Source organism: Deinococcus roseus, from assembly GCF_014646895.1.
In the GTDB taxonomy this organism is placed as follows: Bacteria; Deinococcota; Deinococci; order Deinococcales; family Deinococcaceae; genus Deinococcus_C; species Deinococcus_C roseus.
In genome coordinates this window covers 229,809-286,378 of record NZ_BMOD01000004.1, presented here as the reverse complement: position 1 = coordinate 286,378, position 56,570 = coordinate 229,809, and the positions used below count along the sequence as shown (strand labels likewise).

The 56,570-nt window shown below is 55.8% G+C and carries 55 protein-coding genes (2 of these 55 cut by a window edge); 32 read left to right on the top strand and 23 right to left on the bottom strand.

What is annotated here, in order from left to right; translation table 11 throughout:
* The 3 genes from rnhB to IEY52_RS08465 all read left to right on the top strand — a co-directional run.
* Window positions 1-389 carry the 3' portion of a ribonuclease HII gene (rnhB, locus tag IEY52_RS08475; RefSeq protein ID WP_189002236.1) on the top strand. Its footprint begins 217 nt before the window's first position, so the window shows 389 of its 606 coding nt (coding positions 218-606); its start codon lies off the left edge, out of view; it ends in the stop codon at window positions 387-389.
* 206 nt (window positions 390-595) lie between these two features.
* Window positions 596-2,413, top strand: a complete 1,818-nt coding sequence (locus IEY52_RS08470; RefSeq protein ID WP_189002235.1) for an alpha-amylase/4-alpha-glucanotransferase domain-containing protein — start codon at window positions 596-598, stop codon at window positions 2,411-2,413.
* 2 nt (window positions 2,414-2,415) lie between these two features.
* The gene (locus IEY52_RS08465; protein WP_229684688.1) at window positions 2,416-2,805 is read left to right on the top strand and encodes a globin domain-containing protein; all 390 of its coding nucleotides are present in this window, start codon (window positions 2,416-2,418) and stop codon (window positions 2,803-2,805) included.
* 23 nt (window positions 2,806-2,828) lie between these two features.
* Here IEY52_RS08465 and IEY52_RS08460 read toward each other — a convergent pair whose 3' ends face one another.
* From IEY52_RS08460 to IEY52_RS08450, 3 genes are read right to left on the bottom strand one after another with little or no spacing between them, the layout of a single operon-like run.
* Window positions 2,829-3,311 (bottom strand): 2'-5' RNA ligase family protein, encoded by a 483-nt coding sequence (locus tag IEY52_RS08460; protein ID WP_229684693.1) that lies wholly within the window; start codon window positions 3,309-3,311, stop codon window positions 2,829-2,831.
* Window positions 3,312-3,358: 47 nt separating this feature from the next.
* Window positions 3,359-3,982, bottom strand: coding sequence for a helix-turn-helix transcriptional regulator (locus tag IEY52_RS08455; RefSeq protein ID WP_189002233.1), 624 nt, complete (start codon window positions 3,980-3,982; stop codon window positions 3,359-3,361).
* A gap of 5 nt (window positions 3,983-3,987) precedes the next feature.
* Window positions 3,988-5,043, bottom strand: coding sequence for an Mrp/NBP35 family ATP-binding protein (locus tag IEY52_RS08450; protein ID WP_189002232.1), 1,056 nt, complete (start codon window positions 5,041-5,043; stop codon window positions 3,988-3,990).
* A gap of 393 nt (window positions 5,044-5,436) precedes the next feature.
* Here IEY52_RS08450 and IEY52_RS08445 point away from each other — a divergent pair, with 393 nt between their 5' ends.
* The 3 genes from IEY52_RS08445 to IEY52_RS08435 all read left to right on the top strand — a co-directional run bounded on the left by IEY52_RS08445 (window position 5,437) and on the right by IEY52_RS08435 (window position 8,840).
* A complete protein-coding gene (locus IEY52_RS08445; protein ID WP_189002231.1) occupies window positions 5,437-6,597 on the top strand; it encodes a hypothetical protein in 1,161 nt (386 codons plus the stop codon).
* Between the two features lie 408 nt (window positions 6,598-7,005).
* Complete coding sequence (gene guaA / locus IEY52_RS08440) at window positions 7,006-8,523, top strand: glutamine-hydrolyzing GMP synthase (protein ID WP_189002230.1); 1,518 nt, start codon at window positions 7,006-7,008, stop codon at window positions 8,521-8,523.
* A 101-nt stretch (window positions 8,524-8,624) separates the two neighbouring features.
* Window positions 8,625-8,840 (top strand): hypothetical protein, encoded by a 216-nt coding sequence (locus IEY52_RS08435; RefSeq protein ID WP_189002229.1) that lies wholly within the window; start codon window positions 8,625-8,627, stop codon window positions 8,838-8,840.
* Window positions 8,841-8,909: 69 nt separating this feature from the next.
* Here the strand turns inward: IEY52_RS08435 and icd are convergent, their stop codons facing one another.
* The 7 genes from icd to IEY52_RS08400 all read right to left on the bottom strand — a co-directional run bounded on the left by icd (window position 8,910) and on the right by IEY52_RS08400 (window position 15,449).
* Window positions 8,910-10,151, bottom strand: coding sequence for an NADP-dependent isocitrate dehydrogenase (icd, locus tag IEY52_RS08430; RefSeq protein ID WP_189002228.1), 1,242 nt, complete (start codon window positions 10,149-10,151; stop codon window positions 8,910-8,912).
* A 148-nt stretch (window positions 10,152-10,299) separates the two neighbouring features.
* Window positions 10,300-10,875, bottom strand: a complete 576-nt coding sequence (locus tag IEY52_RS08425; RefSeq protein WP_189002227.1) for a hypothetical protein — start codon at window positions 10,873-10,875, stop codon at window positions 10,300-10,302.
* Between the two features lie 127 nt (window positions 10,876-11,002).
* On the bottom strand, window positions 11,003-11,884 hold the full coding sequence (locus IEY52_RS08420) for an MBL fold metallo-hydrolase (protein WP_189002226.1): 882 nt from the start codon (window positions 11,882-11,884) through the stop codon (window positions 11,003-11,005).
* A gap of 233 nt (window positions 11,885-12,117) precedes the next feature.
* Entirely contained in the window at window positions 12,118-13,569 is a 1,452-nt protein-coding gene (locus IEY52_RS08415) for a UDP-N-acetylmuramoyl-L-alanyl-D-glutamate--2,6-diaminopimelate ligase (protein WP_189002225.1), read from the bottom strand.
* A complete protein-coding gene (locus tag IEY52_RS08410; protein WP_189002224.1) occupies window positions 13,566-14,183 on the bottom strand; it encodes a deoxynucleoside kinase in 618 nt (205 codons plus the stop codon). The genes IEY52_RS08415 and IEY52_RS08410 overlap by 4 nt, the downstream gene beginning before the upstream one ends.
* Window positions 14,168-14,773, bottom strand: coding sequence for a deoxynucleoside kinase (locus IEY52_RS08405; RefSeq protein WP_189002223.1), 606 nt, complete (start codon window positions 14,771-14,773; stop codon window positions 14,168-14,170). The genes IEY52_RS08410 and IEY52_RS08405 overlap by 16 nt, the downstream gene beginning before the upstream one ends.
* 247 nt (window positions 14,774-15,020) lie before the next feature.
* A complete protein-coding gene (locus tag IEY52_RS08400) occupies window positions 15,021-15,449 on the bottom strand; it encodes a GNAT family N-acetyltransferase (protein ID WP_189002222.1) in 429 nt (142 codons plus the stop codon).
* Window positions 15,450-15,595: 146 nt separating this feature from the next.
* On the opposite strand from IEY52_RS08400, the gene IEY52_RS08395 reads away from it, so the two are divergent.
* Both IEY52_RS08395 and IEY52_RS08390 read left to right on the top strand, forming a co-directional pair.
* Window positions 15,596-15,844: a hypothetical protein gene (locus IEY52_RS08395; protein WP_189002221.1), complete on the top strand. Its 249-nt coding sequence runs from the start codon at window positions 15,596-15,598 to the stop codon at window positions 15,842-15,844.
* A 53-nt stretch (window positions 15,845-15,897) separates the two neighbouring features.
* Complete coding sequence (locus IEY52_RS08390; protein WP_189002220.1) at window positions 15,898-16,536, top strand: pyridoxamine 5'-phosphate oxidase family protein; 639 nt, start codon at window positions 15,898-15,900, stop codon at window positions 16,534-16,536.
* Window position 16,537: 1 nt separating this feature from the next.
* On the opposite strand, the gene IEY52_RS08385 is transcribed toward IEY52_RS08390, so the two are convergent.
* On the bottom strand, window positions 16,538-17,422 hold the full coding sequence (locus IEY52_RS08385) for a LysR family transcriptional regulator (RefSeq protein ID WP_189002219.1): 885 nt from the start codon (window positions 17,420-17,422) through the stop codon (window positions 16,538-16,540).
* 38 nt (window positions 17,423-17,460) lie between these two features.
* On the opposite strand from IEY52_RS08385, the gene IEY52_RS08380 reads away from it, so the two are divergent.
* A complete protein-coding gene (locus tag IEY52_RS08380) occupies window positions 17,461-17,922 on the top strand; it encodes a tautomerase family protein (RefSeq protein WP_229684687.1) in 462 nt (153 codons plus the stop codon).
* Entirely contained in the window at window positions 17,913-18,485 is a 573-nt protein-coding gene (locus IEY52_RS08375; RefSeq protein ID WP_229684686.1) for a DUF4865 family protein, read from the top strand. The genes IEY52_RS08380 and IEY52_RS08375 overlap by 10 nt, the downstream gene beginning before the upstream one ends.
* Window positions 18,486-18,612: 127 nt before the next feature.
* On the opposite strand, the gene IEY52_RS08370 is transcribed toward IEY52_RS08375, so the two are convergent.
* The 3 genes from IEY52_RS08370 to IEY52_RS08360 form a co-directional block, all read right to left on the bottom strand.
* Window positions 18,613-19,179, bottom strand: coding sequence for a GNAT family N-acetyltransferase (locus IEY52_RS08370; protein WP_189002218.1), 567 nt, complete (start codon window positions 19,177-19,179; stop codon window positions 18,613-18,615).
* Window positions 19,180-19,273: 94 nt separating this feature from the next.
* Window positions 19,274-22,954, bottom strand: coding sequence for an alpha-L-arabinofuranosidase family protein (locus IEY52_RS08365; RefSeq protein ID WP_189002217.1), 3,681 nt, complete (start codon window positions 22,952-22,954; stop codon window positions 19,274-19,276).
* 418 nt (window positions 22,955-23,372) lie between these two features.
* Window positions 23,373-24,296, bottom strand: a complete 924-nt coding sequence (locus IEY52_RS08360) for a LysR family transcriptional regulator (RefSeq protein ID WP_189002216.1) — start codon at window positions 24,294-24,296, stop codon at window positions 23,373-23,375.
* Window positions 24,297-24,458: 162 nt separating this feature from the next.
* Here IEY52_RS08360 and IEY52_RS08355 point away from each other — a divergent pair, with 162 nt between their 5' ends.
* From IEY52_RS08355 to folK, 6 genes are all read left to right on the top strand, one after another.
* A complete protein-coding gene (locus IEY52_RS08355) occupies window positions 24,459-24,953 on the top strand; it encodes a GNAT family N-acetyltransferase (RefSeq protein ID WP_189002215.1) in 495 nt (164 codons plus the stop codon).
* Window positions 24,954-24,955: 2 nt separating this feature from the next.
* Window positions 24,956-25,468, top strand: coding sequence for a GNAT family N-acetyltransferase (locus IEY52_RS08350; RefSeq protein ID WP_189002214.1), 513 nt, complete (start codon window positions 24,956-24,958; stop codon window positions 25,466-25,468).
* Window positions 25,469-25,492: 24 nt separating this feature from the next.
* A complete protein-coding gene (folP, locus tag IEY52_RS08345; RefSeq protein ID WP_373289843.1) occupies window positions 25,493-26,347 on the top strand; it encodes a dihydropteroate synthase in 855 nt (284 codons plus the stop codon).
* 145 nt (window positions 26,348-26,492) lie between these two features.
* The gene (locus IEY52_RS08340) at window positions 26,493-27,056 is read left to right on the top strand and encodes a DUF4384 domain-containing protein (RefSeq protein WP_189002213.1); all 564 of its coding nucleotides are present in this window, start codon (window positions 26,493-26,495) and stop codon (window positions 27,054-27,056) included.
* 135 nt (window positions 27,057-27,191) lie between these two features.
* Entirely contained in the window at window positions 27,192-27,989 is a 798-nt protein-coding gene (folB, locus tag IEY52_RS27035) for a dihydroneopterin aldolase (protein WP_189002212.1), read from the top strand.
* Window positions 27,986-28,474 carry a 2-amino-4-hydroxy-6-hydroxymethyldihydropteridine diphosphokinase gene (gene folK / locus IEY52_RS08330; protein ID WP_189002211.1) on the top strand — a complete coding sequence of 163 codons (489 nt, stop codon included), beginning with the start codon at window positions 27,986-27,988 and terminating at the stop codon, window positions 28,472-28,474. The genes folB and folK overlap by 4 nt, the downstream gene beginning before the upstream one ends.
* Before the next feature lie 79 nt (window positions 28,475-28,553).
* Here the strand turns inward: folK and IEY52_RS08325 are convergent, their stop codons facing one another.
* The 4 genes from IEY52_RS08325 to IEY52_RS08310 all read right to left on the bottom strand — a co-directional run bounded on the left by IEY52_RS08325 (window position 28,554) and on the right by IEY52_RS08310 (window position 33,035).
* Window positions 28,554-29,786: an aminopeptidase gene (locus IEY52_RS08325; RefSeq protein WP_189002210.1), complete on the bottom strand. Its 1,233-nt coding sequence runs from the start codon at window positions 29,784-29,786 to the stop codon at window positions 28,554-28,556.
* Between the two features lie 152 nt (window positions 29,787-29,938).
* A complete protein-coding gene (locus tag IEY52_RS08320; RefSeq protein ID WP_189002209.1) occupies window positions 29,939-31,075 on the bottom strand; it encodes an amidohydrolase family protein in 1,137 nt (378 codons plus the stop codon).
* Entirely contained in the window at window positions 31,075-31,848 is a 774-nt protein-coding gene (locus IEY52_RS08315; protein WP_189002208.1) for a hypothetical protein, read from the bottom strand. Before IEY52_RS08315 ends, IEY52_RS08320 begins: the two co-directional genes overlap by 1 nt.
* A 113-nt stretch (window positions 31,849-31,961) precedes the next feature.
* Window positions 31,962-33,035, bottom strand: coding sequence for a lipid II:glycine glycyltransferase FemX (locus tag IEY52_RS08310; protein WP_308425000.1), 1,074 nt, complete (start codon window positions 33,033-33,035; stop codon window positions 31,962-31,964).
* A gap of 205 nt (window positions 33,036-33,240) precedes the next feature.
* On the opposite strand from IEY52_RS08310, the gene IEY52_RS08305 reads away from it, so the two are divergent.
* The 6 genes from IEY52_RS08305 to IEY52_RS08280 all read left to right on the top strand — a co-directional run bounded on the left by IEY52_RS08305 (window position 33,241) and on the right by IEY52_RS08280 (window position 38,838).
* The gene (locus IEY52_RS08305; protein WP_189002207.1) at window positions 33,241-34,365 is read left to right on the top strand and encodes a peptidylprolyl isomerase; all 1,125 of its coding nucleotides are present in this window, start codon (window positions 33,241-33,243) and stop codon (window positions 34,363-34,365) included.
* A 53-nt stretch (window positions 34,366-34,418) separates the two neighbouring features.
* Window positions 34,419-34,715 carry a hypothetical protein gene (locus IEY52_RS08300; RefSeq protein ID WP_189002206.1) on the top strand — a complete coding sequence of 99 codons (297 nt, stop codon included), beginning with the start codon at window positions 34,419-34,421 and terminating at the stop codon, window positions 34,713-34,715.
* A 143-nt stretch (window positions 34,716-34,858) separates the two neighbouring features.
* Complete coding sequence (locus tag IEY52_RS08295; protein ID WP_189002205.1) at window positions 34,859-35,425, top strand: TetR/AcrR family transcriptional regulator; 567 nt, start codon at window positions 34,859-34,861, stop codon at window positions 35,423-35,425.
* A 319-nt stretch (window positions 35,426-35,744) separates the two neighbouring features.
* A complete protein-coding gene (locus IEY52_RS08290; RefSeq protein WP_189002204.1) occupies window positions 35,745-36,437 on the top strand; it encodes a c-type cytochrome in 693 nt (230 codons plus the stop codon).
* An 85-nt stretch (window positions 36,438-36,522) separates the two neighbouring features.
* The gene (gene lptB, locus IEY52_RS08285; protein WP_189002203.1) at window positions 36,523-37,263 is read left to right on the top strand and encodes an LPS export ABC transporter ATP-binding protein; all 741 of its coding nucleotides are present in this window, start codon (window positions 36,523-36,525) and stop codon (window positions 37,261-37,263) included.
* 12 nt (window positions 37,264-37,275) lie between these two features.
* Window positions 37,276-38,838, top strand: coding sequence for a DUF3084 domain-containing protein (locus IEY52_RS08280; RefSeq protein ID WP_189002202.1), 1,563 nt, complete (start codon window positions 37,276-37,278; stop codon window positions 38,836-38,838).
* 101 nt (window positions 38,839-38,939) lie between these two features.
* Here the strand turns inward: IEY52_RS08280 and IEY52_RS27185 are convergent, their stop codons facing one another.
* Window positions 38,940-41,456 carry a BamA/OMP85 family outer membrane protein gene (locus IEY52_RS27185; RefSeq protein WP_189002201.1) on the bottom strand — a complete coding sequence of 839 codons (2,517 nt, stop codon included), beginning with the start codon at window positions 41,454-41,456 and terminating at the stop codon, window positions 38,940-38,942.
* 231 nt (window positions 41,457-41,687) lie between these two features.
* On the opposite strand from IEY52_RS27185, the gene IEY52_RS08270 reads away from it, so the two are divergent.
* From IEY52_RS08270 to IEY52_RS08245, 6 genes are all read left to right on the top strand, one after another.
* Window positions 41,688-42,455, top strand: coding sequence for a YggS family pyridoxal phosphate-dependent enzyme (locus IEY52_RS08270; protein WP_189002200.1), 768 nt, complete (start codon window positions 41,688-41,690; stop codon window positions 42,453-42,455).
* The gene (locus tag IEY52_RS08265) at window positions 42,452-42,985 is read left to right on the top strand and encodes a DivIVA domain-containing protein (protein WP_189002199.1); all 534 of its coding nucleotides are present in this window, start codon (window positions 42,452-42,454) and stop codon (window positions 42,983-42,985) included. Before IEY52_RS08270 ends, IEY52_RS08265 begins: the two co-directional genes overlap by 4 nt.
* Window positions 42,986-43,287: 302 nt before the next feature.
* The gene (locus IEY52_RS08260) at window positions 43,288-44,559 is read left to right on the top strand and encodes an ABC transporter substrate-binding protein (protein WP_189002198.1); all 1,272 of its coding nucleotides are present in this window, start codon (window positions 43,288-43,290) and stop codon (window positions 44,557-44,559) included.
* 197 nt (window positions 44,560-44,756) lie between these two features.
* A complete protein-coding gene (locus IEY52_RS08255; protein WP_189002197.1) occupies window positions 44,757-45,953 on the top strand; it encodes a glycine C-acetyltransferase in 1,197 nt (398 codons plus the stop codon).
* A gap of 8 nt (window positions 45,954-45,961) precedes the next feature.
* Window positions 45,962-46,987, top strand: coding sequence for an L-threonine 3-dehydrogenase (gene tdh, locus IEY52_RS08250; RefSeq protein WP_189002282.1), 1,026 nt, complete (start codon window positions 45,962-45,964; stop codon window positions 46,985-46,987).
* Between the two features lie 184 nt (window positions 46,988-47,171).
* Window positions 47,172-49,001: a glycoside hydrolase family 3 protein gene (locus IEY52_RS08245; protein WP_189002196.1), complete on the top strand. Its 1,830-nt coding sequence runs from the start codon at window positions 47,172-47,174 to the stop codon at window positions 48,999-49,001.
* A 55-nt stretch (window positions 49,002-49,056) separates the two neighbouring features.
* Here IEY52_RS08245 and IEY52_RS08240 read toward each other — a convergent pair whose 3' ends face one another.
* Window positions 49,057-49,440 (bottom strand): transposase, encoded by a 384-nt coding sequence (locus tag IEY52_RS08240; RefSeq protein WP_189002195.1) that lies wholly within the window; start codon window positions 49,438-49,440, stop codon window positions 49,057-49,059.
* 429 nt (window positions 49,441-49,869) lie between these two features.
* Between IEY52_RS08240 and IEY52_RS08235 the strand changes: the two genes are divergently transcribed.
* The 4 genes from IEY52_RS08235 (at window position 49,870) to IEY52_RS08220 (ending at window position 53,676) form a co-directional block, all read left to right on the top strand.
* Window positions 49,870-51,426 (top strand): circularly permuted type 2 ATP-grasp protein, encoded by a 1,557-nt coding sequence (locus IEY52_RS08235; RefSeq protein WP_189002194.1) that lies wholly within the window; start codon window positions 49,870-49,872, stop codon window positions 51,424-51,426.
* 6 nt (window positions 51,427-51,432) lie between these two features.
* Window positions 51,433-52,380 (top strand): alpha-E domain-containing protein, encoded by a 948-nt coding sequence (locus IEY52_RS08230; protein ID WP_189002193.1) that lies wholly within the window; start codon window positions 51,433-51,435, stop codon window positions 52,378-52,380.
* A complete protein-coding gene (locus IEY52_RS08225; RefSeq protein ID WP_189002192.1) occupies window positions 52,377-53,255 on the top strand; it encodes a transglutaminase family protein in 879 nt (292 codons plus the stop codon). Before IEY52_RS08230 ends, IEY52_RS08225 begins: the two co-directional genes overlap by 4 nt.
* Window positions 53,256-53,349: 94 nt before the next feature.
* On the top strand, window positions 53,350-53,676 hold the full coding sequence (locus IEY52_RS08220; protein WP_189002191.1) for a hypothetical protein: 327 nt from the start codon (window positions 53,350-53,352) through the stop codon (window positions 53,674-53,676).
* 160 nt (window positions 53,677-53,836) lie between these two features.
* On the opposite strand, the gene minE is transcribed toward IEY52_RS08220, so the two are convergent.
* From minE to ftsH, 3 genes are all read right to left on the bottom strand, one after another.
* Complete coding sequence (minE, locus tag IEY52_RS08215; RefSeq protein WP_189002190.1) at window positions 53,837-54,076, bottom strand: cell division topological specificity factor MinE; 240 nt, start codon at window positions 54,074-54,076, stop codon at window positions 53,837-53,839.
* Window positions 54,076-54,879, bottom strand: coding sequence for a septum site-determining protein MinD (minD, locus tag IEY52_RS08210; protein ID WP_189002189.1), 804 nt, complete (start codon window positions 54,877-54,879; stop codon window positions 54,076-54,078). Before minD ends, minE begins: the two co-directional genes overlap by 1 nt.
* 93 nt (window positions 54,880-54,972) lie before the next feature.
* Window positions 54,973-56,570, bottom strand: partial view of an ATP-dependent zinc metalloprotease FtsH gene (gene ftsH / locus IEY52_RS08205; RefSeq protein ID WP_189002188.1) — the 3' portion only. The gene runs 265 nt beyond the window's last position; the window shows 1,598 of its 1,863 coding nt (coding positions 266-1,863); its start codon lies off the right edge, out of view; its stop codon occupies window positions 54,973-54,975.

The following is a 56,570-nucleotide window of genomic DNA, read 5'->3' as shown; positions in this document are numbered from 1 at the left end:
ATGCCGTCAAACTGGTTCCAGCCGCAGAGATTGATTCCACGGGCATTCTGAAAGTGGTGATCCGGGCCAGCGAGCAGATCCTTCAGGAACTGCAGCCCGAGGCCGTCATCACCGATTATTTGAAGGTCAAGACCGACTTGCCCTTGCTGGCGGTGCCAAAAGCAGATGGCAACTCTTACACCGTGGCTGCTGCGAGTTTGCTGGCCAAAACCGCCAGAGACCAGTACATGATTGACCTGCATGAAAAGCACCCAGAGTACGGTTTTGCGGGCCACAAGGGGTACGGCACCCAGGAGCATGTGCAGGCTTTGCAGAAACATGGGGTGACCCCAGAGCACCGAAAAACTTTTGCTCCGGTGGCCCAGGGGCTGCTTTTTACGGAAGAATGAGCGTTTGTTTGCACTTTCAGGGCTTTTGAAGTCACAAAATGCAAAGTTCTGGGATCAGAACTGTAAATTTTCTGTAGAATTCTACTTTTTTGTGTTTGCTTTTCAGGGTGCCCACCCTTGCCAGCAGAGGGAAAAACCAGAGGGGTGGCTTTAATTTTCAGGACTTACGTTATAATCTATAAAAGCAAAATTTGGGGAGTGATCCTGTGAGCCGTTTAGCACTTGTACTGCACAACCATCAACCCAACGGAAACCTGCCTGATCTGTTCGAAAGAGCGCACCAGACGGCTTACCTTCCTTTTTTGAAGGTGTTGCAGGAACACCCCAGAATCAAGATCAACCTGCATTATTCAGGCACACTGCTGCAGTGGATGCAGAAAAACCATCCCTCCACCCTGCAGCTTTTGAAGCAACTGGTGGAACGCGGACAGGTGGAACTGCTGGGAGGAGGGATGCACGAACCCCTTTTGCCCCTGATTCCCAAACGGGACCGCATCGCCCAGATTTCTTCCCACCGGGACTGGATGGCCCAGCACCTGGGTGCCCGCAGCAAAGGGGTCTGGCTGGCCGAGTGCGCCTGGGACACGGACCTCCCCGAAACCCTCTCAGAGTGCCAGGTGGAATACACACTGCTGGACGACACCCAGATCCCCGAGCAGGCCCTTCCTGCCACCTACTACCTGACCGAGCACGATGGTCACAACGTGCGGGTTTTTGTGATGCAGCACCAGCTTCACAACCAGATGCCCTACGCCCAGCCTGCCACCCTCATCGAGAACATCCGGGCACAGAAGCAACTGGTGGTCCTTGGAGAGGACGGGGAAAACCTGGGACTCCTGGGGGACACCTACCAGCGCTGTTACGTGGAAGGCTGGCTGAAGAATTTCTTTGTGGCTTTAGAGCAGAACAAGGACATCCAACTGGTGCACCTCTCTGAAGAACTCAAGCAGCCCTGCAGCGGTCTGGTGTATGTGCCCAGCAGTTCTTTTGCTGCTCCAGATGGTTATTTCCGTCAGGCCATGGCCAAGTATGCAGGCATCAACAACCTGCACAAACGCATGCGTTACACCAGTCTGAAACTGGACATGACCCCCAGGGCCTCCCAGCAGGCCTACGAGCATTTGTGGCGAGGACAGACCGGAGATGCTTACTGGCCCACCAGTGCCGAGTACAACTTTGTGCGCTTCGAGGCCTACCGCAACCTGATCCGTGCCGAGAACGAAATTGAGCCCAGAAAATACAGCTGGTTGGAGATCGATTACCGGGACACCAACGGAGACGGCGTGCAGGAACTCATCGCAGAGAGCCACACCATGAACCTGCACTTTTCTCCTACAGAGGGAGGAAGCCTGCAGGAGTGGGATTACCGCGAAAAAGCGGTCAATCTGGTGGACTCCTACAGTGACCATCCCAGAACGCACCCCAGAACCCTGGTGGAGCATTTTTTTGGGGGAGAGGTCAGCCTGAGGTCATTTGCAAGCGGGCAATACCTGGAACTTGGCGATTTCTCCACGGGCCTCTTCGACGCCGGGAAATACCGCAACCGGGTGACCCTGAGCCGCATGGGCATTGTGCGGGGACCTGCTGGCATTCCGGTTCCAGTGGAACTCAAAAAGAGCCTGAAGATCCTGCCCAAAGAACACCAGATCGAACTGGAATACCGCATCACCAACCACGGGGACTGGGACATCATCACCCGCTTTGGCAGCAAATGGAATTTTGGCCTGCTGGCCGGAGACTCCCCGGACCGCTATTTCTACATCAATGGCCGCAAGGTGGGCAGTCTGGGCTCCACCCAGGAGCACCGCGAAGTCACCCATGCAGGCATTGTGGACGAATGGCTGGGCATCCGGGTGGTCTTTGAATTTGAAGGCCGTGAGGCCACCATCTGGCACCACCCTGTGGTGTGTGACCGCAAACGCCCCCTCTACCAGTCCAGCGTGTTCATGCCCGTCTTTGATCTGGATTTGCCCAAGGGGCGTTCCAGACGACTGGCGTTTAATGTGCACGTTGAGGAGTTGTAAAAGTGGACCTGAGACCCCTGGAAGAAGCCACCCTCTACGACCGCCTGACCGAAGAGGGGCTTTCCCGTCTGGTCAACAAATTCTATGACCTGGTTCACCAGCATGTGGTGCTGAAAGAGATCTTTCCCCCGGACCTCACGGAAACCAGGGAAAAACAATTTGCCTTCCTGAGCGGATTTTTTGGAGGTCCCTCCCTGTACATGGAGAAATATGGCCATCCCAGACTGAGGATGCGCCACCTGAAATTTCCCATTGGAGAGACCGAAGCCCGTGCATGGCTGGAATGCATGCGTCAGGCTTTAAGGGACACCGTGCCAGACCAGAAGTTGCGCGAGGACATTTTTGCTGCCCTCGCGCGAACTGCTGTACACATGATCAACACAGGCACATGATCAACAGGTGAACTTTTGCAGGTTCAGTGGTCCACCAGCACTTTGGGCTGCAAAGACACCGAATCCACGATGGTGAACTCTCCACAGACATCCTTGGTGAGGATCAGTTCGGAGCAGGTCCAGGACAGGTGGGGGATGTAGGTTTGCTGGGCCAGTTGCCAGACGGCTTCCTCTTCCCAGGGCACAATGCCAAGACCCACAGTGATGTGTGGAAGGTAATCTGCACCATCCACTGGTTTGAACGGTTCCCCGCCCAGGGTCCTGCACAACTGGTGGGCTTCCCGGAAACTCGGGGTGCTCTCCAGAGAGACGTAAAGCACATTCGGGAACCTTTTCCACCCGCAGGAGCTGAGGTTCAGTGTGGAGAGGTTGCGGGAAAGGTCATGAAACTTCTCTTTCAATTCCTCTTCGCTGCCCTGCCAGAAAAACGGAGAACGCAAGTTGATGTGAGGGACTCCGTATCCTGCCAACTGATGATCTCGCTGAAACGCCCGAATGAAACGCATCAACTCGGGGTGGGGCCAAACCAGAACGCCGTATAAGGTCATAGGACTCAAGCCTTCGCTATTTTATATCGGCAAGCCCCTGCACCGGAAGCAATCTGACTAACGCGCACTATGGGAACCCCCAGCAGCCTTTCGTAAAGGCTCATCTCGCACTGACAAATTGCCTTGTACCGCCGTGCGACAGCGATACTGGGGCAGTTGCGTTGTTCCAGCAACCACCCACCGTCTTCGGTAAGGGCTGCCTGATATCCAGCTTCGCACAACAACTCTGACAACTTCCGTACTTTTTCGTCCAGATCCAGGTGGTCCATCTGGGGGGCCAGTTGCTGGTAGAGGGATTCCTCGCGGGCGCTGAACACTTGCAACACCATCTGCTGACCACACAGTTCCTCCAGGTGCCCAAGCACATCCAGGCACAATCCCGAGTAGTTCTTGGGAAAGGCTTCCTCGCCCTTGTGGGTGAGGTGGTAGACATACTGTGGCCGCCCTTTGCCACAGCGTTTCTCCAGTTGCTGGGTGATGTACTTGTCTTCCTCCAGGTCCATCAGGTGTTTGCGGATGGCTGGAACGGTCACTCCCAGAGAGGCTGCGAGGTCCTGGGTGGTGGCCCCGCAGTGCTCTTTCAGGTGGGAGAGGATTTTTCTTTTGGTGTGGTCAGGGTTGGGCAGCATATTGGTTAAAGCATGGGCAGAGATTGCAGGCTCTGCACGCTGATGCGGCCTGCCAGGTTCTGGCTGATTTTCACGAGGGCTTGTGCGGAAGTGCTTTCAGGATGGGAAATCACCACAGGGGTTCCCTGGTCGGAGGCTTCACGCAGGGGCATGTCCAGGGGCACTTCACCGAGGAAATGCAGGGACATTTGCTCGGCTTTGCGTTTGCCGCCTCCGTGTCCGAAGATGTCGTAGCGGGTTCCGGTGTCCGGTGCAATGAAGTAACTCATGTTCTCGATGACACCCAGCATGGGAATGCTGCTCTTCTTGAACATGTCCATGGCACGGGCAGCGTCGATCAGGGCCACATCCTGAGGGGTGGTCACAATCACAGCCCCGGTGATGCTCACCGACTGGGCCAGAGAAAGCTGCACATCTCCTGTTCCCGGGGGCAGATCGATGATCAGGTAATCCAGTTCTCCCCACAGGGCTTCTTTGAGGAACTGCTGGATGGCCCCGTGCAGCATGGGACCGCGCCACACCAGCGCCTGACCTGCAGGCACCAGGTTGGCCATGGAGAGGAACTTCACGCCGAAGCGCTCCAGAGGCAGCATCTGCTTGTTCTGGTTGGCTTTGATGCGGTCCTCAGTGTTGCCCAGCATGTGCGCAATGCTGGGACCGTAAATGTCTGCATCCATCAGACCGACCTGCGCCCCGCTCTGCGCGAGGGCGATGGCCAGATTGGTGGAGACGCTGGATTTGCCCACGCCTCCCTTGCCGCTCCCGACCAGAATCACATGCTGGATGCCGGGAAGGGCAGGCTTGTTGCTGGCGCGAACCGTTGCGCCAAATTCCACATTCACACTGCTGGCACCGACGGTTTCGATGGCCCGGCGAACGTCTGCCTCGATCACCCCTTTGAGGGGACAGGCAGGGGTGGTGAGGTTGATCTTCACATGAACTTGCGTTCCGCTCACTGCAACCCGTTCCACCATTCCCAGAGAAACCAGATCCTGATGCAACTCGGGGTCGTTCACGAGGCTCAGGGCTTTCAACACGATGTCTTCAGTGACCACAGGCATAGCAAGCAGGGTAGCACCCCTAAGCCATTTTGCTCAAGGATGCGGGTCACAATACTTAAGCCTTGCTGAAGTACGCTGGTGGGATGCTGTGAAAGAGGTCATTTGTGCATTGGTCGCTATTGTTTTGCCCTTTGAAGGTTTTTGGGGAGTGGTTTGAAAGCGCCGAGGGCCCAGAGCCGAGGGCCGAGGGCAAACAGCAAGATGTTTTTGGGATTTCTGAAATGCAGTTGTGGATTCAACAATGACTTGAAAAGAGCAGTTTGAAATTGGATTTCTGGTTTTCCTGCAAGTGGTTTTTGGCTCTCGGCTCTGGGCTCTCGGCGCTCGGCTGTCTTTGCGGCATTTCCAAATGTCTGTCATGCCTTTTTTCGCAAAAGGCGCTATAATCAGCCCGTGATTCCCGCGTGTGGTCCTTACCTGCCTGAACTCCTGCTGGAGGACGGCGACATCCGAACCTACCTGGGTACGGACACCATCACCGGTATGCCGGTCCTGCTGTACCTCAGTGAGCAACCCCTGACCCTGACTGAACTTTCTGCCCCCCACCTGCTGCCTTTTCTGGATTCAGGTAGGGAAGGGCGTGACCATTACCTGACGGCAGGTTTGCCCCTGACCTTCAGAACCCTGCCCAAAACCGTTCCCAGAGAACTGCTGGAAGACCTCTGGGAATCTGGGCTGCAAATGCTGCAAGGCCTGCATGAAGCAGGAAAGACCTTTGGTCGCCTGACCGCCCACAACTGCCTCTTGAATGGCAGGGAAGTGCTGTTTTCGGGTGCTGCCCTGACCTCTGGCAGCGAAAAAACCGACATCCGCAACCTGGCCAAACTGGTGATGCAACTGATGGGAGGGCAGTCCTCCTCGGAACTCAGCACCATCATGCGCAACCAGCTGGAGCGCCTGATGCAAAACCACTTCATCAGTGCTGCGCACCTGCTGCGTGATTTGCAGGCCAAGCCCAAAACGCCCACCCAGAGTGTGCTGCAAAGCGTGAAAGTGAACCCGCTTCCCCAGCCAGAAGTGCACTTTGAAGAACCCGAACCCGAAATCAAAATCGAAGAAACCACCCCGGTGGAGCCTGAAGCCCCTCCGGTGGTGGTTCGCATCGGCTGGGACGACGATGAATCCTGGAGACAGGTGCAGGCCCCGGCCAGCCCACAACAGGCCAATGCCCAGAATGCTCCAGGTTTCATGCGTTACCTTGCCACCATTGGCATTGCGGTGCTGTTGCTGGCGGGTGCAGGTGCAGGCTGGTGGTACGCTGCCAGACAGCAGCAAGCCGCCCCAGACACCGGAACCATCACCTGTTGCGTGGTGGATTTCTCCCTGTCTCGCAAAGGTCAGCCTTACAACTCCCAGGCCAAATTGATCGCGGTCAAAGTCCCGGAAGGCAGCAGTTACAAAGCGGGTGACACCCTCGGACTGGTGCCCGGAACCGTGCGGTTTCCCTCGGTCAAAGGAGATTACATGCTGAAAGTGGAAGTTCCTGGTTTGCGCACTGCGCCTTTCCCTCTGAGCATGCCCACCTCTGGCCCCATGACCATTGATTTGCAGTAAGCCTTAAAATGCTGCTTTTGAGCCTGATTTCCCCAAAGTTTATTGGGGAAATTTTGTTCTCAATGGATCAGGTTTGCCCCTGGCTCTCGGCGCTCAGCCCTGTCTTGACCCTACAACGCGGTCCAAAACGGTTTGTGACCGCTGGGTCGCTTCTTGACCCTACAACGCGGTCCAAAACGGTTTGTGACCGCTGGGTCGCTCGGCACCAGGCTTCCCACCTAACCCTCTCCCTACCCCTCCCTCACCTTTCCCGTATAATCAAACGGAATTTCTGATGGTCTTGCACCACAGAATGTCGGTTTGGTTCTTTTCAGGCGCAGTCAGGGAACAGGGGTTTCAAAAGGTCCCGACTCATTTTTTCAAGGGCTGAAACAGCTGTTTCGGGCCGCATAAAACCAGGAGGCTCCTGTGAGCATCGTGATTCTTGATTTCGGTAGCCAGTTCACCCGTCTGATTGCCAGACGTTTCCGTGAACTGGGTGTGTACAGTGTGATTCTGCCCGGAAGTGCTTCTTTAGAGCGCATCCTGCAGGAAAAACCCCAGGGTGTGGTGCTCTCGGGCGGTCCCAGCAGCGTTTACGACGAGAATGCCCCAAAGCCTGCCCAGGGCGTGCTGGATCTGGATGTTCCCATTCTGGGCATCTGTTACGGGATGCAGTACCTCGCACACACCGCCGGAGGAGAAGTCAAACGGGCTGGCAAACGCGAGTACGGCAAGGCCGAATTGAGCAAGTACTCGGGCACCCTTTTTGCAGGCGTGCAGGGTGAATTCATCGCCTGGATGAGCCACAGCGACTCTGTGATCACCCTGCCCCAGGGCTACGATGTGGTTGCAGAAACCATCGATACCCCTGTCACTGCCATCGAGAACAATGAAACCCGCCGCTATGGGGTGCAATTTCACCCTGAAGTGGTGCACACCCCCAAAGGCACCCAGGTGCTCCTCAACTTCCTGGAAGTGTGTGGTGTGGCCCGCGACTGGACGGCAGAACACATCGTGGAAGAACTCATTGCCGATGTGCGTGCAAAAGTGGGCACTGGCAAGGTGCTGCTGGGCATTTCTGGAGGCGTGGATTCCAGCACCCTGGCCCTGCTGCTGGCCAAGGCCGTGGGCGAGCAACTGACCGCCGTGTTCATTGATCACGGTCTGCTGCGTCTGGGAGAGCGGGAACAGGTCGAGCAAGCCCTGCGTCCCCTCGGTGTGAACCTGGTGGTCGTGGATGCTTCCAATGAATTCCTTGGTGCCCTGGATGGGGTCAGCGATCCCGAAGAGAAGCGCAAGATCATCGGGCGTGAATTCATCCGGGCCTTTGAACGGGAAGCCCGTGAATATGGTCCATTCGAGTTTCTGGCCCAGGGCACCCTTTACCCCGACGTGATCGAATCCGCAGGTGGAGAAGGGGCAGCCAACATCAAGAGCCACCACAACGTGGGTGGTCTGCCCGAAGACCTCGCCTTCAAACTGGTGGAACCTTTCCGCACCCTCTTCAAAGACGAAGTGCGTGAAATTGCCCGCCTGCTGGGCCTCCCCGACCACATCCGCCTGCGTCACCCTTTCCCCGGTCCTGGTCTCGCCATCCGCATCATCGGAGCCATCACCCGTGAGAAAATCAACATCTTGCAGCGTGTGGATGACATCTTCATCTCGGGCCTCAGGGAATATGACCTGTACAACCAGACTGCGCAGGCCCTGGCCGTCCTGACCCCCATCCAGTCTGTGGGCGTGATGGGCGACGAGCGCACCTACTCTTATACCGTGGCTTTGCGTGCCGTGACCAGTGCAGACTTCATGACGGCCGAATGGGCTTTCCTGCCTTATGAATTCCTGGCCACCATCTCCAACCGCATCGTTAACCACGTGCACGAGATCAACCGCGTGGTCTACGACATCACCTCCAAACCCCCAGCCACCATCGAGTGGGAGTAAACAAAAACAGCAGAAAGGGCACAGCTTCGAAAGCCTGTGCCCTTTCTGCTGGAAACCCTTGAGGGGTTTCCCTCGTACCCTGAAACAGTGAGGTTTGGACCATGCAAGGAAATCTGACCGAAAACATCGTGAAAATCATCGGGATCGTCATTGCTGCGATCATCGTTTTGTGGTTGCTGGGCCTTCTGTTCCAGCTGCTGGGAGGCATCTTCATCGGACTGGTGGCGCTCCTCAAGGGGCTCCTGCGGTTCCTGATCATTGCAGGCATCGTGGGCGGAATTGCCTACCTGATCGTCAATTTGCTCAAGAAGAAGTGATCACGCAACATCAACCCCAGAACAGAAAAAACCCCGGAAATTCATCCGGGGTTGATTTTTGGGCAGGATTTACAGGTTGGCGATCAGTGCGTCTGCAAATTCAGAGCACTTGACCTCGGTGGCTCCGTCCATCAGGCGGGCAAAGTCGTAGGTCACGGTTTTCTGGGAGATGGTTTTGCTCATGGACTTGAGGATCAGATCCGCAGCTTCGTTCCAGCCAAGGTGACGCAGCAGCATTTCGCCCGAGAGGATCACGCTGGAGGGGTTCACTTTGTCCTGGCCAGCGTATTTGGGTGCGGTGCCGTGGGTGGCCTCGAAGATGGCGTGTCCGGTCACGTAGTTGATGTTGGCACCGGGAGCAATGCCAATTCCGCCCACCTGGGCAGCCAGGGCGTCGCTCAGGTAGTCGCCGTTGAGGTTGAGGGTGGCGACCACATCGTACTCGGCGGGACGCAGGATGATTTGCTGCAGGAAGGCGTCTGCAATGGCATCTTTGATGATGATGCCATTGGGGAGTTTGCACCAGGGACCGCCGTCAATTTCCACAGCGCCGAACTCTTCTTTGGCCAGTTCGTAACCCCAGTCGCGGAAAGCGCCCTCGGTGAACTTCATGATGTTGCCCTTGTGCACCAGGGTGACGCTCTTGCGGTTGTTGTCGATGGCGTACTGGATGGCAGCACGCACCAGACGCTTGGTGCCTTCTTCAGAGACAGGCTTGATGCCCAGGCTGCTGGATTCGGGGAAGCGGATTTTGTTGACCTTGAATTCGGTTTGCAGGAAGTCGATCAGTTTCTTGACTTCAGCACTGCCCGCTTTGTACTCGATGCCAGCGTAGATGTCTTCGGTGTTTTCACGGAAGATCACCATGTCCACCAGTTCGGGTTGCTTGACGGGGCTGGGCACGCCGTCGAAGTAGGTCACGGGGCGCACGCAGGCGTACAGATCCAGAATCTGGCGCAGGGCCACGTTGATGGAACGGATGCCGCCACCCACGGGGGTGGTCAGGGGGCCTTTGATGCCCACCAGGAATTCACGGAAAGCCTCGTTTGTTTCATCAGGGAGCCAGAGGTTGTTGTCGCCGTAGACTTCGTTGGCCTTGTCACCAGCGTAGACTTCCATCCAGACGATTTTCTTCTCGCCGTTGTAGGCTTTTTCCACAGCAGCGTCCAGCACGCGCACAGAAGCCTGCCAGATGTCAGGACCGGTGCCGTCACCTTCAATGAAAGGAATGATGGGGTTGTTGGGGACCTGCAGTTTGCCGTCTTGCAGGGTGACTTTGGTGCCTTCAGTGGGAACCTGAATCTTTGACATGAATGAAACCTCCGTAGGGCTTACTTTAAGTGCTGTGTATCAGGTACACTAAATGACTTGTGCGAACGAATCAACCGTTTCTGCCGTCAAAAGCGTAACTTCATGACAGACACACGGCCCTTTTTGCATCAGAACCTTTGCACCAGACTCAGGGCAACTGGTTCAGAAAGGTCTTGAAGTTGCTGATGCTGGTGGTGACCAGAAAGCCATTGCCTTGAATTTCGTTGAAACTGCGCATGCCTGCATCTCCATACACCTGAAAGACCGGGGTTTCTTCCAGAGGGTTGAAGTACAGGGCGACACCACCAGACAGGATGTTGCTGGTGCATTTGTCACCGTATTCCTTGAGGAAGCAGAATTTGTAGAACTGTTCGGTGGACTGCTCCTTGACCTCCGGGTAAAACCCCTTGACCTCGATCAGCTTGCTGATGGGCATGTACACAATGCCCCCCTCCTGCACTGTGACAGCGTAGGTGCCCTTCTTGTAAAGGGCATACAGCTGACTGGAAAGTTTTGTTCCATCAATGGCCAGGTTTCTGCCCATCAGGACAGCCGCTTCATTGCCAGAGATTTCCACTTTGAAAGTGCGCTGCTGGTCTTCTTGCACGGCCACAAACGGGTAATAATTTTTGATGCGGGGGATGCTTTCCCCCTGGGGGCCACTGGCGGTGGGCGCACAGGCCCCCAGCAACAGAACCCCCAAGAACCACAGGCGATTTAACATGGGTTTCCTCCAAACACTGCAATTATAGGGAGAAGACCTCTGAAAAACATTTGGAGTGTGAGCAGAGACAGAAAAAGAGACAGCAGAAGACCCGGAAGCAGGACTTCCGGATCTGTTTGTGGGATGCTCAGAATTTGAAGAAGATGGGCACGAACTCGTAGGCGGCGTCTTTGGTTCGGATGTGCCCCACACCAGGCCAGGCGTAGTGGTAGCCCACCACGGTCAGGTTTTCACTGGCGGCCTGCGCAAAGATTTTCTTGCGGGTGGCAGTGGCATTTTCCGGGTTGGAGTCAAAACCCAGATAGTGCTCGGGGAACATCAGAGACAGGATGTAGTGTCCTCCGGCATCTGCAAAGTGCATGAGTTTTTCGGTGCCAGAGGTGGCCAGCACCGACATGTGCCCCACGGTGTGACCGGGGGTCAGCACCCCCAACAGACCGGGAACGATCTCCCCGCCATCCTGAATGAAAGTGAAGCGGTCTTTGAAGGCCACGATGTTCTTGTTGAAGCCTGCATTGTTCTGGCTGGCCCAGAAGTCAAACTCGCTCTGGCCCATCACGAATTTTGCATTCTTGAACACCGATTTGCCTTCGGCGTCTGACATGCCTCCGATGTGATCGCCGTGTCCGTGGGTGATGAACACGGTGTCGATGTCGTCCGGGGAATACCCGGCATTCTTGAGGTTCTGCACAAGCTGCCCTGCTGCACCTCCACGACCTGTATCAATCAGGACCTTGTTTTTCCCGGTGTCAATGAGCATGGGGTTGAAGTTGTTGGTGAAAGGCTCAACGGGGGCAAAGTTGGCCTTCAGGACAGCGGCGAATTCTTCCTGCCTGCCTGGATTGGCCCCCCAGTTGGGAAGGGCGTTTCCTCCGGTGGCCTGTCCATCGCTGACCACCACGAAAGTGAAATCTCCGAGTTTGAAACGGTAGAAACCAGCACCGTTTGGTAAGGTCACACGGTTCTCCTGTGCTCTGGCCCCTGAGTGCATCCCTGCGGCGAGCAGCATGGATGTTCCTCCCAGAATTTTAAGTGTGTTGCGGCGAGTGAGTCCCTTCGTCACCTGTAAACACCTCCTGAATTTGACCGGATGGTCGCCCTCAGTTTTTCCGAGAAACCACAGAAAAAATCAGACAAATGTTACAGTTCAAGGTTAAACTGTATCAACAAGAACTTTCTGGTCCATCCTCAGGCAAAAAACGGGCTTCCAGGGTGTGCTGAAGGCCTGTTCTGTGCACAAACTCAGGAGGGCTTTCTGGTGCCCAGAGCTTGCAGTGCCTCTGCCACCTCATCCCAGGGGAGGGTTTCACTGGCGCGTTCCAGGGTGTCTTCTGGACCTTTGCCTGCCAGAAGCACGGTGTCTTCAGGACCAGCCTGATGGATGGCTTCCTGAATGGCTGTCCTGCGGTCTGCAATGGAACGGTAATTCTGGTTTCCAGTGCTGCTGGCCCCCCGTTCCATTTCCTGCAAGATCTCCTGGATGGGGGTGTCCCGGCAGTCCTCCTCTGTGAAGATCGCCTGATCGGAGAGCCGGGATGCGACCTCACCCAGAGGGGCACGTTTCAAAGGATCCCGGTTGCCTCCGGCGGAACCCACCACCACCCAGAGTTTTCCGGTGGTGCTGGGACGCAGCACTTCCAGGGCTTTTTCCAGGCTGGGCGGGGTGTGGGCAAAATCCACCATCACCCGTGGGTGGCTGCTCAGGAGTTGCATCCGTCCAGGGATCCCCTGAAAAGAAGCCAGTCCTTTTTGCAGTTCAGGGATGGACAGGCCCAGATGATGGGCGGTCGCCATGGCCGCCAGGGCGTTCAGCACATTGAACTGCCCAATCATGGGAAGCACCACATCAAAGGTGCCAGCAGGGGAGACCACCGTGAAATTCAGACCAGAGGCCTCCTCTTGAAGGTTGGTGGCCCGCCACTGCGCCTCTGCCGAGAACCCAAAAGTGGTGTGGCTGGGGTGGTCGGTCAGGCGTCTGGCATAGGGATCATCCTGATTCAGCACGGCAAAACGGCTGCGGTCAATCAGCTTGCGCTTGGCCTGAAAGTATCCTTCCATGTCCCCATGGAAATCCAGATGCTCCGGGGTCAGGTTGGTGAAGATGCCCACCCCATACTCCACCCCACGCACCCGGTCCAGTTCCAGCGCATGGGAACTGGTTTCCAGCACGCAGTGCGTGGCGCCTGCATCCAGCAGTTCACGCAGCAGGCTCTGGATTTCCGGGCTGTCCGGGGTGGTCAGGTGCTGCGGGAAATGGTGCAGCACCCCATCCGGGGTCCGGTATCCCACTGTGGACAGCAAGCCCGAAGGTTTTCCGGCAGATTGCAGCAAATGGTAGGTGATCCAGCTGGTGGTGCTCTTGCCATCCGTTCCCGTGATGCCCACCACGGTCAACGCCCTGCTGGGATGGCCCTGCAGCACACAGGCAAAATCTGCCAGAGCATGACGGGCATGTTCAACTTTGATGTAGGGAACAGGCAAGTCACCCTCAAAGCCCTCGCCCACAATCGCCACAGCACCTTTTTCCAGGGCTTGCGGAATGAATTTGTGCCCATCGGTCTTGAGGCCACGCACCGCCACGAACACCGCACCGGGCTTCACCCAGGAACTGTTGTGGGTGACCGCAGAAACCTCAGGGTCTGCTTCAGGGTGTGCAGACAAACCCAGCTGGGAAAGCAGCAGGCTGAGCTTCAAAACAGCCCTCCCACCACCACATCATCGATGTCCTCACAGAGCTTCTCGATGATGCCGGGGTTTTCCACAAAATCCAGGGCGTCCCCATTCAGCAGGTAGATCTTGGAAGCCGTGTACTCCCCGATGAAAGACTGGTACAGGTCTGAGAGGTTTTGCAGGTACTGGTCAGGCAGGGCTTTCTCGTAATCCCGGCCCCGCAACGCAATGCGTTTTTTCAGGGTGGGCAGGCTGGCCTCAATGTGGATCAACACATCTGGCATGCGGAGTGCTGGCAGGATGCCTTGCAACAGGCTCTGGTAGGTTTCCCAGTCACGCCTGCTCATGTGGCCCTGCTGGTACAGGTTTCTGGCAAACACCCAGGCATCTTCAAAGATGGTGCGGTCCTGCACCACATCCAGTGTGGCATTCACCACCTTCAGGTGTTGCTCCAGACGCCGGGACAGAAAAAACACCTGCGAGTGAAAAGCATAACGGGCCATGTCCTGGTAAAAATCCGCCAGGTACGGGTTCTCATCCACGGTTTCAAACACCGGGGTGAGTTTCAGCCGTTCGGACAGCAGTCGGGTGAGGGTGCTCTTGCCGCTCCCGATGTTGCCACTCACGGCAAGGTACATTGCAGGGCCTCCTCAATTTCCGAGAGGATTTTCAGGGCATCTTCGGGTTTGCCCACAAAATCGTAATCGGCAGCATTGATGCACAGCACCCGACCCGGGTAGGTCTCAAAATAGCGGTCGTAGTGCTCAGAGAGGTTCTGCAGGTAATCCAGTGGCATGTCCAGCTCGAATTCCCGGCCCCGCTTTAAAATGCGCTCTTTCACAAACTCCGGATCAGCCCGCAGGTACACCACCAGATCCGGATGGGCCAGTTTGGGTTTCAGCTGCGAATACAGCTCCTGGTACAGATCGAACTCATGGTCTTTGAGGTTCATGCTGGCAAACACGAAATCCTTGTCGAACATGTAATCCGACACGTGGTTGAGGTGAAACAGATCCCCCTGGGTGACATGCTGCAACTGCTTGAAGCGGGACAGCAGAAAAAACACCTGCACCTGAAACGCATAACGCTCCATGTCTGCATAAAATCCACCCAGAAAGGGGTTGTCTTCCACGACTTCCAGCGTCAGGGACGCCTGATACTTCTGTGCCAGCAAGCGGCTCAGGCTCGTCTTGCCCACACCAATGAGACCTTCAGTGACCAAATACACGCCAAACATCTTACTGCGAAAAAGCAGAAGACAGAAAGCCAGGGGCCGAGAGCCGAGGGCAAAAAATCAAAGGTCAACACCTTCAATGGGTCTGTAGGGGCGAGCGTGCAGAGGGACCATCTCGCGGTCCCTCGTTCTGCACAAGACGGCGTGCCTCGCCCAATGGAAGAAATCTCAAACGAGACCTGTAGGGGCGCAGCGTGCTGCGCCCTATTGGCAGCAATATGAAACAAGATGTATATGAGCTTTAAGTGTGCAAATGCAGGCTGTAAGGCTTGAACCCCACCGCTTTCCAGAAGGCCACACCCCGTTCGTTGCTGGTCAGGACCTCCACGTGGATGCGGGCGTCCTGAAACACTGCTTTTTTGAGGGTTTCAAAGGCCTGTCTGCCCAGACCCTGTCTGCGAAAAGGGTGGGCGATGAAAAATTGCCTCAGGTAAACCGTTTGAATGCGGGCATCGAAAGCGTCGGTGCCAAATTTATACAGGGCATAGCCCACCTTCTGGTCTTCGTTCACCAAAAAGACCGCTTCCCATTCATCCAGAAAAAAGCTCTGCATGCGCTCGGTGAGCTCGCGCAGGCTCATGGGGTTGCGGTGTCCTTCGTCCTGGATCAAATCCCGGTTGTACTTCGCCAGTTCTGAAGCGTCATCGGGAAGGGCTTTCTGCAGGTGCATGCTGTGTAGTGTATAGCAGATGGGTGTCTGCTTTCAGCCTTTTGAGCTGACCAGCAATCCGACCAGCTCACCTGGCCTCACACCTGACCCGATGCTCTTGCAGTACGATGAGGACACCCAAAATTGTGTTGCCCTCAGGAGAGCCCATGGCAGATGAACTGAATTTGAACGATGTGGAAGTGTCCTCCAGAGCCATCAAGTCCTACACCCTGCAATGGCATTACCCCACCAATACCCACCAGATCAGCGTGCAGCTTGATGATGGGTCGTGGCAACTCTTGACCGTCAATGATCCGCTGGAATTCATTGCCATCACCACCATGTTGCAAAAAGGCCCGGTTTACCTGAGCAATGCAGGTTTGCTGGAATACCGTGGGGAAGTCCCACAGGAGTAAACAGAAATAAGCCAGATGGTTTAGGGGTCGGGTGTGTCCTCCATACTGGAAGCATGCCCGACTTTAAACCTGACTTTAAACAGGTGCTGACCACCGAAGCGGAATTGACCGTATTGCTGGGCGGAGAGCCCAGCCCACTGGTGAAAAACAAGAAGCGCACGGCCCTGGACGAACACGCCAGAAACTTCATTGCCCACTCACCTTTTCTGGTGCTCAGCACCTCTGATCAGGACGGCCTGTGCGACGCCTCACCCAAAGGGGATGCACCGGGTTTTGTGCAGGTGCTGGACGACCACACCCTCTTGATTCCTGAGCGTCCGGGCAACCGTCTGGCGGATGGTTACCGCAATGTGCTGTCCAATCCCCATGTGGGCCTGATTTTCTTCATCCCTGGCAAAAGCGAGACCTTCCGGGTCAATGGCAGCGCCAGAATCATCACCGATCCTGAGCATCTGGAAACCATGCAGGTGCAGGGCAAGGTGCCTAAACTTGCCCTGGCCGTGACGGTGGAGGAGTGCTTTGCCCATTGCGGCAAGGCCGTGCTGCGCTCCAAACTCTGGGGAGACCGGGAAGACACCGCTCCAGAGGTGGACATCCCGGCCATGATTGCTGCTCATGCCCGCAACAGTGGAGCCACCCGTGAAAGCGTTCAGCAAGGGCTTGAAGAAAGCTACCGGGAACGCATGTACTGATTCAGGGCTGCAGAATGTCCTGTAAAACCTCCTGCAGGATCTCCTGCAAACGCAAGACACTGGCATCAGGTGCAGGATTCACACGGTAAAGGGCGAGTGGAATTCGGGGCAACTCTGGCAAAGACCCATCCCGGATCACCTGAACGCTGTCTGGCAGTCCCAGTGGGGTGCGGATGGTCACGCCAAGACCTGCAGAAACTGCGGCCCACAGACCTGCAAGGCTGGGGCTGGTGAAGGTCATTCTCCATGGTTGATCTGCAGCATCCAGATGGGCTGTCCCTTCTGACCGGAACAGACAGGGGGCCTCGAAAGCCGCCAGAGGCAGTGGATCTTCCGTAGACCAGATCAGGGTTCTGGGTGCAGCTGGACCAATCCAGACCATCGGCACCTCTAACAGCCTTTGCATGTGGAGGGGAGCTGTGCCATCGTCCCACAGCAGGGCGAGGTCCAGGTCATCTGTTTCCACAGCGGTTTTGAGGTCCCTGTTGCGGGCCACTTTTGCTTGCATGTGAATGCGGGGATGGCTGCGGGCAAAACGGGCCAGCACATCCGAGAGGATGCCCTCGGCAAAATCTTCCTGGATGCCCAGACGCACCTCTCCCTGCAGCTCCATTCCCCTCAGGCGATTTACGGTTTCATCGTTGAGGTCCAGCAGTTTGCGGGCCTGTCCCAGCAGCACCTCTCCTGCTTCGGTGAGGGCGAGGCCCCGTCCTGATTTCTGAAAAATGGGGGTGCCCGCCTGCTGTTCCAGTTTCTTCAACTGGCTGCTGATGGCCGATGGAGAACGGGAAAGGCGCTCTGCTGCACGCCCAAAGTTTCCCAGATCCACCCCGGTGACAAAGGTGCGCAGGACATCAAGTTCCAGGTGAACGTGTTTGCGTGGCATGCTTCGATTTTATCAAAGGGTTTGTGCAAAAAGTTCTGATGGACAGAAGAATGCCCGGGACCTACACTGCAATCAGCTTGCTGACCCAGGAGGTGAAAAGCATGCCTTTTGTTCGCATTTCCCTGCATCAGGGAAAAACCCCGACTTTTCTCCAGACCCTTGCAGACACCATCCACCACACCCTGGTGGACACCTTTGAAGTGCCCACCAAAGACCGCTTTCAGGTGATTCATACTCTGTCAGAAGGTCACTTTTACTTCAGTCCGGATTACCTGGACATTCAGCGCAGCCATGACCTGATCCTGATTGAGATTGTTGCTGGTCGCCCCAGAAGCACAGCCACCAAAACCTTGCTTTACCAGACCCTGGCCTCCAGGCTTTTACAGGACCTGCAGGTGCGTCCTGAAGACGTGATGGTGATTGTGCAGATCAACACCCGGGAAGACTGGTCGTTTGGTTGTGGGCTGGCCCAGATGCTGGAGGTCCAATCATGGGTCTGATGCACTATGACATCCATTTGCCCGGAGATCACAACATGGAAACCATCCGGGAAAGGGTCCGCACCCGTGGACATGCCCTGGACCAGCTTCCCGGATTGACCTTCAAAGCCTACCTGTTGCGAGAATCCGGCAAAGCAGGATCCACCGTCAACTCCTATTCTCCTTTTTACCTGTGGCATTCAGAACATGCCATGCGTGAATTTCTGCTGGGACCGGGATTTGCTGGCCTGAGCCAGGATTTTGGTCGCCCTTCTGTGGAACACTGGATGGAGATGCAGTTCCAGAAGGGAAAAGTTTTTGGGAAATCTCCAGTGTGGGCCACCTTGCTCAGAATCCCAATTGCTGCAGGAAAAGACCTGTCAGAAGCCATTCACGAGGCAGAAAACCAGCTGAACGCCCTGCAAGACCATCCAGCGCTCCATTGTGCGGTGTCTGGCCTGGATCTCAGAACCTGGGAACAGGTGCTGTTTGCCCTGTGGACCACTGACCCCTCAGAACAGATGGGCATACATTTTCAGGTGCTTCACCTCTCCTGCCCAGGGTTGGAGCAAGAAAAAGTGTAGAGGCATCGGGCAATGGTCTGAGGTCCATCTGTGTTTTTGCCCTCGATCCTCAGCCTTTGGCTTTTAGCCCTTGGCTCTCGGTCCTCGGTTCTTGTGCTTTTTGCCTTCTGCTTTCTGCCCTCGACCCTCAGCCTTCTGCGCCCTTTTGCCTGTCCGTCCTGAGCAAAGAAAAACTCAGCATGTCCCAGTACCGCCCTTCCCAGTGGTACCACGCACGCAGCAGGCCCTCCTGCTGGAACCCCAGTTTTTCCAGCACCCGCACAGAGCCGTGGTTTCCCGGGATCACCAGGGCCTGCACCCGATACAGTCCAATCTGAAAAGCGTAATCCAGCATGGCCTGTACGGCTTCGGGCATGTAGCCTTTGCCCCAGTGTGCTTCTGAGAGGTCATAACCAATCACGGTTCTCTGCTGCACGATGCTGTTGAGCCCCAGCGTGCCCAGCAGTTCTCCTGTGGCTTTCAGTTCAATGGCCCAGCGGATGCCGCCTTTTTGCTGGTAGCGGGCCTGTACGAAGTGCACGAAATCATCGGCCTGTTCCGGGTCCTGAAAGGTGCTGGTGCCGTGATAGCGGGTCACTTCGGGGTTGGAGAAGAGTTTGTAAATGGCGGGGGCGTCTGTGGCTTGAATTTCACGCAAAATCAGGCGTTCGGTTTCCAGAATGGGAAAGGTTTCAAACATCGAAAGGTCAAGCATGCCCTCACTCTTTGCCCTGCAGAGGGAGAAGTCAAGTTCAGAGAAAAACCCCACCAGCTTGTGACCGGCGGGGTTCTGCAGGGAACTCAGGGGCTCAAGGAGTGACGGTCACCTGTGCCACGGCGTGCAGGTCTGTGCCTTCCAGGGTGCCCTTCACTTCAAAAGTGCCAGGGGTGCTGTATTGCACAGCGTCCACGTTCTTCCAGAGCACTTTGACTTCCTCGGTGCGGCCATCGTGTTTCTTCACGCTGACAGTGGCAGGCAGTTCAGGGGCTTTGCCCACCGGAACGTTCAGGGTCACGGGCTGGACGCTTGCAATCTGGGCATTCTGGCTGGTGTGCAGGAGCAGAATGGTGACGGAGTAAGCCGGGAAATCATAACTGAAGTGCTCTCCCACCCCGGAAAGCCTTTTGGTCACGGGTTTGACCTGATCGGGTGCTGCAAAAGAGTTCTCGTCCTGACCGGATGCTGAGGCCAGTTCGATCACATCCGCTTCGGGTTGCAGGTTGGCCATGCCGTTCAGGTTGATCTGGGTGGTCTGGGCGTTGCCTGAGGTGTTGACCACTTTCAGGATCACATCCCCGGTGTGCTGGTCCAGGGTGCTGGCGCTGTAAAGGGGTCCGGCAGAGGAAGGGGCATCCACAAGGTCATGGATCAGGGTGCCATCCAGGTAAAGTTTGATGTGGTTTTGCTGCACCTCGACCTTGATGTCGTACCAGCGGCCTTTTTCAATGGTGATGGGGGTGGCGTTGCCCAGTGTGGTTTTGACCCCACCCACGGATTTTTCCACGGCGGTGGCGGTGTTGCCCCAGCCTCCCAGGTTCCACCAGTAATAATCGTTGGTGTTTTTGCTGCCAAACCCGATCAGGAAACCCTCTGCACCGCTGTCTTTGCAGGCTTTCAGGGTCAGGGTGTAATTGTTCCAGTCCTCGCCCTGGCCCAGCAGCAATCGGGCATCGGTGAGGGTGGCACTGCTCTGTTTCAGCACGCCATCTTCAATGCTCCAGTCACCGCGGTAAGTGTTCCACTGGGCAATGCTGGTGGGGTCTGCAAAGTCGTTGTTGTAAAGCTGGTTCTGATCTGCAGGGGTGATTTTCACATCGTCAAAGCTGACTGCTGTGCTCCAGGATCCCAGCAGGATGGATCCGGTGATGGGCTGGGCAGCACTCTGGGTCTGCACCTCTTTGACCAGGGTGGTGGGAATGAGTTGCTGGCCCAGGTTGTGCTTGAACATCTGCTGCACATGGTAATTGGGGGTCAGGTACACCTGCTGGTTGTTGAACCAGATCAGGTCGGTGGTCCACTGGGTGCGGTTTTCTTTGGCCAGCAGTGGCGCGAAGGAAGCCATTTCCACCACATCCGAATTGCGCTCCAGTCCGGTCATGAAAGCCGCTTCTGCCAGGGCGCTCTCCATGTTGTTGCGCTTGCCGGTTCCGTGGGCGGCGTATTCTCCCACAAACACTTTCGGGCCAGTGCGGTCGTAGTTGTCGTAGCGGGTCACGTTGTCGTAGAACCACTGTGGAGACTGGTACATGTGTTCATCAATCAGGTCGGCTTTATGGTTCTTTTTCACCCAGTCCCAGGCCAGCTGAAAGTTGAAGTCAGAGGGGAACGCGCCAGCACTCAGCACCAGTTTGATTTCAGGGTGTTTCTGCTTTAAAACGTCGTAGAACTTCTCGTAACGGTTCAGGTAGTCCTGGCCCCAAAGTTCGTTCCCCACCCCCAGGTATTTCATGTTGAAGGGTTCGGGGTGGCCCTGGGCGGCACGGACAGCGCCCCATCTGGTGCTGACATCTCCATTGGCGTACTCGATCAGGTCCAGTGCGTCCTGAATGTAAGGCCCCAGGTCTTCTAAAGCCACCATGTCCGGGCTTCCGGTGCAGGAGGTTTGCCCTGCATACAGGATGGGAAGGGGTTCTGCCCCGATGTCTGCTGCAAGCTGGAAGTACTCCCCAAAGCCCAGACCAAAAGACTGGTAGTAACCTGGTGCCCACTGGTTGGGCTGAATTTCCCGTTCTGCAACGTCTCCAATGGTGTTTTTCCAGCGGTAGCGGTTGAAGAAAGAGCCGCCTTCCACGATGCACCCGCCAGGGAAACGCAGGAAGCCTGGTTGCAGGTTTTCCAGGGTCCGGGTCAGGTCGTCTCGCAGGCCATTGGGACGGTTCTTGAAGGTGTTTTCAGGGAACAGGGAAACCATGTCCAAATCCAGGGTGGCCGTTTCAGAGACCAGCAGGACCAGACGGGCCTCCGGGTCGGTGGTGCTTGAAGTCAGGTCGCAATTGAATTTCTGCCACTGTGCACCCACCCCTTGCACCTCGCAACTGCCGTACACCTTGCCATCCGCTCCCTGCAGTTGCGCCTGCAGGGGTCTGGACAGGGGAGCAGAACTGCGGAGATACACAGAGAAGTTGTAGCGGGCATCTTTCTGCACCGCAATCCCCCCGAAACCTGAATTGGCCAGTCCTGCACCTGCAGCCGTGACGTTCAGGCGCACATATTGCGGGTTGTGCTCGTTCAGGGGCTGATCTGATTGTCCAGAAACCTTTCCTGCCCCTCCCGATTCCGTCACCACCGTCCAGGCCGTGAGCTGGGGATCGAATTCAAAAGAGCGGTTTTTCACCAGTTCGGCGTAAACGCCCCCATCGGCTGCCTCGTTGATGTCCTCAAAGAAAATGCCATACAGGGTGGAGGGGACAGCATGAGAGGGCTGGTCTGCCTGCACGTTCAGGGTGTAAGCAGATGCACCCATGGCCCACACCACCACCTGAAAGGTTTTGCTTTCCTGAGCCGTGCCTTTTTGCACTGTGGCGGTCAGGGTGACGGTCTGGTTGGCATTTCCCTGGGCAGGACGCTTTACGGTGCCATCTGCTGCAACCACTTCTGGCTGTGAGGAAGCCCAGGTGATGGTGGTCCCAGAAGGTCCAGAGGTGGGCAGGTTCAGCCCCTCTGTTTGCTGGGAGGTGTCGCCCAGACTCAGCCATTTGCTGGTGTAGGCCACGCTCTGGGCATCGGTCATCCCTGAAGTCACCAGGGCCAGGAGTTCACTCCCGGACAGGGCATGGTCATAAATGCGGAAATCGTCAATTTTGCCATCGAAGAAGGGATCTGGGGCAAACTGGGATTTCCCGATGAAGTTCTGGTTTGTTGCCCCCAGTTTGGCGGGGTTGTTCTGCATGTTGCTGACGCTGCCTGCCTGCAATCCGTCCAGATAAAGGGTGTAAGTGTTGCCCGAAACCACCACAGCCACGTGGTGCCAGTCTCCCGTTCCAGGAAAGGGTGATCCGGTCAGCAGGTTTTCGCTGCTGCCTCTGGGAAGAATGGAAAAGCGAGGCACCCCCATGAAGTCACTCAGGGTCAGGAACATCCAGTTGTCGGTGCCCGATCCGAAATCAAACACCCGTGCCCAGGTGCCCAGACTGTCGGCATGCACCCAGGTGGCAATGGTCAGGTCGTGTTGTTTTTCCAGCAGGCCGTCCGGCAGGCGCACGTAGGCAGAGGTGCCGTTCAGGTCGATGGCCCCGCCCAGCTTTCCTGCATCTGTCCAGGAGGCCTGGCCTTCCAGGGTGCCATCGTTGCCATGCCCGGAAGCATCTGTCGCTTTGCCTGGGGTGTTCTGATCGAAAGTGTAGTGCAGCAGCATGCCGTCCTGGGAAGCTGTTTGCAGGAGGGCCGCCTGTGCTGGCATGCCATTCAAAGGTCCAAACAGGGCCACGGCCATGCTCAGGGCAGACAGGCGGGTTTTCCATTTGTGGGTGTGGTTCCAGGGGTGTTTCATCAGGATTTTCCTTTCGGGAAGCGAGATGCTATGTGAGCGCTAACAAAACGAATGGTAAAAAAAGGGCTTTTTGCTGCCATGCTCTGATCAGCAGAAAAAAGATGTCTCAGGAGAAGTAGAGCGTATTTGTGCTTCTGAACAACAAACTCCTCAAAACTGCTTTGCCGGGATGGAGCTTTGAAAACGCAGGCTGACCTGCAGAAAAAGCCTCTGGAGGCTTGTCTGGTGTTGGGGGGGCTGTTTGATTGTGAACGATAACATATTACGTAACATTGAGGAGGTCTGTCAACCACAGGTCAGACCAGGCACCAAATTCATGTCTTTGACCTGTGAATCCTTCCAGAGGCTGGCATTGCAATGGGCAGGGGATTCAGGTCGTCTATTGCTGAACACTGAACGCTGAAGGCTGATTGCTGTCTCAGGTTTTCTCCCGGTAAATGGCAATGTCCAGTTTGCGGGCCACCTGCGCCAGAATCCCCGTGAAATGCTGGGCAATGGGGGAGGTGTGCTGCCTGCGGGCCAGTTGCACCAGGGCTGTTTCCCTGAGCATGGGAGGGAGTCCCTGGATTTCCAGTTGCACCAGGGCACCCGCATCCAGTTCAGGCTGCACCAGCATTTTGGGAAAGAAACCTGCAGCCAGACCGGTGTGCACCAGATGCCGGCCCACCTCCATCGGCACATCGGCCATTTTGCGGGCCTGGGTGTTGAGGGTGTTCACAGCCATGGGCGTCACCTGCCACCAGCGTTGCTGCAAAAGCAGAGGACAGGCTTCCAGAAATGCTTCTCTGGACCACAGTTTTTTCTGGCTGAGCGGATGGTCGGGATGCACCGCCAGAATGATGGGCTCCACCATGCGCAGCAGGGGCCGCACTTCTGCCACCCCGTAATCCAGCGGAGGGTAACAGATCAGGCCCAGTTCCACCACCCCATCGTGCAATTGCTCGATGACCATCCAGTGGTCCCCTTCAAAGAGGGTGCATTGCACCTCGGGAAAGCGCTCCATGAACACCCCGCTGGACCGGGCCAGCAAATGCACGGTCAGGGAACGCAGGGCAGCCACACGCAGGGCACCTTGCTCTCCACTGGCGGCCAGTTTTGCAGCGTTCAAACCATCGTTCAGAACGGCCAGGGCACGTTTTGCATAAGGCAGAAAACTGGTGCCCCGCTCGGTCAGATGCACGGTGCGTCCACGGGTGAACACCGTCCCACCCAGGCTTTTTTCCAGTGCCTGAATTCGGGCACTGATGGTGGGCTGGGAAATGCCCAGGGCAAATGCCGCCTTGGAGAAACTTCCTTCCCGCACGATGCGCTCAAAAGCCAGCAACTGGTCGGTCTCGATCACCCTTTCATGTTAGCTTTTGTGAAGGCATTCATCCATAGAAAAAGCTGATGCATCAATTCGATTTTTTCGGGTTGAAACACATCTGGACGCTGAATATCCTTGAGTTGTCCATCACGTTTCCTGATTGACGTTTTGGCTGAGAAGGTGCAAGAAGGAGTGAACATGCACATCAGAGAGGCCCTGCGCGAAGACCTGCCGCACATCGTGGATATCTACAACTCCACCGTGGCTTCCCGCATGGTGACTGCGGATCTGGAACCCGTTTCGGTGCAAAGCCGGGAAGACTGGTTTGCGGCCCACAGTCCAGAGCACCACCCCCTTTGGGTTTTGCAGGATGGAGAACACATCGCAGGCTGGCTGAGCTTTTCGGCCTTCTATGGACGACCAGCCTACCGCCACACCGCCGAGGTCAGCATTTACCTGCACCCAGACCAGCGTGGAAAAGGACTGGGCAAGGTGCTGCTGAGAGAAGCCCTCAACCACGCTCCAGTGCTGGACTTTCACACACTGCTGGCCTTCATTTTCAGCCACAACCAGCCCAGCCTGAAACTCTTTGAAGGCATGGGTTTTGTGAAACACGGAGAACTTCCCAGAGTTGCCGTGCTGGACGGACAGGAACGCAGCCTTACCCTGCTGGGAAAACGCATCAAGGAGTGACCATGATTCAGGAATGGAATGCCGACCAGATCAAAGCCCACCTTAAAGATTTTGCTGTCCTGCTCAGGGATGCCGTGGAAGCAGGAAGCTCCATCGGGTTTGTGCTTCCCCTCCCGGAAACCGAAGTGCAGGAGTACTGGACTTCGGTGTGTGAGGCTGTTGCCTCGGGGAGCAAGCGTTTGCTGGTCGCGCTGGATGAAGGCAAGGTGGTGGGCACCGTGCAACTCAACCTGGAAAGCCGCAGCAACGGCAACCACCGTGCAGAGGTGGCCAAACTCATCGTGCTGACCAGCCACCGCCGCAGAGGAATCGGGAAAGCCCTGCTGGACGCTTTAGAAGCCCTGGCCAGAAAGTTGAACCGCCAGACCCTCTTTCTGGACACCGTGCTGGGAGACGGCGCAGAACGGCTTTACCGCTTTGCAGGCTACACCTTTGTGGGATCCATCCCTGCTTATGCCAGAAGCACCCAGGGGGTTCTGGAAGCCAACGCCATTTACTACAAGCTGCTTTCCTGAAACCAGATCCTCTATCCTGAGGCTGTGAACACCTTCCACCTTGACTTTGGGTTTCAGGTTCCAGGCAGCATTCCCATGCAGAACAGCCACAGGGTGACATGGACCGGGACCGCTGTGATGGGCATCCTGAATGCCACCCCGGACAGTTTCAGCGATGCAGGACGGCACTTTCAACTGGAAGCTGCTGTGGAGCAGGCCCGCAGGATGGTGATGGCAGGGGTGAAGGTGCTGGATGTGGGTGGAGAATCCACCCGCCCTGGCGCTGAACCTGTAGATGTGCAGGAAGAATTGCGGCGGGTGCTGCCCCTGATTGAAGCCCTGCAGGACTTTCCAGTGCTCATCAGCATCGACACGATGAAGCCTGAAGTGGCAAAAGCTGCCCTGCAGGCAGGAGCGCACATTGTCAATGATGTGACGGGCCTGCAGAATCCCCGGATGATACGGGTGTGTGCAGAAAGAGGCGTTCCAGCCATCATCATGCACATGCAGGGCAAACCCCGCACCATGCAACACCATCCCAGCTACCAGAATGTGGTGCAGGAGGTCCGGGACTTTTTGTTCCAGCAAGCAGAAAAGGCTTTGCAGCAAGGTGTTCTTTCGGTGATGCTGGATCCAGGCATTGGTTTTGGCAAGACCCTGCAACACAACCTCACCCTGATCCGTTCCCTGTCTGGGCTTGCCCCTCATCCCGTGCTGCTGGGCGCTTCCAGAAAGAAGCTGATTGATGTGCTGGCAGGTGTTCCAGACGCAAAAGACCGCGATCCTGGCAGCATTGCCCTGCACCTGTATGGCGCAGAGCAGGGGGCAGCCATGGTGCGGGTTCACGATGCAGAATCCCACCTTCAGGCCCTGAAAGTCTGGAATGCACTGAAAGAATAGATTACATCCTGGACAGGATTTTTGTTTTTTCCTCAACGTGGCTACAGCTTTTCCCAAGGAAAAATTCAGGAAAAATCAAACCTTGATTAAAGATTTTCCCCGGTTTTTTCACGGTTGTGTCGGCGTGGGCAGGTAAGGTGAGGGCATGAAAAGACACACCTTCGTATTAGGCGCTCTCGCCGCAACCGCACTGACCACCGCACTTGCCGCCCCCATGATCAGCCCCCAGCGCATCATCGTCAACCCCGTTCCCACGGAATTGAAAGTGGATGTCTGGACTGACAAGACTGGCACCGATCCTGACTACCGCCCTGGCGACCAGATCAAGATCTACACCAAAGTCACCCAGGATGCCTACGTGTACCTGTTCAACGTGGACCCCACCGGTCACGTGGACCTGATCCTGCCCAACAAGTACGCCGGTGGTGCCAACTTCATCAAAGCCAACGTCACCAAAGTGTTCCCTGATGCCAACGACGGCTTCACCTTCGACATTGCTGCTCCTTACGGCCGCAACAAGGTGCTGGCCCTGGCCAGCAAGACCGCCCTGGACCTCAACACCCTTGCCAAGTTTGAATCCCAGCAGAGCTTTGCCGATGTGAGCGCCACCGGCCAGAAACAACTGGCCCAGAAACTCTCCATCATCGTCAAACCCCTCCCTCAGGACAAGTGGATCACCGATACTGCGTTCTACGACGTGGTGAAGTAAGTCCTCTAAAACTTAACCCCCAGAGAAACCCCGGTATAGGGGTTTCTCTTTTTGGTGTGGTTTTGAAGGTCTGTGGAAAAAGCAAAACCTTCGGCTGACTGCTGATCCCTGACCGCTGATATACAATCCTTGTGTATGCAGTATTCCAACGCCGCCCGAACTGCTTTTCAGCATGCCCGTGAAGAAGCCCATGCCCTCGGGCATTATGAAGTCCTGATGGAACACCTGCTGCTGGGATTGCTGCGGGAAAAATACCCCTTCCAGACCCTGCTCACCGATTATGGCTTCACCCTGGACATCCTGCGCAAACGCCTGACCCGCATTTTCCCACCTGCCACGAAGCGGGACCAGGCCTCCATCAGCATGTCCAGTGGGGTGCGTGAGGTCATGGAAACCGCTTCGGTGGTGGCAAAAGAACTGAACAGTCCTGACATCCTGCCCGAACACCTGTTGATCAGCGCACTGGAAGCCCTGCACAACCGCCCCATCTTTGACGGCCTCAACGATGAGGGGCTGCGTGCTGCCATCCGCTACCATTACTCAGCAGAGAAAGTGGCTCCGGTGCTGTCCAACCAGCCTCTGGGAAAAGTGGTGCTCTCCGGGCTGGAGTTCCATGGGCGGCATGGCGTTTACCAGGAAGAAACCCGACTGGGAGCACGGTTTGTGGTGGATGCAGAGCTCGGCTTCGATTACGCTGGCATTCCCGACCATGTTGATTCCACCATCGACTATGAAAAGGTCTACCGCACCGTGCAGGACGAGGTGACGGCCAAAAGCTACTACCTGATCGAGGTGCTGGCCAACAGCATTGCAGACCGCCTGATGATGGAGCAGCCCAAATTGCAGAAACTGCTGATCCGGGTGCACAAACCCCACGCCCCGCTTCCTGGCGTCTTCCGTGACGTGTATGCAGAAGTGGAGCGCAGAAGATGAGCCTTGCATTGATTGCTCTGGGAGGCAACCTGGGAGATGTGGTCTCCAACTTCCAGTTTGCCCTGGACTGGCTGGACGAACTGGGCACCGTGCAGGGCAAATCCAGTTTGTACCGCACGGTGCCTGTGGGTGTGACAGACGCCCAGGAAGATTACCTGAATGCTGTGGTTTCCCTGGAAACCACCCTCTCTGCAGAAGAACTGCTGGAAGAACTCCTCAGCATTGAACACGCCAGAGGCCGGGAGCGTTTCATCAAGAACGGTGCCCGCACCCTGGATCTGGATTTGCTGGCCTATGGAGATCTGGTCTTGCAAACCGAACAGCTGACTTTGCCCCACCCCCGCATGTGGGAACGGGCTTTTGTGCTCAAACCCCTGCATGACATCCTGCCCGACTGGGTGCACCCTGTGCACAAACAGGCCGTCTGGGAAGCCGTTGCAGGTCTGGAACTGGAAGGCATAGAACTGGAAGCCGAAGTCTGGTGACCTTCAGCCCTCCAAAACAAATCCTCCCCTGATGGCAGGGGAGGAAAGCGCAGCGTGAGCAAGCGAGGTGGGTTGGAAATCAGATCACAAACTCGCCCTGACGCATCACCGGTTCACGGCTGCCATCGGGCAGGATGCCGTCCACATCCATGTCGTCGCTGCCGACCATGAAGTCCACGTGGATCAGGCTTTCGTTGCCGCCACGGGCCTTGAATTCCTCGGTGGTGAGGTCCACGCCGCCGTGCATGTTGTGGCGGTAGGCGCTGCCCAGCGCAATGTGGCACACGGCGTTTTCGTCATACAGGGTATTGTAGAAGAAGATGCCAGAACGGTTGATGGGGCTGGAGGTGGGCACCAGGGCCACTTCTCCCAGGCGGGATGCACCTTCATCGGTGGCCAGCAGTTTTCTGAGGGCATCTTCCCCCTGTTCGGCCTTGAAGTCCACCACTTTGCCGTCTTTGAAGGTGATTTCAAAGCCGTCCATCAATTGCCCCATGTAGGTGAGGGGTTTGGTGCTCTTGACCACCCCATCCACTTTGTCACGGTGGGGGAGGGTGAACACCTCTTCGGTGGGGATGTTGGCACAGAAGGGATCACCGGCGCGGTTGGGGTTCTGGGCACTCTCCCAGTAATGGCCTTCTGGCAGGCCCACCGTCAGGTCGGTGGCTGCGCTCTTGAAGTGCAGGGCAGTGTAGTTCTTGCTGTTCAGGGTTCTGGCGCGGTGGTCCAGGGCCTTGATGTGCTCTTTCCAGGCGTCCAGACCGTTGGGCAGGTCTGAGCGGGTGGCCGCAAAGATGGCATCCCACAGCTTGTCCTGGCGCTCCTCTTCAGGGGCATCCGGGAAAACAGAATTGGCCCAGCTTGCGATGGGTGCGCTGATCAGGGTCCAGCTGAAAGCATTGACCTGCACCATCTCCAGGTAAGGTTTGCGGGACTTGCTGAAGGCCAGATTGTACTTGCTGACTTTTTCAGGGTCCTGGCCTTTGAGCAGGCTGGGATCGGTGGCCCGGATGGCCAGGATGGGATCTCCAGCCTGGGCGTATTCCAGTTGCACGCTCATGGGCAGGCTGGACACTTCATCGAAGTTGTCGGCGGTGGAGTGCTGGAAACGGCTGAGCTGCACAGCGTCATCGGTCCACATCACATCGACCAGACGGGCTCCGGCTTTGTAGGCTTCTTCGACCACCAGACGGGCCAGGGGGGCAGTGTCCACGGGGCTGAGGACCAGCAGGCGCTGTCCTTGTTTCAGGCCGATGCCGATTTTCACGGCAATCTCGGCGTAATTGCGCAATTTGTCCTCAAAGGTCAACATACGCCCACAGTTTAACCTGCCTAGAGGACTGCTCGAATATAGGCCATTTAGCAGATTTGACCTGGGTTCAAGAAGAAACAGCCTGTGGTTTTGCAGTTTTTGGTTTGCAGCATGGGCATTCTTTTGATTTCTTTCAGGTCAAAGGTGGCTGGTCAATTGAAATCCCAGAACTGCAGGTTGCTGACCGGCTCGCCTCTGCGCAGGAAGGGCACATTCAATCCCAGCACGCGGTAATTGCCTTTGACCGCAGCCCGCACCAGGGAACGCAACGGAACGTCGTCTCCATAGAGGGTGCGGGCAAACTGGATTTCTTCCAGAATGTTCAGGGTTTTTCCGCTTCCGGTGCTGTCCGTTCCAAGGCCAATCTCCACACCATGCTGGGCAAAGAGGGGCCAGTTGAACACCCCACACTCCAGGGCCCGGTTGCTTCTGGGACAGGTCACCACCGGGCATCCCGCTGCTGCAATCAGGCGAATGTCCGATGCATTGACGTTCACCACATGAATCAGGGTGGGCCGGAATTTCAGCACATCCAGCAATTGCAGGTGTTCCACAATGGTGGGTCCGCTGGCATGTCCCAGAATGTCTGCACTTTTCTGACCAGACCAGCCTTCCACAGCACGGGCCAGATCTCCGGTGCCTGAGGTGTGAAATTCCAGTTCGCTGGGGTGTTCTGCAACATGAATTTGCATGGGAAAGCCTTCTGAATCTGCAAATTGACACAGCAGTTTCATCAGCTTGCCTGAAACCGTGTGTGGGGTGTGGGGACTCAGGCCCACCTTCATGCCCCCTGAGTGTTCCAGCTTGCGCCATTTCCTCAGGCGTTCCACAGTCGCGTGAAAGATGCCTTCTGCATGCTCTGGATTCACTCCGATGACTTCCCAGTAAGCCACACCCTGAGCCGTTTCATGTTGCAGCAGGCTTTCCATCACCTGCTCATCGGTCACAATGTCTCCGACTTTGCGTGAAGTCTGGGAAAGACCATGCAGGGCTGCCTCCAGGTTGCGCCCACCGTTTCTGGAAAAAGAGATGACCTCCGGAATCCAGGCTGGATAGGGCTTCTCAATGTATGGCATGCGACTCAGGTCCAGGTGGGTGTGGGCATTTGCGGGTTCTGGCGCAATCACGGCATGGTGCCCGGAAAACACCGCCTGGGGATACATCCGTTGCAACTCTTCAGGGGTTCCCGTTGCCACGATCAATTCGTCAGAGAGCACGATGGCCCCATTGTTGCGGGGGGTGCCCATCCCCGAATACAGCACATCAGAGGTGTACAGCCTGAGTTGCATCAGGGGTTCTCCTGAACCGCCTGCCAGGCCCACTGGATCAGGCTGGGGGCAATGCTGCGCCCGGTGAGGAATTTCAGCTGGTGGCTGAGCCTCAGGACCTCCAGTTGAGTGCTGTCCCACATGTGCGCCCCGTCCTGTGCAATGGTCTGGGCGTACACACCTGAAATGTCCATCACCTGATGGTAGGGCTGGAAGCGCAGTTTCCCCACATCTTCAGTGATGATCAGCAAATCCTGCTGCTCCATGAAAGAGGCAAAACTGTAACCACCCACCACCAGAGGATATTTTTCAATGCCTGCGGGCACCACCTTCAGCAGTTCTTCGGACTCTGACATGCTCTTGGCGGCCAGCATCACCGAGACAAACCCCAGGCGGGCCAGTTGCAGGGCCACCCTGGCCCTGAAGTTCCCGCCAATCACCATCAATCTGGCCCCTGCAGAACGGTAACCGCTGTTTTCCATCCACTGAAAGAGGCTGTCTTCCAGGGTGTGGGTGGCATCAAATCCACCTCCCAGACTGCTGAGGGTGTCGATGCGGCCCACATGACGGGCTTCCACACCCACCCGCGCACAGTAAGGGAAGTAAGATTCACTGAATTCCTCACTGATCAGGCCACCCGCATAACCCAGGGTGGACAGGCTTTGCAGGACACTGCTGGGATGGGTCTGGGGCAGGGTGTGGGGCACCAGTTGCAGGTGACTTTCTTCAAAGACACGCCTGAGCACTTCGGAAAGCTCAGCAGGGTGGGGGCCAATCAGGGCAACAGGCTTCATTTGCATTTACTTTATCAGGGATTTCCGCTCTTTTTGCTGGGTTTTCTTTGTTTTTGCAGGAGGCGCATCAAACGCTGAAAAGGGCCAGCTGGCCCCTTTCAGCGGGGTGAGCATCAGAGCACGTCTTCAGCCGTGCCACGCATCTTGAGGTTGATGCGGCGTTTTCTGGCCTGCAGCATTTTGCGCACCATGGGGGCCAGTGGGCTGAGGTCCAGTTCGTAGGCTGGATACCACAGTTTGAAACCCCCAAAATTCTCTTTCATTTTGTAAACCCCAAAGGAATGCTTGTCTTCGGCCAGTTTGGCCGGTATGCCCCAGAAGTCAAAAAACTCATAACCACGGTGTTTGGCGTCCAGCATGGCATTCCAGTAAAAGGCAGTGGGGGCTTTGACATCTTTGTAGGGCTCGCCTTCGGGGGTCAGGCGGTCATCCCGGATGGAGCCTCCATACAGGTAATAGGTGCCTTTGCCCACCGCCACAAAGAAACCTCCTGCCAGGGCTTTTCCTTCATGGCGGGCAAGCACGACATAAGCCTCACTGTGCTTGCCCTGCATGCTTTGCAGCATGGTGGTGTAGTACTTTTTGGGGTATTGCCCCAGCTTGGCCCGCTGGTTGGTGGCCTCAAAAATCTCCCAGAACGCATCAAAATCATCGTCCCGTCCAGCCACTGTGCCCAGTTTCTGGGCGGTCTTGACGTTTCTGCGGGCCATCTGGTGCAGGTTTTTCAGCAGTTCATCTTCGCTGAGGCGCAAGTCCACAGCGATGGTGTGCTCGGGTTGCTCCACCTTGCCTCTTTTCCAGATGCCCAGGCTTTCTGGGATCACGGCGACCTGTGGATCGGTGCTGGGAATGGGCTTGGGGGGTTCAATTTTGATGCTCAGATCGGTGGGTCTGGCAAAGCTGCGAATGGCCTTTGGAAGGTCCAGCAGGTCATCGGGGTTTTCAAACACCGGACCACGTGGCACATACAGCAAACTGAAACCTGCCACCAGAGGCTTTCTGAGCAACTGGATGGCCCCCACGGTTTTGCCTTGCTTCTCAATCAAAAAACGGTGGGCTTCTTGCCCCAGGGATTTGCGGGCCTCACCAAAACCCCAGGTTTGCAGGGGGCTGGTGTAGGGGAGGGTGGCAACCACCTCGTCATAGGCATCTCGGGAAGGAGCTTCAATCAAACGCAAACTGGACACGACCCAGAGTGTAGCAAAGCCGGGTGAGAGAAGCCAAAGGTTCAGGACGAGGTGTTTTTGTGTGCTCTGATTGTGCTTTTTTCTGGTGCTGCTCTGGGAGCACAGAAGAATTTGGGTGCCCTGCTGCCTTCTTGATCGGGCAGAGCATCCATTTGGTGCCAAAACTGCTTTCCAAGCTCATCTTTCTTTGATAAGGTGAGGTGAAATGAAAAAACATCTGATCACATTGACGCTGGCCTTGGCAGGTTTTGGCTTCGCTCAGGACGCCGCTCCCACCCCCGCACCTGAAACCCCAGCAGCACCCACTGTGGAAATCCCCAAAGACCCCAATGCAGTGGCTGCCACCTATGGTGATCAGGAATTGACCCTGGCAGAATTTGAAAACGAGTATCAGGCTTATGCAGGCCGTTTGCTCAACCAGCAGGGCATGGCTGCCACCCCTGAAAATTTCAGATACTTTGATGCCTACCGTGAACAGATCCTGCAAGATGTGGTGCAGCAAATTGTGGCTGCCGACCTCGCCAACCAGATGGGTTACGGTGCAGACCCTGCAATTGTGGATGCCCAGATCCAGCAAATCAAAGCAGGTTTCCAGGATGAGGCTGCTTACCAGCAGGCCGTCAAGGATGCTGGCATCCGCGACGAAGACTTCCTGAAAGAACTGATCGCCCGTGATCTTTCCACCCAGAACTGGATCAGAAGCCTGTCTGAGCGGGCAGAGATTTCTGACAATGCCCTGATGTTCCTGTACACCCTGGACAAAGCCAAATTCAACCGCTCTGCCCAGGCCTGTGTGCGCCACATCCTGGTGCAAACCCCTGAAATTGCAGCCACCACCAAAGACCGTCTGGACAAAGGCGAAGATTTTGCTGCAGTGGCCAAAGAAGTTTCCCAGGACCCTGGCAGCGCTGCTCAGGGCGGAGACCTGGGCTGCTTTGCCAAAGGTGAAACCGTTCCCGAGTTTGACAAGGCTTCCTTCGAGGGACCCATTGGACAGCTGCAACAGGTGACCACCCAGTTCGGAACCCACCTGCTGGTGGTGGACAAGCGCACCGACGCAGGTGTGGTGCCTTTTGAAGAAGCCAAAACCGAACTGGCTGCCAGCTTGAAAGACCGTGCAGCATACAAAATCATGCAGTCCCAGCTTGCCAAGGTGGAAGTGGACCTGAATGAAGATGTGGTCCATGTGGACGCTCCTGCTCCTGCTGAAACCGATCCTTCCGTGGCTCCTGCCACCGATGATGGCATGGGAGACATGGACATGGGCGAAGACATGGACATGGGCGAAGACATGGACATGGGTGAAGAAGAAACCCCTCCTGCTCCCTGAACGTCTGGGATCTTTTGGATGCCTGGAAGCGTAACAGAGGGTAGAGGTGCAAGATGAAGAAAACCATGGTTGCTTTTGCAGTGGTGGCTCTGGCCCTGGTCGGCTGCCGCAGTGAAACCCAGAACCAATTGAGGCGCCAGGTGCTGGATTTTGCCAACACCAAGCAGTACATCACCCTGTACAGCTATGACGGCAAGGAGATTTTCAATGGCGTGGTGGATGGCAAAGTCACCCGTGCAGAGATTGAACAGAGCAGTGGCAGTTATGTGTACTGGTTTGATGAAAAAGGCCGTTACCACCAGACCACCATGCCTTATCTGGTGTCCACCTATGACCGCAAGCAGCAATAATCTGTTCTGCAAACGGGTTTGAAGGATTGAGGACCAAACAGCATCCAAAGAAGTGCTAACATGGCTGGGCAGAAGCAATTTTGCCCAGCCATCTTTTTGCCCCATCTCTTCTTGATGGTGGCTTTGTTTACCACTGAGATCTTATGGCCAGAACTGTCAATCCCAGAGCCGAAAAACAGAGACGCACCCACATCATCCAGGCGGCGTACCATGCCATTTACCAGCGCGGGTATGCCAGCGTGACCCTGGCAGACATTGCCCAGCAAGCCGGGGTGGCCAAGGGCACCCTGGTGTATTACTTTGGCAGCAAGGAAGTGCTGTTCAAAGAGGTGCTGCAGCGTTTTGTGCGCACCATCACGGTGGCCACCACCCGTGCTGTCCGGCAGCAGGACAGCACAGAGGACCGCCTGAGGGTGTTTGTGGAAAACCAGTTTTATGGGCTGCTGAACACCCGCAGGTTTTACACGGTGTACCTGGATTTTCTTTCTGCCAGCACCAAAGTGTATGAGCTGCGCCTGCTGACCCAGTTGCTCTTTGACAACACCGACATGCTCAAGGTGGGCATTGCCCGCACCCCAGAGCAGGCCAAATTGATGCGAGCAGTGCTGGACGGTCTGGCCATTCAGTTCCTGTTTGACGATCAGGCGGACCTGACCCAGTACCGGGAAGAGTGCATTCGGGCCATGCAGGCCATCTTGACCCTGAACTGAAAGCAGGGTTGGGTCCCTTGTGTGCAGGAGTTGTGTGTGGGTCAGTTGTGTACAGGTCAGTTGTGTACAGGTCAGTTGTGTACAGGGACCTCTGTCCCTGTGGAGGGCTTGCAGTCTTTCGTACAGTCTGAATGTGGGATCCTGTGTTGCTTAAAGGATGGAATGGCAGATTCCATTCTGATGGTGTAGCCTGAGAACGCGAGCAGGCTGACATTCGGTATTGCACCAGGCTTTTTGATGCATGGGCATTTCTGGAGACAGGAAAGCCAGCAGGACAGGTGCACTGCATCTGTTTTTGCAGGAGTCAATAGGAGGACATATGAACCGTTTTGCTGTACACATCACGATTTTCACGTTGCTGCTGGTGGGGGGTGGGTATGTTGCCTATCAGTCTGGCGTGCGTGACAGTGGACATGCTGTGGAAGCCAGCCACGATGAAAAAGGACTTCCCAGCCCTGAAGAAGCCCAGGATTCTTCTGAGGCAGGCACCACCGTCAAGCATGATGAAACTGCTTCTGAAGATCCCGGCAAGGAAAGCGATACCGAAGGCCATGCTGAGGCAGACCAGCCCCAGGATCAGGCCGCCGACAACGCCACCAACGACCAGTCCAAACCCGACACGGCTCCTGCAGAAACCGTGGGCACCCAGGAAGATGATCCTGAGCGCCAGACCCCTGGCACCCCTGCCAGCGGAGATGTCATCAACAACACGGGCAACAACCCTGAGAGCAACGGTGGTGCTGCAACCCAGGCCAGCGGAGATGCCACCAAAGGCAAAGAGGTCTTCAACAACTGCGCAGGTTGCCACGGAGCCAATGCCGAGGGTGGATTTGGTCCCAAACTGGCAGGTGTGGTGGGCAAGTGGAGCCTGGAAGGGTTCAAAACGGCTTTGCGTGAGGGGAAAACCCCTGAAGGCAAGACCCTCAATGCACCCATGCCAAAGTTTCCTGCCAGCCAGGTCAGCGACGAACAGGTGGCAGACCTGCATGCTTTCCTGAGCACCCTGCAGTAAATCCGGTCTGAAGCCCTTCCTCCCCGCGAGAAGCGGGGTTTTTTGCTCATGGGTCACATTTGTGAGCATGCTAACGTGAACACTGATGACATCATCGAACCAGCTGGAACTGAAAGCCTCCGGGCTTTATAAATCTTACGGAAAACGAACTGTGGTGGGCGGAGTGGACCTCAACATCAAACGGGGCGAGATTGTTGCTTTGTTTGGTCCCAACGGTGCAGGCAAAACCACCACTTTTTACATGATGGTGGGTTTTGTGCGTCCCAATGGAGGCCGGATCACCCTGAAGGGGGAGGACATCACCAGTCTGGCCATGCACCACCGTGCCAAGAAAGGTCTGGGGTACTTGCCCCAGGAGCCCAGTGCTTTCAGGAAAATGACGGCCAGAGACAACCTGCTGGCCATTCTGGAATTTCAGGATTTGTCCCGTCAGGATCAGGAAAACCGGGCTGATGCCCTGCTGGAAGAATTTGGCCTCACCAAACTGGCCTCTTCTTACGCTTACCAGCTTTCTGGAGGAGAGCGCCGCCGTCTGGAGATTGCCCGTGCCCTGACCACCGACCCGGATTTCATTTTGCTGGATGAGCCTTTTACCGGTGTGGATCCCAAGTCGGTGGCAGAAATCCAGCGTCTGGTCAAAGAACTGCGGGAAAGGCGAGGGCTGGGTGTGTTCATCACCGACCATGCTGTGCGTGAAACCATGGCCCTGTGTGACCGGGTTTACCTGATGTACGACGGTCAGGTGAGGTTCCAGGGAACCCCCGAGGAATTTGCCCGCGATGACAGTGCCCGCAGGCATTATCTGGGTGAGAACTTCGAACTCTAAGAGGAGGACAAAATGCTCTGGGTGCTCCTCGTTTTTGTGGTGTTGCTTGCCGGTCTGATTGCCTACGTTGCAGACAACGTGGCCAGACGGGTGGGGCGGCGTCACATCCGTCTTTTTGGATTGCGTCCCAAAACCACCGCCCTGATTTACGCTGTGGCCACCGGCATGGGAATCAGTTTTCTCAGCATGCTGGGTTTTGCCCTGATCAACCAGCAGGCCATCATCACCATCAGCAAGGCTGAGCAGTACCGCAAGGAATTGCAGCAGTTGCAAACCCAGATTGCTCCGCTCAGAAAAAACAAACTGGAGCTGGAAGCTGCCCTCAAAGACACCCAGGACAATGTGGTGCGCCTCAGCAATGAACGCGGCGAGGCCCTCAAAGCCCGGGATGGCCTGAAGAAGGAATCCGATGCCCTCAAAGGTGAGGTCAGCGAACTCAAAGAATACCGGGTGGCCCTGGAGGCCCAGAACCAGAAGCTGAATTCCCGTGCAGATGCCCTTTTTCAGCAGGGACAGCAACTTGAGCAGAGCATTCGGGAACTGGAAATCAAGAGCACCAATTTGGAAGCCCAGAACAAGAAACTGCGCAGCAATTACGAAAAACTGGTGGGTGACCTGACCACAGAGCGCCAGCAGTACCAGAAAATTCAGGGACAGTACCAGCAAGCGGTCAGCCAGTATCAGGCTGCCCAGTTGCAGGTCAAGCAGATCAGCCCCACCATTGAAGCCCTCAAAGGCGAACAGCGCAACCTGAAAAAAGAGAACGATTCCCTCAAGAAAGCCCGGCAAGCCGCCCAGGGTGAGGTGAGCGGGTTGCAGTACCTGAGGGCCCAACTGATCAAGGAATCCGAGGACCTCAAGAAAGACAACAACCAGTTGCGGGCTTCCCTGAAACAGATGACCCAGGAAATTGCTTCCCTGAAAGCCGAGTCTTCTGACCTGAAAGTCAGCCTGGACCAGCAGCGCACCGAACTGGAAGCCAGACGCACCCAGGATGCCATTTTTGAGAAGGGCGACCTGGTGTTTCAGGGGGTTTATCAGGCCACAGAAGGCAAGGATGCCCTGGACCGGGCCATCCGGCAGGCCGAACTGAAAGCCATTTCCAAAGGGGCCAGAGGCAAACCAGACGCTTTGCTGGTGGGAGAAGATCAGGTGTCCGATCTTTCCCAGAACCTGCGTGGCATTTCTGGAGAGGTGCTGGTGGTGATTCGGGCCACCAACAACCAGATCAAGGGTTTTCCGGTCAGCGCAGAAATGCAGGTGCTGGAAAACAAAGTGCTGTATGCCAGCGAGCAGCCCATCCGTTCCCGTTTGATCAATGTGGGTCCCACAGGGGTCAAAACCAACCGTGAACTCACCCAGTTTTTGCAAACCCTGGCCCTGGACACCATCAAAGCCTTGCAAGATCAGGGAATTCCGCTGGAAAACCTTCCAGGGGGTTTGACCACTGCGGACACCGTCAACATGGTCAACAGCCTGAAAACCCTGAAGGGAAGTGTGCTGGTCGGCATGGTTTCCCGTTCCGATGTGAAGCCAGGCAGCAAAGTGACCCTTTACCCCAGAATTTTGCGCTGACCCATCCAGAAAAGCTGGGCAACAAAACCAACAAAGAAAAGCTCTGGACTTGTGCCAGAGCTCTTTTTCTCGGGATTGCCAGTGTTTCAGGTTTGTCAGGATTAAAAGAAAGATCCCAGACGGAAGTGCCATTTGCCTGTGGGATTGACAGGACTGAAACCATAATCCAGACGGATGGCGGGCAGCAGGAAACTGGAGGTTCCCAGGTTGATCTGTACCCCCAGGCCGTAACCCCAGTTGAGTTTGAATTCGTTGGATTTGGTCCAGGCATCGCCCACATCCACGAAAGCCACGCCGTACAGGCCCTGAGAAAACGCAGTGGAAATGCCAGTGTTGTACCTCAACTCGGTGCCTGCGGTGAAGTAGTTGCTGCCTGTGAAGGCCCTGCTGTCGTAGCCTCTGAGGGTGTAGCGGTCTGAAGGTTCGCTGCCCCCCACGATGAAGGTGCGGGATTCCGGAGCACTTCCCAGAATGGTTCCAGCATTGGCCCTGAGGGCCACAGCAAATTGATCCGAGCCGTTTTCCAGTTTGTCTCCAAAACCAAAATAGGTGCGTGCCCCTCCGGTCAGTTGCCACCAGTTCAGGCGGTTGCTGCCCACATAACCGAAACCATAAGAGGCTCCCAGATTGGCCCTGAATCCTGAGCCAGGAAATTCAGGCAGGTTGACATTGTCGTAGCTCAGGCTGCTGTAGATCTGGCTGTTCTGTCCATTTGGAGGAAAGCTGGCCAGCAGGTCCGGGTCGTTGTCTGGAAGGCCAGCTTCTCCTGTGGCCCGTCTTTCCAGGTAAGTCTGGGTCCACTCCATGCTGTATCCCAGAGAAACCCGCAGGTCGGGTGTGAGGGGACGGCCCACATTGACACTGAAGCCTGTTGCCCGTTCAGAGTACTGCCTGCCGGTGTCTTCTTTGTCGGTGCTGTTGGGAACGGGTTTCTTGATGGACAGATTGGGGGTCACCGTGGTGTACACAGAAACCGAAGCACTGGTGGGGGTGGTGGCAAAATCCAGGAAATCAAAATCCAGCCAGGGAATGGAGTAACTGAGCTGGGCATTGAGGGGTTGGTTGGCTTCATTGAGGGTGGCGCTGACCTGGGCACTGGCACTGTGTCCAGTCCCGAAGAAGTTGTTGTCTTCATAGGCCACGCTGCCACTCCAGCCTCCACCCAGGCTGTTGTATTCAATGGCTGGACTGAAATAGCGGTTGCTGTTTTCTGTCAGTTTCAGCACGAAGATGGCACTGTTGGGGTCTTCAGGATTGACTTTGGTCAGCACTTCAGGAGGACTGACATACCCTGTGCGAATCAGTTTTTCCAGGCTCTTGTTGAAGATGTCTTTGTTGAAAGCACTGCCTGCAGGAGGAAGCTCACGCAGCACCAGACGCTCCTGGCTGCGGTGTTCCCCTTTCCATTCCAGTTCATATCCTGCGATTTTCAATTCACGCAGGTTGAAAGTGAGGGTGGTGCCATCAAAATCGATGGGGTTGGGCTGGGTGACCAGCTCAAAACCCTTTTCCCGGTAGGCCCGTTGCATGGCCAGGTAGTCGTTCTGGGCAAGCTCCAGGTTGAACAGGTCGCCTGTGTGAAGGCGCAACAGGGGCCGCAATTCCTCTTCGGTGAGGGCGGTTTCGTTGTTGATGACGATTTTTTCAATTTTTCCAGTGGCCTGGTCTTCCAGTTTGAAGCTGACATTGACCACGGTTGGGTTCTGGGCACTGGGGGTGTATTGCACGCTGATGTATTTGCCAAGTCGGTTTCCCTGCACCCTGACATCGTCCAGCAGTTTGTTGGTGTTCAGGAAATCACCAGGTTTGCTGCTGAGCTCCACCCCTTCGCCCAGGCTGCTGGTGTCAATGTTGCCAATTTTCAGTTCCCGAATGGGGATGGTCAGCACATTGGAGACCAGTTCAACGCCAGTGGGGCTGGGTCCGCTGCCCTGGTAGCCTTTGCGAGAATACAGGTTGGCAATGTTTTGCATGGCCTGCTGGTAGGCAGTCAGGGTGAAGGTCTTGGCTTGCACCAGGGGGGCCACAGCTTGTTGCAGTTCTTCTTCGGTCACCAGGGTGTTTCCAGAGAATTTGACACTGTCCAGAGGAGCTGTTTCATCAATGGTGTAGGTGAGAATGACCTCATCACCATCTGCGATGAGGTCTGTTTGCACTTTGGGTGAAAACGGCAGTCCTGCCTGTTTGTATCCATCGGCAAGAATCTGTCTGGATTGATCCACACGCAGGGTGTTAAGGGTGGTGCCAGCCGCAATGTTCAGTCGGTTTTCCAGCAACGCACGAATCTGGCTTTCCTGAACAGCAGTGTTGCCTTTGATTTCGACTTTGCTGATGGTGGGATTGGGCACCACCTGCACCAGCAGAATGGTCTGTCCGTTTTCCTCGATCAGGCTGGCTTCAACACTCTTGAAAAACCCCAGCCCTTCCACTGCAAGTTCTGCCAGTTTGGGATCCACTTTGCTGATGGGATCTCCAACCATGAAAGGCAATTCAATTTTGATCAGGCTGGTGAGCAGATCGTCTGCCCCTTGAACACGAATTTCACTGATGGTTCCCTGCTGTTGCGCCAGTGCGGGAACACTGAGCAAGGCCAGAGTGAGTGCCAGTCGTTTGCGCATGCTTCCTCCGTATGTCTCTATCTACTATTCCTTAATAGTGTAGTGAGAAGCGTGAATGGTGGGGCCAGAAGGGTGAGAGGGGCACTTCACAAAGGCTTAACCACCCGTGAAGATGAAAGACAGCTTGTTGGTGGGGTGGGCATTGCAGAAAACAAAACCATTCCTTTTGAAGGATATAGGTTTTTGCATGAAAATCATCAGCCCTGTTGCTGAAAGGCCAGGAAATTCCCCATGCAGTTGCATGAAGTGGGACTTGACAGCTGGTGTAGACTACCGGTATGGACCGATCCCACCTGTTTTCATCTTTCCAGGAAAGGGGCATGGCGCAGCAAGGTGGAACACGCTGTGGTCAGGAGGTGCAAATTGCAATTGCCTGTTTTGTTGCAGGACATTGAACGTTGTGCCAGGGCTGTGGACCGTGACCCTGCAAGTGTGCGTCTGATTGCTGTCAGCAAAGGCCAGCCTGTGGCTGAAATCCGAGACAAAGTGCTGAAGTTTGGACACCATGTTCTGGCAGAAAACCGGGGTCAGGAACTGCGGGACAAACTCAGGGAACTCCCTGATCCCCAGCTGGAATGGCATTTCATTGGTCCGATCCAGAGCAACAAGATCAAATACCTTTCCCAGGTGCACATGATTCACACCCTGGAGGATGCCAGTCAGGCCACCGAACTGGCCAGACATGCTGCAAAATGGGGAAGGGCACCCAAATTGCTCATTCAGGTGCATAATGGTGAGGTGCAAAAGCACGGCTGTCCTCCCGCTGAAGTCCCGGCATTGCTGAAGACCACACGGGAACTGGGTCTGGACGTGGAAGGCCTGATGGTGATGGCCCCGTACGACCAGCCTGAAGCGGCCAGACAGGTGTTTCGCCAGGTTGCAGACCTCAACGCCAAACTGGGCCTCAGGGAACTGAGCATGGGCATGAGTGACGATTATCCCCACGCCATTGAGGCCGGTTCTACGCTCATCCGGATAGGGAGTGCCATTTTTCTATGAACATCACACCGTTCGACATTCGCAGTCAGGAATTTTCGGGTGCCGTCAGTGGCTACAACCGCCGGGAAGTCAAACAGTTTCTGGAGAACCTCTCGGGCGAATATGAACAGATGCTGGTGAACGCCAACGACCTGCAGACCCGCATCCAGCATCTGGAAGTGCAGCTGGGGCAGTTGCGTTCTGGGGAAGATGACCTGAAGCGTGCCGTGATTTCTGCAGGCCAGATTGCCCACCAGATGAAGGAAAATGCCCAGCGTGAGGCGGAAATCATCAAACGTGAAGCGGAAGCCATCCGTGAACAGGCCGAAAGGGATGCCCAGGCTTACCTGGACCAGGCCCGCAAGCGTGCCGATGAAATCCTCAGGGAGGCCAACCTGGAGCGGGACCGCATGTACTCTGAAGCCCACTCCAGGGTGCAGGAAATGCAGACCGGTCTGGAGCAGGTCAAGTCCGAAAAAGCCCAGTTTCTGGCCCAGTACCGGGCCATGCTGAAGGCCTTCCTGGAATTGAGTGCAAAACACCCAGAGTAACCCTTCTGGATTTCCGAGGGCTTGCTTTAAAGTGGCGCTTCGGGCGTCACTTTTTGTTGTGGGCATCGTTTTGGGTGCAGAGGTGTGGGCCTGCATCAAAAAGCATGCTTTCTGAAAAGCCCATTTGGCACGGATGAAAAGGATTTTCTTTGCTTGTGAAACAGGGGTTTCTCAATTGACGGATCAAAAAGGCAGTGTTAGTATGTCGGTGAACAAAGCAACCATCCCAGAAACTGCCACGAGGTTTTGCAACTGCCGTCAAAATCGTGTGGCCGCTTTGCTCACCTGAAGGAGGAGAAAGCATGAAAAAGTGGATGTCCATGATTGGAATCGCTTCATTGACCCTGGCCCTGGGTCAGGCTGCTGCTCAAGGTGTCACCCTGACGATTGCATGTGGAGCGGTCGGCCAGGAACTGGAAATGTGCAAAACAGGGGTGGCCGCATGGGCCAAAAAGACCGGCAACACCGTCAAGGTCTTTGAATCCCCCAACCTCACCAACGACCGTCTGGCCCTCTACCAGCAGCAACTCGCTGCCAAGAGCGACACCATCGATGTCTACCAGATTGACGTGGTCTGGCCTGGCATTCTCTACAACCACTTCGTCGACCTGAAAGGCAAAGTGCCTGCCAGCGAAATCGACGATCACTTCCCTGCCATCATCGATGCCAACACCGTGGGCAGCAAACTGGTGGCCATCCCCTGGTTCACCGATGCCGGTCTGCTGTATTACCGCACCGATCTGCTGCAGAAGTATGGCTACAAGTCTGCTCCCAAAACCTGGAGCGAACTGGCCACCATGGCCGTCAAGATCCAGAACGGTGAGAGAAAAGCCAACAAGAGCTTTCAGGGCTTTGTCTTCCAGGGCAAAGACTACGAAGGCCTCACCTGTGATGCCCTCGAGTGGATTTACTCTTATGGGGGTGGCACCATTGTCGACAAGAACGGCAAAGTGACCATCAACAATGTGTATGCCCGTCAAGCCCTGACACAGGCTGCCAGCTGGGTGAAGAAAATCGCTCCCGAAGGCGTGACCACCTACGCTGAAGAAGATGCCCGCGGCATCTTCCAGTCCGGCAACGCTGCTTTCATGCGCAACTGGCCCTACGCCTGGTCTCTCGGACAGGGCGAGGACAGCAAAGTCAAAGGCAAGATCGGTGTTGCTCCGCTGCCCAGAGGAGGCAACAACGGCAAGAATGCGGCAACGCTGGGTGGCTGGCAACTGGCGGTGTCCAGTTACAGCAAAAACCAGGCTGCTGCCATCGAACTGGTGCGCTACCTGGCGGGTCCCGAAGAGCAGAAGCGCCGTGCGATTGAGGCTTCTTACAACCCCACCATCAAGTCTCTTTACCAGGACAAAGACGTGCTGAAGGCCAACCCCTTCTTCGGCAGCCTGTACAACGTGTTCACCAGCGCTGTGGCCCGTCCTTCCGGCGTGACCGGACTGAAGTACAACCAGGTCTCCCAGGCCTTCTCCGGCGCTGTTCACAATGCCCTCACGGGCAAACAGACCCCTGCTGCCGTCCTGAAGCAACTGGAAAGCGACCTCAACCGCATCAAAGGTCGTGGCTGGTAATCCCAGAACGCGAATCAAAAAGGGGCCCTGCAAAGGGCTTCTTTTTGTTGCCTTTTTGTTTCAGGGTTTTGGTGTAAACAAAACACTTTTTCAGGTCTGATGGATCACGCCCCATAAGTTCTCAGGGCTTTCTGCACAGGGTCCATATGCATTGATCAATCTTGTGTATACAGTATACAAAGAGTTAGCATGGATGCATGACACGACCTCTGCTTGCCCACCTTCAGCAGGAAACAGAGACCCTGAAAGACACCGGGTATTACAAAAATGAACACCAGATCAAAAGCCCCCAGCGTGCCGACATCCAGTTGCAAGACGGACGCCACGTCCTGAACTTCTGTGCCAACAACTACCTGGGTCTGGCAGATGATGGGCGCATCATCGAGAAAGCCGCCCAGGCCCTCTCTGAGTACGGTTTTGGCATGGCCAGTGTGCGCTTCATCTGTGGTACCCAGACCATTCACAAAGACCTGGAACGGCGGGTCAGTGCTTTTCTGGGTACGGAAGACACCATCCTGTACACCAGTTGTTTTGATGCCAACGGCGGCCTCTTCGAGACCATCCTGTCCGAGCAGGACGCCGTCATCTCCGATGAACTGAACCACGCTTCCATCATTGACGGGGTCAGGCTTTGCAAGGCCAGACGTTTCAGGTACAAAAACAATGACATGCAGGATCTGGAGGCTCAGCTTCAGGCGGCAGAAGCTGCAGGAGCACGCTTCAAGCTGATTGCCACCGATGGGGTGTTCAGCATGGACGGCACCATTGCAAATTTGCAGGGCATCTGCGATCTGGCCGAAAAATACGATGCCTACGTGATGGTGGACGACAGCCACGCTGTGGGTTTCATCGGAGAAAATGGCCGGGGCACCCCCGAATTCTGCGGGGTGTCTGACCGCGTGGACATCTACACCGGGACTTTTGGCAAAGCCCTGGGAGGAGCCAGTGGCGGTTACACCTCTGGTCGCAAGGAAATTGTGGAATGGCTGCGCCAGCGTTCCAGACCCTACCTGTTCTCCAATTCGGTGGCCCCCAACATTGTGGCTGCCACCCTTGCCACCCTGGACATTCTGGAAACCGAAGGCAAAGCCCTGAGGGCCAAACTGCAGGCCAACAGCCAGCTTTTCCGCAAAGAGATGACTGCCCTGGGCTTTGATCTGGTTCCGGGAGAGCACCCCATCATTCCCGTGATGCTGGGAGACGCTGTGCTGGCAGGCAACATGGCAAAAGAGATGCTGGACCTGGGGGTGTATGTGGTGGGGTTCAGTTTCCCGGTGGTCCCCAGAGGAAAGGCCCGCATTCGCACCCAGATGAGTGCAGGCCATGAAACCGAACACATTGAGCGTGCTGTGAAAGCCTTTGAGCAGGCAGGCAAAAAGGTGGGTGCCATATGACATCTGCTATGAAAGCCCTGGCCAAACTGGAAGCAAAAGAAGGCATCTGGATGACCGAGGTGCAGAAGCCCGAGGTGGGTCCCAACGACCTCCTCATCCGCATCAGGAAATCCTCCATCTGTGGAACCGATGTGCACATCTACAAGTGGGACAGCTGGGCCCAGCAAACCATTCCAGTCCCCATGCATGTGGGCCATGAATACATGGGTGTGGTGGAGGAGATGGGTTCCGAGGTGCGCGGCTTTTCCATTGGAGACCGGGTTTCGGGTGAAGGACACATCACCTGCGGGCACTGCCGCAACTGCAGGGCAGGCAGACGTCACCTGTGCAGAAACACGCTGGGGGTTGGGGTCAACCGCCCTGGTTCTTTTGCGGAATACCTGGTGATTCCAGCCTTCAATGCCTTTAAGCTGCCAGACAACATCCCGGATGAAATCGCTTCGATTCTGGATCCCTTTGGCAACGCCGTGCACACTGCGCTTTCCTTCGATCTGGTTGGGGAAGATGTGCTGGTGACCGGAGCAGGCCCCATCGGCATCATGGCGGCTGCAGTGGCAAAACACGTGGGAGCCAGAAATGTGGTGATCACCGATGTCAACGATTACCGCCTGAACCTGGCCCGCAAATTTGGCGTCACCAGGGCCGTCAATGTGGCAAAAGAGAACCTGCAGGACATCATGCATGACCTGGACATGCACGAGGGCTTCGATGTGGGGCTGGAGATGAGTGGCAGTGGTCCAGCTTTCAACCAGATGCTCACCCACATGAATCATGGGGGCAAGGTGGCTTTGCTGGGCATTCCTGCCAGTGGCGTCACCATCGACTGGAACAATGTGATCTTCAAGGGCCTGGTGATCAAGGGCATCTATGGGCGCGAGATGTTCGAAACGTGGTACAAGATGGTGGCCATCTTGCAGAGCGGTCTGGATTTGACCCCCATCCTGACCCACCGTTTTTCCATTGATGATTATGAAAAAGGTTTTCAGACCATGATTTCCGGTCAGTCCGGGAAAGTCATTCTGGACTGGAATTGAAAATCACGTGTTTTTCCGGGCCCGACTTGTTCGGGCCTTTCTGATTTTGCCCAGATGAGTTGAAAATTTGAATCTGTAATGGTTTGTTCAAGCAATCAATTGTGAAAGCGCTTGCATGGGTGATATCGCAATGCTATAGTGTCATTGTTAACCTAAAAAACAAAGTTCGACCCCGGAGGTTGTGATGTTTCTCAAGTCCCGCGCCACCCAGCTTCTCACTGCCCTTTTATTGACCAGTGCAGCATCCGCTCAAGCCCAGGATGCTGTTCCTTACATGGACCCCAAACTGCCCGTGGAAGAACGGGTCAAAGACCTGCTCTCCAGAATGTCCCTGGAAGACAAGGTGGGCCAGATGACCCAGGCCGAACGGGGCAACATCAAAAACCTCGATGACATTGGGTTTTATGGTTTTGGTTCCATCCTCAGCGGTGGTGGGTCTGTTCCCGGAGACAACTCTCCTGAAGGCTGGGCCAACATGATCGACGCCTTCCAGAGAAAAGCCCTGGAAGCTCCGCTCAAAATCCCTATGCTGTACGGAATTGATGCTGTACACGGACACAACAACGTTTATGGGGCAACCATCTTCCCCCACAACATCGGACTGGGGGCCACCCGCGATCCAGAACTGGTCAAGAAGATCGGCGCAGCCACCGCAGCAGAAGTGTATGCCACCGGGATTCGCTGGACCTTCTCGCCCTGTGTGTGCATTGCCAGAGATGAACGCTGGGGCCGCACCTATGAATCCTTCGGGGAAGACCCAGAAATTGCCACCATGATGACCTCCGTCATTGAGGGCTATCAGGGAGACCTGGGCAAACCTGGAACCATTCTTGCCACCGCCAAGCACTATGTGGGCGATGGGGGCACAGCCCTGGACTCCAGCAACACCGGAAACTACAGTCTGGACCAGGGAGACACCCGCATCTCTGAAGAAGAACTGCGCAAGATTCACCTGCCCCCTTACAAGGCTGCCATTGAAAAAGGTGTGGGCAGCATCATGGCGTCTTTCTCCAGCTTCAACGGGGTGAAACTGCACGGCCACAAATACCTGCTGACCGATGTGCTGAAAAATGAACTGGGCTTCAAGGGCTTTGTGATTTCCGACTGGGCGGGCATCGACCAGATTTCCCCTGATCCTGCCAAAAACGTGCGAGAGGCCATCAACGCAGGCGTGGACATGGTGATGGAGCCCAACAACTACGTCCGTTTCACCGACACCCTCACAGCTGAAATCAAGGCAGGCAACATCCCCATGAGCCGCATTGATGACGCCGTGAGCCGCATCCTCACCCAGAAATTCAAACTGGGCCTCTTTGAGAACCCCTTCACAGACCGCTCTTACTTCAACCAGTTTGGCTCCCAGGAGCACCGCGATCTGGCCCGTCAGGCCGTGCGGGAATCCCTGGTGCTGCTGAAAAACGAGCAGGTGCTGCCCCTCAAGAAAGACACCGCCAGAATTCTGGTGGCAGGCAGCAACGCAGATGACATCGGCAACCAGTCGGGTGGCTGGACCATGACCTGGCAAGGCAGAAGCGGCGACATCATTCCCGGAACCACCATTTTGCAGGGCATCAAGAGCACCGTCAGTGCCAGCAGCAAGGTGGATTACGTGAAATGGCCTGAAGCCGACGAGGCCAAAGGCTACGATCTGGGCATCGTGGTGGTCGGTGAACGCCCCTACGCCGAAGGTCAGGGTGACAAGATGGACCTCAGCCTGGGAGACGGAGACCGCCGGGCCATCCAGAACGTCTGCGCTGCCATGAAGTGTGTGGTGGTGGTGGTGTCCGGTCGTCCCCAGATCCTCACCGATGACCTGCCCAAAATGAACGCTCTGGTTGCCGCATGGCTGCCCGGTTCTGAAGGCCAGGGCGTTGCAGATGTGCTGTTTGGAGATTTCAACTTCACCGGAAAACTGCCCATCAGCTGGCCCAGAAACATGGATCAATTGCCCATCAATGTGGGAGACAAGACCTACGATCCCCTGTTTGCTTATGGGTTTGGTTTGAAGTACTGAAAGACACACCAAAGAAAAGACCCCGAGAAATTCTCGGGGTCTTTTGTGTTCCGGTTCAGTTGTCTGCCACAAAAACCGGAACCACGGCCATCTCGTGCACGAGAGGGCGTTTGCGCGTGCCGAACTTCTGGGCACGCTGCAGGGCGGCTTCCCGCAGGGTGCGTTCCCAGCCCAGACGCATGTGGACCGGAAATGAACCCAGAAAGCTGCAAAGGAGGTCTTCCCAGATGGCTTGCTCCTGCCATTTCTGGTATCTGTTCCAGGCGGTGCGCGAGGTGATGCCAAAATCCTCGGGCATGTCTTGCCAGGGGAGAGCGGTGCTGAGGACATGCAAAATCGCCTCGAACACATGGCGGTCTCGCACGTTCAGCTTGGGGACGCCCAGGAGCATGGTGTCCCATTGTTCATCGGTGAGCCGATAGATACTGACTTCTTGCATGCGGTTCTCTCGCTTCTGACTTCTTCAGTCCTGGAAAGAAAGGCGGTCTGACGCGTACCTGTGGGGGAGGGGTGCGTTTTGAGAGAAAACTTTGACCTTGGACTGTTGCATGAGAGTAAAGCTCTGCAGGGGGCCTTGTCAATGAAAACCAGCAGGGGTTTTCCTGAGGATGTGTGTTATGGGCTGCAACGCTCGTTTTGTGGATACAATCCGGGCCCATCCCATTATTGTGCCACCTCAGGTGTCTGTGAAAATGTGATTAGACATCTTGCTGGGGACGCATTAAGGGTGCAAAAATATAAAATTGACTCCCATTAATATGCATTGATTTCACTTATTTGCTTGAAATTTGCCCATAATTGTGTCATATATATGAATATTCATGCGACCAGGCTGGTTGCCCCTGCCAGCGGTGCTGAAGGGAGTGACATGCCAGCAGTGTCTTTCACGCAACAGGCGTTCAATGAGGTGTATTCCACTCCCGATCAGGTGCGGGGACATTACCATGTCCTGATGGACCAGCTGTCCAAACTGGGAGAGCAGGAGTTTGAACGTCGGGCCAGCCTCAGTGACCTGAGCTTTCGCAACCAGGGCATCACATTCACGGTGTACGGAGATGCCCAGGGAACAGAACGGACCATCCCGTTTGACATGCTCCCCAGGATCATTCCGGCCCAGGAATGGCAAACCCTGGAACGGGGTCTGAAGCAACGGGTCAAGGCCATCAATTTGTTCCTGCAGGACCTGTATGGCTCCCAGCGCATCTTGAAAGACAGAAAAGTCCCATACGATCTGATCCATTCCAGCCCCAACTTCAGGCGCGAGATGTTCGGGATTCAGGTGCCTTATGGGGTTTACACCCATGTGGTCGGGTCGGACCTGATCCGGGATGAGCAGGGGAATTACCGCATTCTGGAAGACAACCTGCGCTGCCCCAGTGGGGTCAGTTATGTGCTGGCCAACCGCACCGCCATGACCCGCATTTTTCCCAGACTGTTCAGGCAGTACAGGGTGCGTCCGGTGCAGCATTACACCACCGCATTGCTGGAACTTTTGCACAGCCTCTCGCCCAGGCAAATGGAAGAACCCACCATTGTGGTGCTCTCTCCGGGCATCTACAACAGTGCCTATTTTGAACACGCTTTCCTGGCCCAGCAGATGGGTGTGGAACTGGTGGAAGGCCGTGACCTCTTTGTCTCAGAAGGCAAGGTGTTCATGCGCACCACTTATGGACGGGCGCAAGTGGATGTGATTTACCGCCGCATCGACGATGACTTTCTGGACCCAGCAGCTTTCAGGCCAGACAGTGCCCTGGGTGTTCCTGGTCTGATGCAGGCGGTGAGGGCAGGAAACGTGGCCCTTGCCAATGCACCCGGGGCTGGCATCGCAGACGACAAGGCTGTATACCCTTACGTGCCAGAGATGATCCGGTACTACCTCTCCGAAGAGCCCATCCTGGACAACGTAGAGACCTTCTCTGGAACCAAAAGTCAGGACCTGGTGTACATGCTGGAAAACGCCCAGGACCTGGTGTTCAAACCTGTGGGTGAATCGGGCGGATATGGCATGCTGATTGGCCCTCAGGCTTCCAGACAGGAGATTCAGGATTACCTTCAGAAAGTCAAAGCCAATCCCAGAAACTTCATTGCCCAGCCCACCATCTCCCTGAGCGTGCATCCCAGTTACTACAAGGACACGGGCAACTTTGAACCCTGTCACATCGACCTCAGGCCCTTCATTCTGATGGGGCAGGACACCACCATCATTCCCGGAGGCCTCACACGTGTGGCCCTCAAACGCGGATCACTGGTGGTCAACAGCTCACAGGGCGGCGGGTCAAAAGACACCTGGGTGCTGGAAGACGATGATTTCCCACAGCAGCAAAACCTGCTGGAATCCCCGGTCAGTTTCCCCGACCTTGAAGACCACCAACCTGACCTGGCCCTGGAAGCGATCCGGGCCGCCCAGGAAGCGCAACAACAGTGAGGCCCCATGCTGAGTAGACTTGCAGAAAACCTGTTCTGGATGGGCAGGTACGTGGAAAGGGCCGAAAACATTGCCCGCCTTCTTGATGTGAATTACCACGCCACCCTGGAAGCCCCCAAATGGTTCCCGGTGCGCTGGGAGCCGCTTTTAAGAATCACCACCTCCCAGGAGAGCTTTCAGGAACACTTCCCGGAAGTGACCCCCTACAACGTTCCGGTGTGGCTTGCCATTCACCCCAGCAACAACTCCAGCATCCGGGGCTGCATCACCGCAGCACGGGAAAACGCCCGCAGCCTGAGGGACCGCATCCCCAGCGAAATGTGGGAGGTCATCAACCGGGAGTACTTCAAACTGGGGTTTGCCAACCAGGAACTCATCAACGAAGACGGGCTGCACAGTTACTGCATCACGGCCAGAGATGCCAGCCATCTGTTCTTTGGGATTGCAGAAGCCACCCTGCCCAGAGATGAAGGCTGGCTGTTCCTGCAGGCCGGGCGCATGCTGGAACGCGCAGACAGCGTCTTGAGGATGCTGGCGGAATACTACCAGGACATTCCCACCGCTGCCCAGAACCAGGTGGAAATCCAGAACCACCACTGGATGGCTGTTCTGAAAAGCGTCTCTGCTTACGAGGGCTACCGCAAACAATACCAGTCCAGACTGGAACCTGCCCGCATTGCGGCCTTTCTGATGCAGAGCCAGACTTTTCCAAGAAGCGTGATTTACAATCTGCAGACCCTGAAGAACATCCTGGAAGAACTCGCAGACCTGACCCAGCACAGCTCCCGCGAGATCTCCCGCAAACTGGGCTGGCTGATCGCACAGCTGGATTACGGGGTTCCCATGGACAGCCTGTTGTCTGGCAACACCCAGATGCTCCGGGACATGGCAGATGCCCTCTGGAAGATCAGCGACGACATGGGCCGCCTGTACTTCCTGGCGAGGTACGCATGACCTGGCTTGATTTGCCGGGAACCAGCACCGAAGATACAAGGGTGACCCGGTACACCTTCGAGCACCTCACCCAGTACACCTATGAAGAAGACGCCTGGGACAGTTATGGCACCCTGCATTTGCAGCCTTCCAGCAACACCCAGAAACTGCTGGACTATGACCTTTTGCTCAAACCTTCCGGTCACCTGAGGTTCCACACCGATTACTTCGGCAATGTGGCCCACGAATTCCACATCGAGCAGCAGCACAGAGAACTGGTCATTCTCTCCAGAGGCATCATCGAGGTCTTTGCCCAGGATTTGCCAGAACAGCTGTGTGCATGCCACAACTATTCAGGTTTGCTTCCTGACCACCTGACGGAATTTCTGCTTCCCTCACAGCATGTGCCAGCAGGGGAGTGGACCACCAGAATGGATTTCTCTGGACCTCAGCCAGAACAGGACATTCTGCAATTCCTGGATGCCCTCAACCAGCAGATTTTTGCATCCATCCAGTACACCCCAGGGGTGACAGATGTGTTCACCTCCCTCAAAGAATTCACCGAACACAAAAAAGGCGTGTGTCAGGATTACGCCCACCTGATGATTGCCCTGCTGCGGGAACATGGGATTGCAGCAAGGTACGTTTCTGGCTACCTCTACTCTGAGCGGCACGCCAACTGGAACGGTGCACAGGCCTCCCATGCCTGGACCGAAGTCTACCTGCCCGAAATTGGCTGGGCAGGCTGGGACCCCACCAACGGCGTCCGGGTGCAGGACGAACACATCGTGGCTGCTGTGGGCCGGGATTACGCCGATGTGGCCCCTCTGAACGGCGTGCATGCAGGTGGGGGGAAATCTGACCTGAAGGTGGAAGTGACCATCAGGAAATTCTGATTCTGTCAAACATAAATTTGGTTTTCTGGATGCCCTCAGTTTTGTAATCTGGCTGAGGGTTTTGTGCTACTTTACAGACATGATGTTGAAAAGAATGGAACGAAGCCTGATACGTCTTGACATCGATGCGGTTGTTGCACATGATCTGATCTGGACATTTATAGATTGCTTGATGTTCTATATTCCTGATGGTTTAGAAGAAGTGGTTTTAAAATGTGATCCCGTAGAAGCCTTTGATCTGGTTGAGGATCTTAGAATGAATATCAATGCATTTGGCTTTACGGTGCTTAATAAAAAGGAGGGTTTGATCGTTATTGCGCTTCTCAAGTATGTCCTTGAAAACAACATTTACTCCCACTCTGTGTCTGACGCCCTGATGGAAAATTTAAAAACACAATTGAGTGATCTGATCTTGGAATAGGCCATGTATCGGGACGCAGCGTGCTGTTCCCTCGCCAACAAATTATCAGCGATTGTAGGGGCGAGGCACGCCTCGCCCCTACGAAACACATCACCGAAAAACCCAGACCCACCAAACAAAAACCCCCACCCAAAAGGCAGGGGCTTCTGAACTCAAAGCTTTACTGGTTGTCCAGAGGGATGCTGGCGGTCAGAACCACCGTGTCTCCGCGCTGTTCCACTTCGATGTTGGGCTGGACCTTGCTGGTGTTTTTGGGGAAGTAACGCTCCACCACTTCCAGCAGCTCTTTTCTGAGGGCCTCAACCCGTCCGGGGGGAATCTGGGCGCGGTCGTAGGCCAGCACCAGCTCCAGGCGGTTTTTAAGGGTTTCTTTGGTGCGGTTTTTTCTGCCCCAGAACATCACCGACCACCTCCGAAAATGCGGCGCAGGGTGGCAATCAGTCCCTTGTCCTCTTCCAGGTTCATGAAGGGGATGTCCTCACCGATGATGCGTCGGGCGGTGTTCATGAAGGCCTGACCGGCTTTGGAGTCTCCCAGCACGGCGGGTTCACCGACGTTGGTGGACACCAGGATGTTTTCGTCTTCTGGAATGATGCCGATGGGTTTGGTTCCCAGGATTTCCAGCACGTCTTCCACGGAGAGCATGTTGCCCTTGGCGACCATCTTGGGACGCAGGCGGTTGATCACCAGTTTGATTTCTGGCACCTGCTGCGCTTCCAGCAGTCCGATGATGCGGTCGGCGTCACGCACGCTGGACACCTCAGGGTTGACCACCACAAGGGCAGCCTCTGCGGGTGCAGCAGCGGTTTTGAAGCCCATTTCGATGCCTGCAGGGGAGTCGATCAGGATGCGGTCGAAGCCTTCTTCTTCCAGCATCATCTTGATCAGTTCATGCATTTTGTCGGGGCTGAGGGAGTCCTTGTCGCGGGTCTGCGCGGCAGGCAGCAGAAACAGGTTCTCCACGCGCTTGTCGCGGATCAGGGCCTGTCTGACTTTGCATGCCCCTTCGAGGACATCCACCAGGTCAAAAACCACGCGGGATTCCAGGCCCATCACCACGTCCAGGTTTCTGAGGCCCACGTCCACGTCAATGATGGCGACCTTCTGCCCGAGCTTGGCGAGTCCTGTGCCGATGTTGGCAGTGGTGGTGGTCTTGCCCACGCCACCTTTACCAGAGGTCACCACAATCACTTTTCCGTTCAAGACTTTCTACCTCCAATGGTTCTCCAAGTATTCTATAAAAAATATGGAGGGGGTGCGTCCCCCTCATTTGTGTATGGTTAAGGTTTTACCTGTTCAGGAGATGGAAGGGTAAGCTTCCTTGGACAGCCCATTGCGTTTGATGGCTTCACGGACAGTGTCTCCGGTGATCATTTCGGTTTCCAGCAGCAAGCGGGACACCTCATGCATGGCTCCGGCGTATTCCCTCAAGACGCTCTTGGCACGCTCGTAAGCATTGTCCAGGATGCGTTTGACATCTTCATCCACCAATCTGGCGGTGTGGTCAGAGAAGTCTTTGCGGTGGGCAATGTCTTCTCCGAGGAACACTGGACCAGAGTCTGACCCGAAGGCCATGTTGCGGAAGTTCTCGCCCATGCCCCATTCCAGCACCATGCGTTTGGCGACGGTCATGGCCTGTTTGAAGTCATTGGAAGCACCAGTGGAAATCTGACCGATGAAGATTTCTTCTGCAGCGCGGCCTCCGAGGGTGTACACCAGCTGGTTTTCCAGTTTTTCCTGGCTGACCATGGCGCGCTCTTCAGGCAGGTAGAAGGCTGCACCAAGGGCACGGCCTCTGGGGATGATGGAGACTTTCTGCAGGCGGTCCGTTCCGGGAAGCACAGCAGCAGCCACAGCGTGCCCGGCTTCGTGGTAAGCAATGGCTTTGCGCTCTTCTTCGGTGATGGTGAGGCTGGAGTTTTCCAGACCCAGGGTGATCTTGTCCAGCGCGCGGTAGAAGTCGTGCATCTCTATGCGGGTCTTGTTGACGCGACCTGCTTCCAGGGCAGCCTCGTTCACCAGGTTTTTGAGGTCTGCACCACTGAAGTAAGAGGTGGCACGGGACAGCTCATCCAGGCTGACATCTTCAGCAATGGGTTTGTTGCGCATGTGCACTTTCAGGATGGCTTCACGCTCTTTGAGGTTGGGCAGATCGATGGTGACCTGACGGTCAAAACGTCCGGGACGCAGCAGGGCAGGGTCCAGAATGTCAGGACGGTTGGTGGCACCCAGCACGATCACACTGGAGGTCTTGTCGAAGCCGTCCATCTCGGAGAGGATCTGGTTGAGGGTCTGTTCACGCTCATCGTGACCCCCACCAATGCCTGCACCACGTTTGCGGCCAATCGAGTCGATCTCGTCGATGAAGATGATGGCGGGAGCACCTTTGCGGGCTTCATCAAAGAGGGTGCGCACACGGCTGGCACCCACCCCGACGAACATCTCCATGAACTCGGAAGCACTGACGGTGAAGAAAGGAACATCGGCTTCACCTGCAACGGCACGGGCCAGCAGGGTTTTACCGGTTCCGGGAGGGCCCACCAGCAAGACGCCCTTGGGGATCTCTGCGCCAATCTGGTGATACTTGGTGGGGTTTTTCAGGAAATCCACCACCTCCACCAGTTCGCGTTTGGCTTCTTCATGGCCAGCCACATCAGAGAACTTGGTGGGAACCTTGTTTTCCTTGCCATACCGTTTGGCACGGGACTGTCCGAACTGGAAGACCTGGCTCTGTCCGCCCTGTGCCCGCATGAACACAAAGTAGAAGAGGGCCACCAGCAAGAGCACGGGCCCGAAGGAGAGCAGCAAACCCCACCACTGGTTGGGCAACTGCCTGTGGACTTGAACACCGGCTTCTTTCAGGTCGGGAATGAGGGTGGAATCGGGAATGCTGG

What these genes read in the sequence shown, in the direction of transcription:
- IEY52_RS08460 (WP_229684693.1), bottom strand. Translation starts at nt 3,311, where the DNA reads ATGCGTTTCATTCGGGCGTTTCAGCGAGATCATCAGTTGGCAGGATAC.
- IEY52_RS08455 (WP_189002233.1), bottom strand. Translation starts at nt 3,982, where the DNA reads ATGCTGCCCAACCCTGACCACACCAAAAGAAAAATCCTCTCCCACCTG.
- IEY52_RS08450 (WP_189002232.1), bottom strand. Translation starts at nt 5,043, where the DNA reads ATGCCTGTGGTCACTGAAGACATCGTGTTGAAAGCCCTGAGCCTCGTG.
- IEY52_RS08435 (WP_189002229.1), top strand. Translation starts at nt 8,625, where the DNA reads ATGCAAGGAAATCTGACCGAAAACATCGTGAAAATCATCGGGATCGTC.
- icd (WP_189002228.1), bottom strand. Translation starts at nt 10,151, where the DNA reads ATGTCAAAGATTCAGGTTCCCACTGAAGGCACCAAAGTCACCCTGCAA.
- IEY52_RS08425 (WP_189002227.1), bottom strand. Translation starts at nt 10,875, where the DNA reads ATGTTAAATCGCCTGTGGTTCTTGGGGGTTCTGTTGCTGGGGGCCTGT.
- IEY52_RS08420 (WP_189002226.1), bottom strand. Translation starts at nt 11,884, where the DNA reads ATGCTGCTCGCCGCAGGGATGCACTCAGGGGCCAGAGCACAGGAGAAC.
- IEY52_RS08410 (WP_189002224.1), bottom strand. Translation starts at nt 14,183, where the DNA reads ATGTACCTTGCCGTGAGTGGCAACATCGGGAGCGGCAAGAGCACCCTC.
- IEY52_RS08400 (WP_189002222.1), bottom strand. Translation starts at nt 15,449, where the DNA reads ATGCACCTGCAGAAAGCCCTTCCCGATGACGCTTCAGAACTGGCGAAG.
- IEY52_RS08395 (WP_189002221.1), top strand. Translation starts at nt 15,596, where the DNA reads ATGGCAGATGAACTGAATTTGAACGATGTGGAAGTGTCCTCCAGAGCC.
- IEY52_RS08390 (WP_189002220.1), top strand. Translation starts at nt 15,898, where the DNA reads ATGCCCGACTTTAAACCTGACTTTAAACAGGTGCTGACCACCGAAGCG.
- IEY52_RS08385 (WP_189002219.1), bottom strand. Translation starts at nt 17,422, where the DNA reads ATGCCACGCAAACACGTTCACCTGGAACTTGATGTCCTGCGCACCTTT.
- IEY52_RS08380 (WP_229684687.1), top strand. Translation starts at nt 17,461, where the DNA reads ATGGACAGAAGAATGCCCGGGACCTACACTGCAATCAGCTTGCTGACC.
- IEY52_RS08375 (WP_229684686.1), top strand. Translation starts at nt 17,913, where the DNA reads ATGGGTCTGATGCACTATGACATCCATTTGCCCGGAGATCACAACATG.
- IEY52_RS08370 (WP_189002218.1), bottom strand. Translation starts at nt 19,179, where the DNA reads ATGCTTGACCTTTCGATGTTTGAAACCTTTCCCATTCTGGAAACCGAA.
- IEY52_RS08365 (WP_189002217.1), bottom strand. Translation starts at nt 22,954, where the DNA reads ATGAAACACCCCTGGAACCACACCCACAAATGGAAAACCCGCCTGTCT.
- IEY52_RS08355 (WP_189002215.1), top strand. Translation starts at nt 24,459, where the DNA reads ATGCACATCAGAGAGGCCCTGCGCGAAGACCTGCCGCACATCGTGGAT.
- IEY52_RS08350 (WP_189002214.1), top strand. Translation starts at nt 24,956, where the DNA reads ATGATTCAGGAATGGAATGCCGACCAGATCAAAGCCCACCTTAAAGAT.
- IEY52_RS08340 (WP_189002213.1), top strand. Translation starts at nt 26,493, where the DNA reads ATGAAAAGACACACCTTCGTATTAGGCGCTCTCGCCGCAACCGCACTG.
- folB (WP_189002212.1), top strand. Translation starts at nt 27,192, where the DNA reads ATGCAGTATTCCAACGCCGCCCGAACTGCTTTTCAGCATGCCCGTGAA.
- folK (WP_189002211.1), top strand. Translation starts at nt 27,986, where the DNA reads ATGAGCCTTGCATTGATTGCTCTGGGAGGCAACCTGGGAGATGTGGTC.
- IEY52_RS08325 (WP_189002210.1), bottom strand. Translation starts at nt 29,786, where the DNA reads ATGTTGACCTTTGAGGACAAATTGCGCAATTACGCCGAGATTGCCGTG.
- IEY52_RS08320 (WP_189002209.1), bottom strand. Translation starts at nt 31,075, where the DNA reads ATGCAACTCAGGCTGTACACCTCTGATGTGCTGTATTCGGGGATGGGC.
- IEY52_RS08315 (WP_189002208.1), bottom strand. Translation starts at nt 31,848, where the DNA reads ATGAAGCCTGTTGCCCTGATTGGCCCCCACCCTGCTGAGCTTTCCGAA.
- IEY52_RS08305 (WP_189002207.1), top strand. Translation starts at nt 33,241, where the DNA reads ATGAAAAAACATCTGATCACATTGACGCTGGCCTTGGCAGGTTTTGGC.
- IEY52_RS08300 (WP_189002206.1), top strand. Translation starts at nt 34,419, where the DNA reads ATGAAGAAAACCATGGTTGCTTTTGCAGTGGTGGCTCTGGCCCTGGTC.
- IEY52_RS08295 (WP_189002205.1), top strand. Translation starts at nt 34,859, where the DNA reads ATGGCCAGAACTGTCAATCCCAGAGCCGAAAAACAGAGACGCACCCAC.
- IEY52_RS08290 (WP_189002204.1), top strand. Translation starts at nt 35,745, where the DNA reads ATGAACCGTTTTGCTGTACACATCACGATTTTCACGTTGCTGCTGGTG.
- lptB (WP_189002203.1), top strand. Translation starts at nt 36,523, where the DNA reads ATGACATCATCGAACCAGCTGGAACTGAAAGCCTCCGGGCTTTATAAA.
- IEY52_RS08280 (WP_189002202.1), top strand. Translation starts at nt 37,276, where the DNA reads ATGCTCTGGGTGCTCCTCGTTTTTGTGGTGTTGCTTGCCGGTCTGATT.
- IEY52_RS27185 (WP_189002201.1), bottom strand. Translation starts at nt 41,456, where the DNA reads ATGCGCAAACGACTGGCACTCACTCTGGCCTTGCTCAGTGTTCCCGCA.
- IEY52_RS08270 (WP_189002200.1), top strand. Translation starts at nt 41,688, where the DNA reads ATGCAGTTGCATGAAGTGGGACTTGACAGCTGGTGTAGACTACCGGTA.
- IEY52_RS08265 (WP_189002199.1), top strand. Translation starts at nt 42,452, where the DNA reads ATGAACATCACACCGTTCGACATTCGCAGTCAGGAATTTTCGGGTGCC.
- IEY52_RS08260 (WP_189002198.1), top strand. Translation starts at nt 43,288, where the DNA reads ATGAAAAAGTGGATGTCCATGATTGGAATCGCTTCATTGACCCTGGCC.
- IEY52_RS08255 (WP_189002197.1), top strand. Translation starts at nt 44,757, where the DNA reads ATGACACGACCTCTGCTTGCCCACCTTCAGCAGGAAACAGAGACCCTG.
- tdh (WP_189002282.1), top strand. Translation starts at nt 45,962, where the DNA reads ATGAAAGCCCTGGCCAAACTGGAAGCAAAAGAAGGCATCTGGATGACC.
- IEY52_RS08245 (WP_189002196.1), top strand. Translation starts at nt 47,172, where the DNA reads ATGTTTCTCAAGTCCCGCGCCACCCAGCTTCTCACTGCCCTTTTATTG.
- IEY52_RS08240 (WP_189002195.1), bottom strand. Translation starts at nt 49,440, where the DNA reads ATGCAAGAAGTCAGTATCTATCGGCTCACCGATGAACAATGGGACACC.
- IEY52_RS08235 (WP_189002194.1), top strand. Translation starts at nt 49,870, where the DNA reads ATGCCAGCAGTGTCTTTCACGCAACAGGCGTTCAATGAGGTGTATTCC.
- IEY52_RS08230 (WP_189002193.1), top strand. Translation starts at nt 51,433, where the DNA reads ATGCTGAGTAGACTTGCAGAAAACCTGTTCTGGATGGGCAGGTACGTG.
- IEY52_RS08225 (WP_189002192.1), top strand. Translation starts at nt 52,377, where the DNA reads ATGACCTGGCTTGATTTGCCGGGAACCAGCACCGAAGATACAAGGGTG.
- IEY52_RS08220 (WP_189002191.1), top strand. Translation starts at nt 53,350, where the DNA reads ATGGAACGAAGCCTGATACGTCTTGACATCGATGCGGTTGTTGCACAT.
- minE (WP_189002190.1), bottom strand. Translation starts at nt 54,076, where the DNA reads ATGTTCTGGGGCAGAAAAAACCGCACCAAAGAAACCCTTAAAAACCGC.